At 62.8% G+C, this 56068-nt stretch carries 54 protein-coding genes and 1 pseudogene (2 of these 55 only partly in view); 20 read left to right on the top strand and 35 right to left on the bottom strand.

Translation table 11 applies throughout. From position 1 onward, the window contains the following. Positions 1-2540, top strand: the 3' portion of a protein-coding gene (locus AC07VU_RS21510; protein ID WP_495030435.1) for a hypothetical protein. Its footprint begins 1018 nt before the window's first position; 2540 of the gene's 3558 nt are visible here — the last part of the coding sequence; the start codon falls outside the window, past its left edge; its stop codon occupies positions 2538-2540. Between the two features lie 203 nt (positions 2541-2743). Further along, positions 2744-3229, top strand: coding sequence for an adenosine-specific kinase (locus tag AC07VU_RS21505; protein WP_007931881.1), 486 nt, complete (start codon positions 2744-2746; stop codon positions 3227-3229). A gap of 33 nt (positions 3230-3262) precedes the next feature. Here AC07VU_RS21505 and AC07VU_RS21500 read toward each other — a convergent pair whose 3' ends face one another. Both AC07VU_RS21500 and thpR read right to left on the bottom strand, forming a co-directional pair. Further along, entirely contained in the window at positions 3263-3454 is a 192-nt protein-coding gene (locus AC07VU_RS21500; RefSeq protein ID WP_007931882.1) for a hypothetical protein, read from the bottom strand. 103 nt (positions 3455-3557) lie between these two features. After that, a complete protein-coding gene (gene thpR, locus AC07VU_RS21495) occupies positions 3558-4103 on the bottom strand; it encodes an RNA 2',3'-cyclic phosphodiesterase (protein ID WP_495030434.1) in 546 nt (181 codons plus the stop codon). A gap of 216 nt (positions 4104-4319) precedes the next feature. Here thpR and AC07VU_RS21490 point away from each other — a divergent pair, with 216 nt between their 5' ends. Beyond that, positions 4320-5444, top strand: coding sequence for an endonuclease/exonuclease/phosphatase family protein (locus AC07VU_RS21490; protein ID WP_495030433.1), 1125 nt, complete (start codon positions 4320-4322; stop codon positions 5442-5444). 44 nt (positions 5445-5488) lie between these two features. On the opposite strand, the gene AC07VU_RS21485 is transcribed toward AC07VU_RS21490, so the two are convergent. Next, complete coding sequence (locus AC07VU_RS21485) at positions 5489-6187, bottom strand: alpha/beta hydrolase (protein ID WP_457276244.1); 699 nt, start codon at positions 6185-6187, stop codon at positions 5489-5491. A gap of 171 nt (positions 6188-6358) precedes the next feature. Between AC07VU_RS21485 and AC07VU_RS21480 the strand changes: the two genes are divergently transcribed. After that, positions 6359-7300: an AraC family transcriptional regulator gene (locus AC07VU_RS21480; protein WP_274306584.1), complete on the top strand. Its 942-nt coding sequence runs from the start codon at positions 6359-6361 to the stop codon at positions 7298-7300. Positions 7301-7333: 33 nt separating this feature from the next. Here the strand turns inward: AC07VU_RS21480 and AC07VU_RS21475 are convergent, their stop codons facing one another. Then, positions 7334-8536 (bottom strand): PrpF domain-containing protein, encoded by a 1203-nt coding sequence (locus AC07VU_RS21475; protein ID WP_495030432.1) that lies wholly within the window; start codon positions 8534-8536, stop codon positions 7334-7336. Positions 8537-8769: 233 nt separating this feature from the next. Here AC07VU_RS21475 and AC07VU_RS21470 point away from each other — a divergent pair, with 233 nt between their 5' ends. Continuing rightward, a complete protein-coding gene (locus AC07VU_RS21470; RefSeq protein WP_274306582.1) occupies positions 8770-9123 on the top strand; it encodes a DUF3302 domain-containing protein in 354 nt (117 codons plus the stop codon). 3 nt (positions 9124-9126) lie between these two features. Then, positions 9127-10086, top strand: a complete 960-nt coding sequence (locus AC07VU_RS21465; protein ID WP_274306581.1) for an HlyD family secretion protein — start codon at positions 9127-9129, stop codon at positions 10084-10086. 20 nt (positions 10087-10106) lie between these two features. Here AC07VU_RS21465 and AC07VU_RS21460 read toward each other — a convergent pair whose 3' ends face one another. The 3 genes and pseudogenes from AC07VU_RS21460 to AC07VU_RS21450 all read right to left on the bottom strand — a co-directional run. Next, on the bottom strand, positions 10107-10568 hold the full coding sequence (locus tag AC07VU_RS21460) for a GNAT family N-acetyltransferase (RefSeq protein ID WP_495030431.1): 462 nt from the start codon (positions 10566-10568) through the stop codon (positions 10107-10109). 88 nt (positions 10569-10656) lie between these two features. Continuing rightward, positions 10657-11070, bottom strand: a complete 414-nt coding sequence (locus AC07VU_RS21455) for a hypothetical protein (RefSeq protein ID WP_274306579.1) — start codon at positions 11068-11070, stop codon at positions 10657-10659. A 224-nt stretch (positions 11071-11294) separates the two neighbouring features. Further along, positions 11295-11546 (bottom strand): annotated as a pseudogene (locus AC07VU_RS21450) (LysE family translocator); the annotation flags it as partial. 228 nt (positions 11547-11774) lie between these two features. Between AC07VU_RS21450 and AC07VU_RS21445 the strand changes: the two are divergent. Together AC07VU_RS21445 and AC07VU_RS21440 are read left to right on the top strand one after the other, a co-directional pair. Next, on the top strand, positions 11775-12734 hold the full coding sequence (locus tag AC07VU_RS21445; protein WP_495030430.1) for a lipid II-degrading bacteriocin: 960 nt from the start codon (positions 11775-11777) through the stop codon (positions 12732-12734). 27 nt (positions 12735-12761) lie between these two features. Continuing rightward, positions 12762-13160 carry a hypothetical protein gene (locus AC07VU_RS21440; RefSeq protein WP_495030429.1) on the top strand — a complete coding sequence of 133 codons (399 nt, stop codon included), beginning with the start codon at positions 12762-12764 and terminating at the stop codon, positions 13158-13160. 111 nt (positions 13161-13271) lie between these two features. On the opposite strand, the gene AC07VU_RS21435 is transcribed toward AC07VU_RS21440, so the two are convergent. The 5 genes from AC07VU_RS21435 to AC07VU_RS21415 all read right to left on the bottom strand — a co-directional run bounded on the left by AC07VU_RS21435 (position 13272) and on the right by AC07VU_RS21415 (position 18562). Continuing rightward, complete coding sequence (locus AC07VU_RS21435; RefSeq protein ID WP_495030428.1) at positions 13272-13586, bottom strand: hypothetical protein; 315 nt, start codon at positions 13584-13586, stop codon at positions 13272-13274. A gap of 94 nt (positions 13587-13680) precedes the next feature. Then, positions 13681-15933: a molybdopterin cofactor-binding domain-containing protein gene (locus AC07VU_RS21430; RefSeq protein WP_495030427.1), complete on the bottom strand. Its 2253-nt coding sequence runs from the start codon at positions 15931-15933 to the stop codon at positions 13681-13683. Further along, the gene (locus tag AC07VU_RS21425; protein WP_495030426.1) at positions 15930-16925 is read right to left on the bottom strand and encodes an FAD binding domain-containing protein; all 996 of its coding nucleotides are present in this window, start codon (positions 16923-16925) and stop codon (positions 15930-15932) included. Before AC07VU_RS21425 ends, AC07VU_RS21430 begins: the two co-directional genes overlap by 4 nt. 4 nt (positions 16926-16929) lie before the next feature. After that, positions 16930-17580 (bottom strand): 2Fe-2S iron-sulfur cluster-binding protein, encoded by a 651-nt coding sequence (locus tag AC07VU_RS21420; protein WP_495030425.1) that lies wholly within the window; start codon positions 17578-17580, stop codon positions 16930-16932. 67 nt (positions 17581-17647) lie between these two features. Then, positions 17648-18562 (bottom strand): helix-turn-helix domain-containing protein, encoded by a 915-nt coding sequence (locus AC07VU_RS21415; RefSeq protein WP_495030424.1) that lies wholly within the window; start codon positions 18560-18562, stop codon positions 17648-17650. A 172-nt stretch (positions 18563-18734) separates the two neighbouring features. Here AC07VU_RS21415 and AC07VU_RS21410 point away from each other — a divergent pair, with 172 nt between their 5' ends. Then, a complete protein-coding gene (locus AC07VU_RS21410) occupies positions 18735-19763 on the top strand; it encodes a sterol desaturase family protein (protein WP_495030423.1) in 1029 nt (342 codons plus the stop codon). A 13-nt stretch (positions 19764-19776) separates the two neighbouring features. Here AC07VU_RS21410 and AC07VU_RS21405 read toward each other — a convergent pair whose 3' ends face one another. The 3 genes from AC07VU_RS21405 to AC07VU_RS21395 form a co-directional block, all read right to left on the bottom strand. After that, the gene (locus tag AC07VU_RS21405) at positions 19777-20169 is read right to left on the bottom strand and encodes a GFA family protein (RefSeq protein ID WP_495030422.1); all 393 of its coding nucleotides are present in this window, start codon (positions 20167-20169) and stop codon (positions 19777-19779) included. Positions 20170-20224: 55 nt separating this feature from the next. After that, positions 20225-21970: a SulP family inorganic anion transporter gene (locus AC07VU_RS21400; RefSeq protein ID WP_495030421.1), complete on the bottom strand. Its 1746-nt coding sequence runs from the start codon at positions 21968-21970 to the stop codon at positions 20225-20227. A gap of 356 nt (positions 21971-22326) precedes the next feature. Continuing rightward, positions 22327-22809, bottom strand: a complete 483-nt coding sequence (locus AC07VU_RS21395) for a cupin domain-containing protein (protein WP_053260837.1) — start codon at positions 22807-22809, stop codon at positions 22327-22329. Positions 22810-23097: 288 nt separating this feature from the next. On the opposite strand from AC07VU_RS21395, the gene AC07VU_RS21390 reads away from it, so the two are divergent. Next, the gene (locus AC07VU_RS21390; RefSeq protein WP_495030420.1) at positions 23098-25224 is read left to right on the top strand and encodes a TonB-dependent receptor family protein; all 2127 of its coding nucleotides are present in this window, start codon (positions 23098-23100) and stop codon (positions 25222-25224) included. Between the two features lie 74 nt (positions 25225-25298). Here the strand turns inward: AC07VU_RS21390 and AC07VU_RS21385 are convergent, their stop codons facing one another. Beyond that, the gene (locus tag AC07VU_RS21385) at positions 25299-25460 is read right to left on the bottom strand and encodes a DUF2986 domain-containing protein (protein ID WP_097135590.1); all 162 of its coding nucleotides are present in this window, start codon (positions 25458-25460) and stop codon (positions 25299-25301) included. 77 nt (positions 25461-25537) lie between these two features. On the opposite strand from AC07VU_RS21385, the gene AC07VU_RS21380 reads away from it, so the two are divergent. Further along, positions 25538-26206: a hypothetical protein gene (locus AC07VU_RS21380; RefSeq protein ID WP_495030419.1), complete on the top strand. Its 669-nt coding sequence runs from the start codon at positions 25538-25540 to the stop codon at positions 26204-26206. Positions 26207-26241: 35 nt separating this feature from the next. Here AC07VU_RS21380 and AC07VU_RS21375 read toward each other — a convergent pair whose 3' ends face one another. The 6 genes from AC07VU_RS21375 to AC07VU_RS21350 form a co-directional block, all read right to left on the bottom strand. Further along, complete coding sequence (locus AC07VU_RS21375; protein WP_495030418.1) at positions 26242-26937, bottom strand: tRNA (adenine(22)-N(1))-methyltransferase; 696 nt, start codon at positions 26935-26937, stop codon at positions 26242-26244. Positions 26938-27079: 142 nt separating this feature from the next. Beyond that, positions 27080-27889, bottom strand: a complete 810-nt coding sequence (locus tag AC07VU_RS21370) for an amidohydrolase family protein (RefSeq protein ID WP_495030417.1) — start codon at positions 27887-27889, stop codon at positions 27080-27082. Positions 27890-27907: 18 nt separating this feature from the next. Further along, on the bottom strand, positions 27908-28912 hold the full coding sequence (locus AC07VU_RS21365; RefSeq protein ID WP_495030416.1) for an NAD(P)-dependent oxidoreductase: 1005 nt from the start codon (positions 28910-28912) through the stop codon (positions 27908-27910). Between the two features lie 2 nt (positions 28913-28914). After that, positions 28915-29967, bottom strand: coding sequence for a LacI family DNA-binding transcriptional regulator (locus AC07VU_RS21360; protein ID WP_037005878.1), 1053 nt, complete (start codon positions 29965-29967; stop codon positions 28915-28917). Positions 29968-29975: 8 nt separating this feature from the next. Beyond that, positions 29976-31916, bottom strand: coding sequence for a TRAP transporter large permease (locus AC07VU_RS21355; protein ID WP_223815919.1), 1941 nt, complete (start codon positions 31914-31916; stop codon positions 29976-29978). Positions 31917-31953: 37 nt separating this feature from the next. Next, entirely contained in the window at positions 31954-32970 is a 1017-nt protein-coding gene (locus AC07VU_RS21350) for a TRAP transporter substrate-binding protein (RefSeq protein ID WP_053260829.1), read from the bottom strand. 409 nt (positions 32971-33379) lie between these two features. Between AC07VU_RS21350 and AC07VU_RS21345 the strand changes: the two genes are divergently transcribed. Beyond that, positions 33380-34423 (top strand): alpha/beta fold hydrolase, encoded by a 1044-nt coding sequence (locus tag AC07VU_RS21345; RefSeq protein WP_495030415.1) that lies wholly within the window; start codon positions 33380-33382, stop codon positions 34421-34423. Positions 34424-34507: 84 nt separating this feature from the next. Here the strand turns inward: AC07VU_RS21345 and AC07VU_RS21340 are convergent, their stop codons facing one another. The 12 genes from AC07VU_RS21340 to AC07VU_RS21285 all read right to left on the bottom strand — a co-directional run bounded on the left by AC07VU_RS21340 (position 34508) and on the right by AC07VU_RS21285 (position 45503). Next, positions 34508-35131 carry an NIPSNAP family protein gene (locus AC07VU_RS21340; protein WP_007931954.1) on the bottom strand — a complete coding sequence of 208 codons (624 nt, stop codon included), beginning with the start codon at positions 35129-35131 and terminating at the stop codon, positions 34508-34510. Between the two features lie 169 nt (positions 35132-35300). Beyond that, positions 35301-36482 (bottom strand): alpha-hydroxy acid oxidase, encoded by a 1182-nt coding sequence (locus AC07VU_RS21335; protein WP_007931959.1) that lies wholly within the window; start codon positions 36480-36482, stop codon positions 35301-35303. A gap of 141 nt (positions 36483-36623) precedes the next feature. Beyond that, on the bottom strand, positions 36624-37901 hold the full coding sequence (locus tag AC07VU_RS21330) for an OprD family porin (protein ID WP_053260827.1): 1278 nt from the start codon (positions 37899-37901) through the stop codon (positions 36624-36626). A gap of 228 nt (positions 37902-38129) precedes the next feature. Next, positions 38130-38630, bottom strand: coding sequence for a flavin reductase (locus AC07VU_RS21325; RefSeq protein ID WP_007931961.1), 501 nt, complete (start codon positions 38628-38630; stop codon positions 38130-38132). Between the two features lie 19 nt (positions 38631-38649). After that, positions 38650-39609, bottom strand: coding sequence for a PDR/VanB family oxidoreductase (locus tag AC07VU_RS21320; protein WP_274306558.1), 960 nt, complete (start codon positions 39607-39609; stop codon positions 38650-38652). Between the two features lie 80 nt (positions 39610-39689). Beyond that, positions 39690-40430 carry an SDR family NAD(P)-dependent oxidoreductase gene (locus tag AC07VU_RS21315; protein WP_274306557.1) on the bottom strand — a complete coding sequence of 247 codons (741 nt, stop codon included), beginning with the start codon at positions 40428-40430 and terminating at the stop codon, positions 39690-39692. 10 nt (positions 40431-40440) lie between these two features. Further along, on the bottom strand, positions 40441-40917 hold the full coding sequence (locus AC07VU_RS21310; RefSeq protein WP_274306782.1) for an aromatic-ring-hydroxylating dioxygenase subunit beta: 477 nt from the start codon (positions 40915-40917) through the stop codon (positions 40441-40443). Between the two features lie 19 nt (positions 40918-40936). Next, the gene (locus AC07VU_RS21305; protein WP_277588567.1) at positions 40937-42211 is read right to left on the bottom strand and encodes an aromatic ring-hydroxylating oxygenase subunit alpha; all 1275 of its coding nucleotides are present in this window, start codon (positions 42209-42211) and stop codon (positions 40937-40939) included. A 47-nt stretch (positions 42212-42258) separates the two neighbouring features. After that, entirely contained in the window at positions 42259-42789 is a 531-nt protein-coding gene (locus tag AC07VU_RS21300) for a nuclear transport factor 2 family protein (protein ID WP_007931973.1), read from the bottom strand. 16 nt (positions 42790-42805) lie between these two features. Beyond that, the gene (locus AC07VU_RS21295) at positions 42806-43165 is read right to left on the bottom strand and encodes a hypothetical protein (protein ID WP_007931975.1); all 360 of its coding nucleotides are present in this window, start codon (positions 43163-43165) and stop codon (positions 42806-42808) included. Positions 43166-43190: 25 nt separating this feature from the next. After that, a complete protein-coding gene (locus AC07VU_RS21290; protein ID WP_007931976.1) occupies positions 43191-44363 on the bottom strand; it encodes an acyl-CoA dehydrogenase family protein in 1173 nt (390 codons plus the stop codon). A 27-nt stretch (positions 44364-44390) separates the two neighbouring features. After that, on the bottom strand, positions 44391-45503 hold the full coding sequence (locus AC07VU_RS21285; RefSeq protein WP_037036061.1) for an amidase: 1113 nt from the start codon (positions 45501-45503) through the stop codon (positions 44391-44393). Between the two features lie 789 nt (positions 45504-46292). On the opposite strand from AC07VU_RS21285, the gene AC07VU_RS21280 reads away from it, so the two are divergent. From AC07VU_RS21280 to AC07VU_RS21250, 7 genes are all read left to right on the top strand, one after another. Further along, positions 46293-47441 (top strand): ABC transporter substrate-binding protein, encoded by a 1149-nt coding sequence (locus tag AC07VU_RS21280; RefSeq protein WP_007931979.1) that lies wholly within the window; start codon positions 46293-46295, stop codon positions 47439-47441. 107 nt (positions 47442-47548) lie between these two features. Then, positions 47549-48580 (top strand): branched-chain amino acid ABC transporter permease, encoded by a 1032-nt coding sequence (locus AC07VU_RS21275; RefSeq protein WP_007931981.1) that lies wholly within the window; start codon positions 47549-47551, stop codon positions 48578-48580. Then, entirely contained in the window at positions 48577-50379 is a 1803-nt protein-coding gene (locus AC07VU_RS21270; RefSeq protein WP_007931983.1) for a branched-chain amino acid ABC transporter ATP-binding protein/permease, read from the top strand. Before AC07VU_RS21275 ends, AC07VU_RS21270 begins: the two co-directional genes overlap by 4 nt. Next, positions 50376-51170 carry an ABC transporter ATP-binding protein gene (locus AC07VU_RS21265; RefSeq protein WP_172963059.1) on the top strand — a complete coding sequence of 265 codons (795 nt, stop codon included), beginning with the start codon at positions 50376-50378 and terminating at the stop codon, positions 51168-51170. Before AC07VU_RS21270 ends, AC07VU_RS21265 begins: the two co-directional genes overlap by 4 nt. A gap of 81 nt (positions 51171-51251) precedes the next feature. Further along, positions 51252-52238 (top strand): ketopantoate reductase family protein, encoded by a 987-nt coding sequence (locus tag AC07VU_RS21260; RefSeq protein ID WP_007931987.1) that lies wholly within the window; start codon positions 51252-51254, stop codon positions 52236-52238. Positions 52239-52261: 23 nt separating this feature from the next. Further along, complete coding sequence (locus tag AC07VU_RS21255) at positions 52262-53026, top strand: class II aldolase/adducin family protein (protein ID WP_053260822.1); 765 nt, start codon at positions 52262-52264, stop codon at positions 53024-53026. Between the two features lie 347 nt (positions 53027-53373). Next, on the top strand, positions 53374-53850 hold the full coding sequence (locus AC07VU_RS21250; protein ID WP_007931992.1) for a MarR family winged helix-turn-helix transcriptional regulator: 477 nt from the start codon (positions 53374-53376) through the stop codon (positions 53848-53850). A 393-nt stretch (positions 53851-54243) separates the two neighbouring features. Here AC07VU_RS21250 and AC07VU_RS21245 read toward each other — a convergent pair whose 3' ends face one another. Next, positions 54244-54864, bottom strand: coding sequence for a LysE family translocator (locus AC07VU_RS21245; RefSeq protein WP_493184965.1), 621 nt, complete (start codon positions 54862-54864; stop codon positions 54244-54246). A gap of 181 nt (positions 54865-55045) precedes the next feature. Here AC07VU_RS21245 and AC07VU_RS21240 point away from each other — a divergent pair, with 181 nt between their 5' ends. Further along, positions 55046-56068: the 5' portion of a phospholipase D-like domain-containing protein gene (locus tag AC07VU_RS21240; RefSeq protein ID WP_495030414.1), read on the top strand. 729 nt of this gene lie beyond the right edge of the window; the window shows 1023 of its 1752 coding nt (coding positions 1-1023); the start codon lies at positions 55046-55048; its stop codon lies beyond the right edge, outside the window.

Below are 56068 nucleotides of genomic sequence, written 5' to 3'. Positions count from 1 at the left end.
AGCTGAAGCTGCGCCATGTGGATCCAGTCGCGGGTGTGCGATGCAGAGAAGGGGCACCGCAGCTAATCGGAACACATTGCGACACTGGCTGGCAGCGCCCCAGTCGCATCGCGCTGGTCTCCGAGTGGGACAGTTTCTACAGCCGCGCACTGAGCGAGAGCTTTAAATCGCAGGTTGCCCAGGATGCCGGCATCGACAGCAAAGACCAGGCGGCGGTCAATGACTGGGTATTGCGCTTCAGTTACCTGCGAGGCGTGGACGGGCGTTTGCCAGAGGAGGCCGCCAGCGGCAACAAGGCGCCTGGTAGCGATGACAATAAAAACAGCAAGGACAAGAACACCCTGGATCTGAGCCCGCTGGAAAAGTCCGACGGCAATTCCCAGCTCGATTACCTGCGCCGCCTCGCCGACCACATCGAGCGCGAGGACGAAGCCTATCGCCGCAAGGGCACCAGCGGTATCGGCGCCATCGGTGTGCTGGGGGCCGATACCTACGACAAGCTGCTGGTGCTGCAGGCCCTCAAGGGCCGGATGCCGAACAAAGTGTTTTTCTCCACCAACCTCGATGCGCGCATGCTCCAGCGTGGCCAGGCCCAGACCACGCGCAACCTGGTCCTGGCAGCACCCTACGGGCTCACGCTGACACGCGCCCTGCAACAGGATGTGCCGCCGTTTCGCGAGAGTCTGCAAAGTGCGGTATTCATCGCGATCCTGGCGGCGCAGTCCCCCCGGGCCTACGACGTCAAGCGGGCAAAGTTCGACTACAAATCGGAGCTGCTTTCGCCGGGCATCTATGAGGTGGGCATCAGCGGCTTCATCCCCCTGTCAAACAAGAAGAGCGCCGAACGCCCCAAGGATTGCGCGACACCCGGCCAGACCCGGCAAGCAACGCACGACCTCATGGCGTTGCGTTGCTTGCAGGATCCTTCGCCCCCTCCTTATCCCGAACTCTCTCAGTCGGTACGCGACAAGCTCGATGAAAGGCAGTCGTTTTTCTGGGCCGGGCCGCTGACGTTCATCCTGCTGGTAGTGGTGATCCTCCTTGGCTGGTGGTGGACCTATGCGCAATCCAGAGACAGCAAACTGCCAGCCTGGGTGCACAGTATCCCGCTGACGCTGTATGTGGTGTCCGGACTGTCGGCGTGGCTCGCCATGCGGTTCTGGCGCGTGGAGTTCATGTGGACCGCCTTCGTGCTGATCCTGTTGGGCATCGTTTGCTCGGAACTTATCCGCCGTCATCAGCCCCAACCAGCGCAACCCGGACAGGTCCCCGCTCCTGCAAGCAGTGGCTTGTTCGACGCCTCGGCGTGGTACGTCGTGGTACCGATCGTGGTATTCGTTCTGGCCTTGCTGTGGATGTACCAGATCCGGCGTGCATTGACGGATGACGGGCTGGGTGAGCCGATGTTCCTGTTCGAGGGCATCAGCGCCTGGCCCACCTTGGCCCTGCGCCTGCTCGCCGTGGTCATCTCGATCACGGCGCTGGCCTGGGGTTGGCGCACCCTGCGCATCAACCGTGTCGAGATCGAAAAGGCCTACCACCTGGATCGACACATGAGCAGGCTGCAGATGAGCCTGTGGGGGCAGCTACTGCGCCTGGTCAACCGAGAAAGGGGCACAACGCCACATAGGTGGCGAGCCGCCCTGGGACGTTGCCTGTTCCTGATCCTGTTCCCGCTCTTAGTCAGCGAGCGCGACTGGCACACGCCGAAGAGACTGACGACCACAATCCAGTCATATGTTGCCGACAAGCGCAGGATCATTTTCGTCACGAGCTTCTGGAGAGAACACTGCGTGGCTGGCACCTTCGGCGCCCGAATGCTGCGCGCCCTCCTCGCCACCTGGATATTCGTCGTAATCACCAGCGCGCTCTTCGTGCTCTGGCCAATGGAAGGCGCGCCCATTCGGGGCGAGTCATCGATCTGGATGTTGAACTGGCTGCTGCCAACCCTGACCTTCCAGCTGTTGGTGTTCTGGGTAGTGGATGCCAACCTCCTGCTGACACGGTTCATCCGCAACCTGAGCACGCATTACGCGATCTGGCCAAAAGCACTGCGCAAGGAGCACTGGAGGGTTTTCGGCGTGCCTCTGCACCCCTGCATCGACGACTGGATGGACATGCAACTGATCGCCAAGCGCACGGCGACCGTCAATCGCCTGATCTATGCCCCCACGGTCGTCATGCTGATCCTGATTGCGTCACGCAACAGCGTGTTCGACAACTGGCCGACACCGCCCAGCATCGTCATTTCCTTCCTGCTGACAACATTGATCTTGCTCGCTTCCGCGCTGTCGCTGCGCCGTGCCGCGGAACAGGCACGTGGCGCAGCGTTACAGCGTCTGAATAACTACCGGCTGGAAACACCCGAGGACGCACCGATCTACAAGAAGCTCGAACTGATCCGCGGACGCATCGTTGCCCTCAATACCGGAGCCTTCTCAAGTTACTCGCAAGAACCACTGGTGCGCGCCCTGCTGCTGTCGCTGACCGGCGTGGGTGGCTCGCTGATTGTCGACGCATTGAATTACGCGAAGTTCTAGGCGCCGACGGTCAGGGACGAACGGGCCGATCAGCTGTTGACGGCCATCGTTCAGGCATGACCAACCCGACAGCGATCCATGAGTGGCTATGCTTGATCTGTTGCTGGAAGCAATCCCGCCTCGCCGATAACGGGCTACGACGGGCGTCCCCTTTCCGTCAACGCCCCCCAGCGCCGCCCGACATCGGCAAGGAGCGGTTCGAGATGCAACTGATCAGCGTGAACATCGACAAGCCGGAAGCCACCAACTTCATTTTCGGCCAGACCCACTTCATCAAGTCCGTCGAGGACATCCACGAAGCCCTGGTCGCCAGCGTGCCGAACATCGCCTTTGGCCTGGCCTTTTGCGAAGCCTCCGGCCAATGCCTGGTGCGCTGGTCCGGCAGCGATCCGACGATGATCGCGCTGGCGCAAAAGAACGCCCAGGCGATCGCCGCCGGCCATAGCTTTATCGTGTTTCTTGGCGACGGTTTTTATCCGTTGAACGTGCTCAACACCCTGAAGATGGTGCCTGAGGTGTGCCGCATTTTCTGCGCGACCGCCAACCCGAGCCAGGTGATTCTCGCTGAAACGGCGCAGGGCCGGGCGGTGCTGGGGGTGGTGGATGGCTTCTGCGCCAAGGGCCTGGAAGGCGACGACGACATCCTGTGGCGCAAGAACCTGCTGCGGCAGATCGGCTACAAGCAGTGAAGGTCGCGCAAGATTGCCCTCCGCGCCGACTGGCTACTCGGACGGCGTGGTCCGGCAACTCTTGCGCTGACGGATCTCCTGCTCCGAAGGGCGCTCCTTGACGAACTCGAAGCGCGGCTCGCCCTCGTTGTAAGTGACCAGCCAGCCCCAGTCCAGCTCGGACTCATCCTGGCCCGGCTTCGGCGGCGCGGCCCACCACGGCTCTTTGCTGACGATCTGGCGCATGTCCTCCTCCCATTGATTCGGCCTCATCAACTATAACGTGCAGGCCCTGGGGCACTCGGATTTCGGCTGACCGGCGAACCTGTCGACAGGGCTGCCCCGAGCGTCACCGCACCAACGCCCATTCGGCCAGCGGCCGATAACGGCCCTTATGCGACTCGTACAGGGCGAAGTGCCGGGCACTCAGCTGAAAATCCGCAGGGGTCTGGGACTCGGGCACCGCCGCCCGATAGTCGCGCATCAAGGTCAAGTGTGGGCGAAACTCCCGCGGCGAATCGACCAACCCAAGGGGCAACAGCGCTTCCTGCAAGGCATACACCAGCTGACGCAACGCCAGCGGCGCCTGTGCCGGCGCCAGTAACAAGACCCCGGCCCGGCGCCAGACCTCCAGGCGGTCGAGCGGGACGTGCAGCGCCTCACCGGGCGTTCGCACGTGCGCCGCCGCGGCACAGATCCGCGGAACCTGCGCCACGGTGACCGAGCCCAGGAACATCAGGGTCAAATGAAAGTTTTCCGCCGGCACCGGCCGGCCGCTCCTGAGCCCCAGGGCGCTGCGCCACTGGGCAATGGCCCGGCGTTGGGCGGCGGTGCAGGGCAAGGCAAAGAACAGCCGCTTGAACGGCTCGCCCTGCTCGCGGGACTCATCATGCATGCCCTGTCCTCCCCGTTCGGTTCGGGCGAAGTGCTCACTGTCAGATCACTCCCCCACCGGCCCTCTGCGACTCGCCCACCGGGAATCCCGGGCCGGTTTAGCCCTTTATTGAGTTCAGCATAAAGAAGGCAACAAGACGCCGCGCCTGTCGGCATTCGGTCATTTTTATCGGTTGTAATGCCCATTGACGTCCGCCCCACGCAAAGGAAGAGCCCGATGAGACTTGCGTCCTACAACGTTGAAAACCTGTTCAACCGCGCCAAGGCCATGAACCTGGAAGGCTGGGCCGAAGGCAAGCCGGTGCTGGAGCGTTTCGCCAAGCTCAACCAGCTGCTGGGCGAGCCCATCTACACCGACCAGGACAAGGCGCAGATGGTCAAGCTGCTGACCGAGCTGGGCCTGAGCAAGTCGGACAAGGGCCCGTTTGTGATCCTGCGGCAAAACCGCGGCAGCCTGGTCAAGCGGCCCAAGGCCGGCGGCCTGGAGATTGTCGCCAACGGCCGCACCGAGTGGGTCGGTTCGCTGGAGCTGATCGAGGCCCCGGTGGACCTGGAAGCGATGCGCAATACCGCGCGGGTGATGATCGACCTGCAAGCCGATGTGCTGGCGGTGGTCGAGGCGGAAAGCCGCCCGGCCCTGCGCGACTTCAACACGGAAATCATCGGCGCCCTGGGTGGCCCGCTGTACTCCCATGTGATGCTGATCGACGGCAACGATACGCGGGGCATCGATGTCGGCCTGATGACCGCCGCGGGCTACCCCATCGGCCAGCTGCGCAGCCATGTCGACGACACCGCGGCCAACGGCGAGCTGATCTTTTCCCGAGATTGCGCGCAATTCCATATCCCGCTGCCTTCTGGAAAACAAAAGGACAAGCAGCTGATCGTCCTGGTCAACCACCTCAAGAGCAAAGGTTTCGGCGGCCTTGCGGCCTCGGCGAAAAAACGCCTGGCCCAGGCCGAGCGGATCAAGCTCATCTACCAGGCGCTGGTGGCCCAGGGCGAGGCCTATATCGCGGTGGTCGGCGACTTCAACGACACCCCGGACAGCGCGCCGCTGGAGCCCTTGCTCAAGGGCACCGACCTCAAGGATGCCTTTGTCCATCCGGCCTTCGACGACGGCGGTTACCCCGGCACCTTCGACACCTGCAAAGCGGCGAACAAGATCGACTACCTGCTGCTCTCCCCCGCGCTGTTCGCCACCGTCACCGCCGGCGGCGTATGGCGCAAGGGCATGTGGCCGGGCAGCCAGCCCAAGCGCTGGGACGTCTACCCGCAGCTGGACAAGAAGGAAAACGCCGGCTCGGATCACGCAGCGGTGTGGGTCGACCTGGACCTGTAGGCCGCAAGGCCCCGCTCGCGAGCGGGGCCTGAGGGGTGGCCTGGTCAGCCCTTGACGGTGGCGCTGGCGGCCTCGTGGATAAAGGCCGCGACCTCCGCCGCCCGCGAGGCCAGCGAGGCATGGGAACTGGCCAGGGTGAGGGTCTTTTGTGGGTTGAGCCGGGCCGCCATCATTTGCTGGTTGCGTGGATGGATCATGCGGTCGTCGCTGGAGATCTGGTACCAGGACGGTTTTTTCTTCCAGGCCGGCGCACTGATGGTATCGCCGAAGGTGCTGGCCAGCGGCGCCTTCTGGGTCACCGCCATGACCAGCGCTTCGTCGGCGCCCAGGTCCTGGCAGAAGCTCTCATGGAAGGCCGCTGGCTTGAGCCACAGGTAGCCGTCGCTGTCGGGCTCGAGGTTGGCCGCCGCCGCGGGCAGGTGCTGCTGGGTGATCCAGCCCGGGCTTTCCCCGGCATCCGGGGCGAAGGCGGCGATATACACCAGCCCGACCACGTTGGGCTGGTCGCCCACTTCGGTAATCACCGCGCCGCCGTAGGAATGCCCCACCAGCAACACCGGGCCATCGACCTGGGCAATCATCTTGCGGGTGCGCTCGACGTCATCGGCCAGCGACGTCAAGGGCATTTCCACCGCGCGGATCGCGCTGTAACCCTTGCGCGCCAGCTCGATGATCACCTTGCGCCAATGGGCCGCATCGCCCCAAAAACCGTGCACCAACACAATCGTAGGCTGACCACTCATGAGCTTGAATCCTCTATCTGGATAAAGACCGCTCGCCGATGGCGGCGGTACTGCCGGGCCCTGGGCATTGCGGGGCAGGTCGCTCGTCAAGTGACAGGCAGGAGACGCCCTCCCCCGTGCTGGCTTATGCTCGGGCACGCTCATTATCGAAGGGGACGGTGCCGACCGACCATGACCGAAAAGCCGAAGACTGTGCAGAGACACCTGACCCCGGCCGCCCCGCCAGCCGACCTCCGGCACTCGGCCGCCGATGTGTTTTTCGAAGTGTTCAGCCTGGCGCGGATGCATGGCGAGCTGCTGGGCGAGACGCTGCTGCAACCCGGCCAGCTGCTGCAGCGAGCGGCGGGCGGCGCCTGCTTCCATGTGATCCAGGACGCCGGCTGCCAGCTCAGGCTCGACGGCAATAACCAAACCACCAGCCTGATGCCCGGGGACATCCTGTTCGTGCCCCACGGCCAGGCTCATCAACTGCACAGCGCTGCGGATGCCAGCCCGGACCTGCCAGCGCGCATCACCAGCGGAGTCTTCCGGTTCGAGGGCGGGTGCGGCCAGGCCTTGAGCCAGGGTTTGCCCGGGGTGCTGCAAGTCAGCTGCCAGGGCGAGGACCCGAGCGACCTGATCGGCTCCCGTGAATGGCTGTCGCTGACGGTGGCGGCGATGCAAAAGGAAGTGCGCAACCCATCGATCGGCAGCAGCATCATGCTGTCGCGGATCATCGACCTGATGTTTATCTGGGCCGTGCGCCATTGGCTGGCCCACGCCCCGCAAGGCATCAGCGGCTGGATCGCCGCCCTGCGCGACCCGCTGGTCGGCCAGGCGCTGGCGCTGCTGCACGCCGAACCGGGCGCGGCGTGGAGCGTCGAGCGCCTGGCCGGCCTGGTCAGCCAGTCGCGCTCCAACCTGGCGCAACGCTTCACCCGCCTGGTGGGCCAATCGCCGATGCGTTACCTGATGCATTGGCGCATGCAACTGGCCAGTCAGCGCTTGCAGACCTCCAGCCTGCGCATTTCACGGATCGCCGAACAGCTGGGTTATGAGTCCGAAGCCGCCTTCAGCCGGGCCTTTCGCCGCGAGTTCGGGGTCGCCCCCAGCGAATATCGCTCACGGGGTTGAGCGGATTTGCTGCCACCTTTCCGGTCCGGGACCTCAGCCCCGCCCTTGCAACGCCGCGACCAACGCCGCCGAGGCGTTGTACAACGGCACCCGGCCCTTGAGCAGGATCTGCGCGCTACGCCGGTAGGCGGCCGCGTCGATACGCATCGAGCCACCCTCCTCGCGCGCGGTGATCAAGGTGTCCAGCACCCCCGCCGGGTTTTCGATCGACACCGGGTATTCCGCCGTGGTGGCGCTCAGGGGTTTGGGCGACTTGAGCAGTTCATGGGCCACGGTGCCTTGCGCCAGGCAGGCGGCGGCCAGGCAGCAGCCACCGGAGACGGCCAATGAAGGATGGGCGTTTTGCGGGGTGAAATAGCGGGTGTTGATATCGCCCGCGCCCTGGGCCGGGCTGACGATGCAGATCTTCGGCAGGGTTTCGCTGCGTTGCAATTCATCGGCGCTCATCAAGGCGCCACTGCGGTTGCGCAGTTGCATGCGCAGGCCGCCCTCGACCATCAAGCCGATCAACCGGGCCTTGAAGTCGGCATCGGCGTCCAGTTCCGCCGGGGTTTCCAGGCCGGTCTTGCCCAGGTCCTCGGCCTGGACGATGACCATTGGCACCGCCACGTCGAGGCAGGTGGCACGCACGCCATTGAGCAGGTCGATGCGTTGCCCGGTGGGAAACAGCTGGCCGGTCTTGGCCCCCACCGGATCGCTGAGAAACAGGTCGACCCCGGGGAACACGCCATTGACCCCGGGAATGCGCGTATCGCTCAGCAGGCGACCGTTACGGAACGCCAGGCGCGCGAGCATGGTGGTCTGGGTATTGCTGTTGAAGATCTCGATCTGCGCGCTGTCCTTGTCCGCGCTCAGCCAGCCGCGCTCCAGGGCATACAGGGGCAAGGCCGCCGACATGTTGCCGCAGTTGACGCTCCAGTCGATCGCGCTTTTACCCGCCGCCAGCTGTGCCAGGGTGCTGACCATCCGCGACTCGCCGGGCTGGCGCTCGGCGATGAACACCTTGTTGCTGGTGGGCCCGCCACGGCCCAGGCCGGTGATCTGGTTATTGCCCGGCAGCTCGCCGCTCAACGGCACCCCCATCAGGTGGCGCAGCAGTTCTTCGACCAGCAACGGGTCCTCGGGCAGGGTTTCGCGAGCCAGGATCAAACCGGTGGAGGTACCACCGCGCGCATGCCACACAGGGAATTCAACGATGCCGGCGCGGATTTCGGGAAGGTCCAGTTCAAAAGGCATGATCGGGCTCGCAGTGATGGACGACAGGCAGCGATCATAAACCGCGGCCTGGGCGAGCGCAGCTTTCCAGGTTCAAGGCCGTGCGCGCCCTGCAGGGCAGCCAGGCAGATGAACGAACTTGAACTAGTATGGATTGCGTAAGGCCCGCGCCATCGGACTGTCCCATGGCCGTGGCTGACCAAGGTGCTTCATAAGCGGTTGCGTGCGAGCTGAAGGCTTCCGGGAGGCGAATCATGCTCGATCAGATTGCGCTGGGCATGCTTGTCTTCGCCGGAATAATCCTGTTCTACGGAATCATCGTCCTGCACGACATTCCCTACGAAATTGCCGTCCATCGGAACCATCCACATCAGGACGCCATTCACGCGGCAGGCTGGGTCAGTCTGTTCACGCTCCATGCCCTGTGGCCGTTCCTGTGGATCTGGGCCATGTTGTACCGCGAGGACCGGGGCTGGGGTTTCGCGACCGACAAGGCGCGGATGCAGGCCGAAAGAGATCTGGCCCAAGAACTGGCCGAGCTGCGACAGCGGATCGAGCGACTGGAAGGACAATCCCAGGCCGGACCCCGTCCGGAAGGGAAGCCGTGACCCATGGACCTGTTACTGATCCTGACCTACACCGCCATCTGTGTGGCCATCTTCAAGATCTTCCGTATCCCGCTGAACAAATGGACGGTGCCCACCGCCGTGCTCGGCGGCGTGGTATTGATCGGCGCGCTGATTTTCCTGATGAACTACAACCACCCCTATTCGGAAGTGGCGCGTTCCTACTTCGTCTCGGTGCCCGTGATCCCGGTCGTCACCGGCCAGGTGATCGAGGTACCGGTCCAGGGCAACACGCCGCTGGAGCCGGGCGACGTGTTGTTTCGCATCGACCCCGAGCCTTTCGAGAACCGCCTCAAATCCCTCAAGGCCCAGCAGTTGGCGGCGCGGGGCGACCTGTACCGGATCAACGAGTTGATCAAGCGCAACTTCGGCACCCGCCGTGAGCAGGAAGCCGCCATTGCCCGGGTCGACGACCTGCAGGCTCAGATCGACAACGCCCAGTTCGAGCTGGACAGCACCGTGGTCCGCGCCCCGAGCAAAGGCTTCGTCACCCACGTGTCGCTGCGCCCGGGAATGATGGCGAGCAGGCTGCCGCTGCGCCCGTCGATGGTGTTCGTTCCGGACGAAGGCCTGTATTTTGCGGCCTGGATGCGCCAGAACAGCCTGCTGCGCCTGGTCCCGGGGGACGAGGCGGAAGTGGCGTTCGACGGTATCCCCGGCCGGGTGTTCAAGGGCCGGGTGAAGAATGTCATCACGGTGATCGGCGAAGGACAGGTACAGCCGTCCGGCACCCTGCTGAGCTACACCGGCTCACCGCCGCCGGGGCGGGTGCCGGTGGTCATCGAAATCACCGACCCGGACTACCTGCCCTACGCCAAACTCATGCCCGGTGGCGCCTATGGCCAGGCAGCGCTCTACAGCCAGCACTTCCACCATGTGGCGATCATGCGCAAGATCCTCCTGCGCATGTCGGCCTGGATGAACTACATCTTCCCGTTCCATTGAGGAACCGAAACTTCACCCGGTTACGCGGTACCGACCAATGGCTTCGCGTGCGTAGCAAAATCATCCTGTATCTGCTGGAATCCGCAGCGCAGGTAAAACGCGGCTCCCTCTGGTGTGTCCGTGGATAGGCGTACCACACAAAATTGCTGAGCCGCGTGTTCCAAAAGCCGCTGCACCAGGGCTTTGCCCAGATTCCGACCCCTTGCTGCACGCGCGACGTATACCCTCCGTAGCCTGCCGATATCCGGCCCGGCATAGGGGTCACGAGTAAGGCCACCGATGGCAATCAGTTGCCCGTTGCGAAAGGCACCCAACAGGCATTCACCCGGTTGATCGAACCGATTCGACCCGTTCTCCCACTCTGCAACCAAGCGCGTAAGAAACCTGAAACCGTCCGCAACTGCCTCCGCTTCCAGTACCAGGACTTGCGGAGCAAGCGCCGAGATCTGGCGTATCGCCAGTTCGTCCGTTGACATAACCACTCGATATCCTTGTGTTTGCTTTGGCACCCCGCCTGATTCATCGGCGCGGACAGCACTGTTGCAGCTGGATTAATCTCGTGGCGTCGCATTAGCGACGATAGTAGCGGTGATTGTCTTCGTAGCGGTGCCGCATGGCTCGATCATGGTGGCGCTCCCAATCACGATGGCGTTCAGCTTCTCGGCGGGCTTGCTCCCTACGCCACTGTTCCCTACGCCAGTCTTCTCGACGCCAGTCGTGCCGGCGCCAATCGTCTCGACGATCGTGCCAACGGCCGTCATGCCAGTATCGGTCGTCATGGGCAAGCAACAGCCCGGGCTGCTTGCCAGCCATACTGGCCAAGGTCGGCCAAGGGTTGCCGGCGGCCTGGACAGGAGCCTCAACGGCTGTGACTTCAGTTGCTAGAACAGGGGTTGAGGTCTTCATCTGTGTTGCTGATGCCGAGCCCAATGCCGCGAACGCGAACAGGCCGAAGAGCACCATCCGTGGGTCAGGGAATTTCATGAGCGAAGACAACCTCTGCTGGACAATCGGACGTGTGGCCATCCGGCGGCGGTAAGCCTGCGAGGCCGCGCTTACCGAGCGGATGAGCCTATCCACATAGACCGATAAATAGAGAAAAGTTCTAGGGAGCTGCGGCTTAAATAACCGACGACCTCAGTGCCCTGACTCTTTGAGATTGGCGATCCAGATGTCCGCTTTTGGCAGTCCTGGCGATACCGACCGCCTCACGCCCGCCGCGCCAACAGCAGCACCGAAGCCGCCGCCGACAACAGCGGTTGAAGAGTTTCTTGCCCCGCGGCTCGGCGAACCAGCGGCGCATGCGCAGGCCCATTCAGGCGTAGGCGCTGATGGCAATCCATTCCAGGGCAACAGCGCGCGAGCACCTGGAACTGGGCAGGAACCACGGCCTGAGAGTCGACGAACTGCGGCAGGAAGGCGGTGAAAATAAGGATCGCCTTCCCTCCAGCATTCAAATAATGAGTTCATGATCATTACTGCCTACGTGACTAGACCAAGCCTTTCCAAGAAAAACGCGTCGGTCAGTCAAGAGCGCTAACCAGCTCGTAACATCTTGCAACAGCCATCCATAGGAAAAGACTTGCTTCAGAGCCGATCAAACGAGAATGATTTGCAATATCGATAAGTACCCAACCTATCGAAATTTGAGCGATCTCCATTCTATATAGTTAATAAGGAAATTGAGCATGGGCGCGCCTGCACCTATAACCCTAAGCCCTACTTTTGTTTATCCAGACGAGCATAGCTGGATGTACGATTCTTTTTGGCAAAGCGATTGGTGGGACAGCCCCATACTATATTATCCAGCCGGAACAAACGGAGCGCCTCCCTATCGGGCAGCTGACATCGTCAACAACTCTCTATATGAAAACCAAATTCAATCAACAATTGGAATTAGTAAATTCACATTTGAATTACAACTTTTGGACAAGGCCCTCAACAAGGGGGATTCTTTGGGTGCCGCATTAGATGCCTGGCAACTTGCCGGAAAACTACCCCAAACCATTAACGACTACAAAGTCTGGCAGTACGACCCATACTTTCAAAGTAAAATAGCATCTTTCTCAACAGCGGATGACTGGCAGAGCAAAGGTATGACGAGTAGAGACGCCATCATCAAAGTCAACAATGACAAACTTGCCGACCACGTCAACTACTACAACAATGACAAACATCTCTCTGGTGGCCTATTCAGCCCCGTAAAAGCAATGGAAAACTATCTATTCGGAAACGGGGAAAAAATGAATGTTGACATCAACTCCATCCAGTTAAATGTAAAGTCAAACGAACTCCCCCTTCTCACGCAACATATCCAATTCTCTAACACCCCTGGCACTTATCATATTTCTGACCCCAAGGTACAATACAATACCTTTGATGACAGTCTTGCAACTGGTTCGCTGCTGGGCAGAATAACTCTGAATGTGGAAGGTGATTTCACTCGGCATGAAAATGGAACATGGAGCTTTACAGGTGATGCAAGAGCATATCACGATGTATTTGACTTTAATGCCAGCAATCGGGGAGTTGTTGCCGAAACTGCAACGACCTTGGGTGCAGCCTTTAATGGAACACCCTTCGAGATAGATATTTATGGCACCCATCAAATCAATCTTGTTGGTGCCGGCAATGCACCGCTAGATTGACAGACAAACTGACTATTTGGATCACACATGAAAAAAACAGATAAAATAATTGCAATTTTATATCCATTAATATTGCTCATCATCAGTGTTCTATGTGCGAACGCGCTACTCAACAACTATTCATCCGGAAAATATAGTAGCGAAGCGGACTCCCTTGCGATACCGATTTTCGCAATAGTTTTTACTTTGACAACCCAAATATTTTTATATGCACTGCAATTACCATATTACACCCATCGCCCTTCAGGGTCTGGCAGAGGTCTACTCAAAAAAGCCACTGCAATAGTCGCAACGTTAATATCACTGGTAATTTTCGGCTGGATCATCGAATTCTGGAATGGAGATACCGATCTCAATATAAAAATCCTTTATGCCTTAGCAGCACTTACCTTTATTTCATTTCAATACAGGCTATATCAAAAATAACCCCTTTAAGGAACCACATGGCGCTTGGAACTGATACCGCTCCCTGCCGAGCGCCATTTATCTATTTCTGAAAATCCTCAACTTTGGATTTAAACATCTTTTCCAAAACACCTATAAATAAAGGCACGCAGAGGCGAGTGCTTTACCTGGACCAACTTTTTTATCTATTTTAAGAACCCCGCGGCGTCGACTCAACGAACACCGAGGATGAGTTTCTGTTTGCCGATGGCCACCAGAAACTCCTGCGAGCCAAGGCCAGCAGGTCCAGTGGCGCGCTGTTTTTCTCGGCCTCGACCTAGGTGTCCGCGGTCCATAGCTGGTACGCAGGTACAGCAGGTAGCCGGCGCCGAGTATCTTGATCCCGTGGAACAGCAGTTCCGAGGCTTGCAGCACCACCGCCAGCCCGGCCGCCGCCAGGGCGATCATCAGCGCGAAGGCCGCCAGCCGCCCTACTCCCTCCAGGCAGGAGGTGCGAAAGCCGGCGCCCGCCGTCGAGACTTTTTGTCGATGCAGGCTGCGCCTACTCCTCCAGGGCCGCAAGCCCGGGCAGCAGCTTGTCCAGGGTCAGCGGGAACTCGCGCACCCGGATGCCGGTGGCGTTGTAGACGGCATTGACTACCGCCGCCCCGGCCCCGCACACACCCAGCTCGCCAAGGCCCTTGATGCCCAGGGCGTTGGCCCTGGGATCGGGCTCTTCGAGGAACAGCACGTCCATCGCTGCGATATCGCCATTGACCGGTATCAGGTACTCGGCCAGGTCGTGGTTGACGAAATGGCCGTGGCGGGTGTCCAGCAGGGTCTGCTCCATCAACGCCGCGCCGACGCCCCAGGCCATGCCGCCGAGGATCTGCGAGCGCGCGGTCTTGGGGTTGAGGATGCGCCCGGCACCGATCACCGCGAGCATGCGCCGCAGGCGGACTTCGCCGGTGTCGATGTCCACCGCGACTTCGACGAAGTGCGCGCCGTTGGAATGCTGGGAAAACTGCTTGTAGTCCTCCCCCATCGGCCCGACGCTGCCTTCGGCCTGCAACCCCGTGGGAGCCACTCGCAGCAGCAGATCGCTGAGGCGCTCCGAGCGCTCGCCGGTGCTGATACGGCCGTCGGCGAAGCGTACCGGCACCTGGTTGTAAGGCGCGCCGGCGGCCTGGATGATCCGCTGCTTCAAGGCCTGGCAAGCGGCCTCCACCGCCGAGCCGGAACTGGCCGCTCCCCAGGAGCCGCCGGAGCCCGAAGTCTGCGGGAAGCGGCTGTCACCCAGTTGCACCTGCACCGCCGACATCGGCACCCCCAGGCTGTGGGCGGCGACCTGGGTCAGGATGGTGTAGGTGCCGGTGCCGATATCGGTCATGTCCAGGCGCACCAGCACCCGCCCGGTCGGGCCCAGGCTCACCTGGGCCCTGGACAGCCCCAGGTAGTTGGGGCGGATCGCCGCGGCCATGCCCATGCCGATCAACTTGCGGCCCTCGCGCACGCTGCCGGGCTTGGGCTTGCGGCGGCTCCAGCCGAAGCGTTCGGCACCGGTCTGCATGCAGGCCAGCAGGTTGCGCGAGGCGAACGGTACGCCGAGCTCGGGGTCCAGCTCCGGCTCGTTGCGCACCCGCAAATCGATGGGGTCCAGGCCCAGGCGTTCGGCCAGCTCGTCCATGGCGCTTTCGAAGGCGAGCATGCCCGGCGCCTCGCCCGGCGAGCGCATCCACTCGCCGCGATTGAGGTCCACCGGCACCAGTCGATGGCGGGTCAGGCGATTCGGCGCGGCATACAGCGAGCGGGCAAACACCGCGGTCTGCTCGCAGAACTCTTCGAAACGCGAAGTGCTCGACCAGACGTCGTGCCCCAGGGCCGTCAGCTTGCCGCTGCTGTCCGCCGCCAGCCTTACCCGGTGCTGCATGGCCGGGCGGTAACCGGCGTTGGCGAACATCTGCTGGCGGGTCAGGGCCACCTTCACCGGGCGCTTGAGCACCCGCGCGGCCAGCGCGGCCAGCACCGCGTCGGGATGGATGATCAGCTTGGCGCCAAAGCCGCCGCCAATATAAGGACTGACGATACGCACACGCGCCGGCTCGATGCCCAGGGTGTTGGCCAGCCCGCCACGGAAGTTCGCCAGGGTTTGCGCCGAGGTGTAGAGGGTCAGCTCGTCCCCGGACCAGGCGGCGATAGAGGCATGGGGCTCCATTGGCACGTGGCTTTGGTACGGGGTGCTGTAGGTGCTGTCGAGCTTGACCGGCGCATTGGCGAACCCCGATTCAAAATCGCCGATGGCACTGTCGGTCTGGAAGCCGGCGTTGGTCCGCGGCGGGATGTAGGCCTGGGCCAGGCGGGAAGCAAGGTCGAAGTCGCCCTGCTCCGGCGAGTAGCGCACGCGAATCAGCCGAGCCGCCGCGCGCGCGGCCTCGAAGGTCGAGGCCACCACCAGCGCCACCGGTTCGTCGTAGTAGCGCACAGCGTCGCTCGCCAACACCGGCCGGGCCCGGGTGAACACCTCGCCCGTGGTCGGCGTCACCGCCGGGCCGAATGCCGCCTGGGCCGGTGCGTTGCGATGGGTCATGACATAGAGCACGCCCGGCGTCCGTTCGGCCTCGCGGGTGTCGATCGCGCTGATGCGGCCCCGGGCGATGGTCGCGCCGAGGATGTAGCCATAGGCGGTGTCGCCCATTTCCCGCTGCTCGTAGGCGTAGGTCGCGCGGCCGGTGACCTTCAGTCGGCCGTCGACCCGGTCCAGCGGTTGGCCGATCGGGCCGTTGGCAGCGGATGGGGTGGGTCCTGATGTGCTCATGCCAATGCTCGCTCTTGAGTCGCACTGGCCAGCATCTGGCGCAGGGTGCGTTTGGCCAGGGGGATCTTGAAATCGTTGCCGCCCTGCCCGCGCGCGCCGGCCAGGGCGGCCTCGGCGGCGCGCTGGTAAACCGCCATAGCGGATGGCTGGCCGAGCAAAACCTGCTCCGCTGCCGTGGCCCGCCAGGGTTTGGGGGCGACGCCGCCGAGGGCCACGCGGACCGTGCGCACCTGCCCCGCGCGGACTTCGAGCACCAGCGCCACGGCGACCAAAGCGAAGGCATAGGAAGCGCGATCGCGCACCTTGCGATACAGCTGCCGCCCCGGGGGTGGTGGCGGCAGCGTGATGGCCTCGATCATCTCGCCATGGGCCAGCCGGGTTTCGAGCTCGGGCGTGGTCCCGGGCAAGCGGTACAGCTCATCCAGGGCCAGGGAGCGGCGCTGGCCGTCGGGCAGGAGGGTTTCCACCCGCGCCTCCAAGGCAACCATGGCCACCGCCATGTCCGAGGGATGCACCGCGATACACGACTCGCTGGCGCCGAGAATCGCGTGCATGCGGTTGTGCCCCCGCAGGGCCGAACAGCCGCTGCCGGGCTCGCGCTTGTTGCAGGCCATGCCCGGGTCGTAGAAGTACGGGCAGCGCGTGCGTTGCAGCAGGTTGCCGGCGGTCGAGGCCTTGTTGCGGATCTGCCCCGACGCACCTGCCAGCAGCGCCTGGGACAGCAGCGGGTAGCGCTCGCGCACACGGCGGTCGGCGGCCAGGTCGCTGTTGCGTACCTGGGCACCGATACGCAGGCCACCCTCGGCGCTGTCCTCGATCATGGCCAGGGGCAAGCGGCTGATATCGATCAGGTGGCTGGGCCGCTCGATGCCCGGCTTCATCAGGTCGATCAGGTTGGTACCACCGGCGATAAAACGAGCCCCTGGCTGCGCGGCCATCAGGCTGACCGCTTGCTGTACGTCGCGCGCGCGCTCATAGCTGAAAGGCATCATCGGCTCAGGCCTCCTCGGCGGCGTCGCGGATGGCGGCGACGATATTCGGATAGGCCGCGCAGCGACACAGATTGCCGCTCATGCGTTCACGGATCTCGCTGTCGCTCAGGCCGGCGTGCGGGCCCGTCAGGTCGTCGGTGACATGGCTCGGCCAGCCGGCGCGCACCTCCTGGAGCATGCCCACCGCCGAGCAGATCTGCCCCGGCGTGCAGTAGCCACACTGGAAGGCGTCGCGGGCGATAAAGGCGGCTTGCAGGGGGTGCAGCAGATCGCCATTGGCCAGCCCCTCGATGGTGGTGATTTCGTCGCCGTCATGCATCACCGCCAGGCTCAGGCAGGCGTTGATCCGGCGGCCGTTCACCAGCACCGTGCAGGCACCGCACTGGCCGTGGTCGCACCCCTTCTTCGAGCCGGTCATGCCCAGTTGATGGCGCAGCGCGTCGAGCAAGGTGGTGCGTGGGTCGAGGTCCAGCAACTGGTCGCTGGCATTGATGCGTAGGGTGATCGCCTGGGACGGCAATGGACGGGAGGGGTTGGGCGGCGTCGGGGCGGGTTGGGCCAGCGCGCCGCTGCCCCCCACCCAGAGCAGGCTGGCGGCGGCCCCGGCTTGCAGCAGCGCGCGGCGCGACGGACGCGGTGAGTCCAGGTCTTGCATGGTGCTCTCCTGAAATGAACGGCTGGACGCGAGTATCGCCAAGGGCGCGGCGCCGTTCTTTCAGGTATCAGGACGAGCTTGTCAGGATTCTGGACGCCTGCTGGCGGTAGCTGTTCGGAGTGGTCCCGGTGATCCGCCGGAAGGTCGAGGTGAAGTGGCTCTGGCTGGAGAACCCCAGTTCCAGCGCCATGGCGCTGATCGGCATGCTGCCGGCCCGCAGCAGGCTTTCGGCGCGGCGCACCCGGCGCTCGATCACATAGGCATAGGGCGCCATGCCGGTTTCGGCCTTGAAATGCCGGGCGAAGGTGTCCACGGGCATGCCGGCGATCCGCGCCAGTTCGGTCAGCGAGAGGCTGCCTTCGATTCGTGCATCGACGTAGTCACTCAAGCGCTTGAGCAGTTGCGGCCCCAGGCGTCCGCTGCCAGCGCTGGCGGTATCGACCCGGCCCAGGCGCAGCCCCACCAGCGCCACCAGATGCTCTATGTAGCTGGCTTCCGGGACATGCCCGCCGGCCATCTCGGCGCTGAGGGCGGCGAGCAGCGAATGGATCACCCCATCGCCGCTGTTGATGCGCATGGGCAATTCGGCCAGCCGCGGGCAGCCGGGAAAATCCAGGGCTGTGTCGATCCACAGGGCGGTATAGATCAGGTCGGCATCGCGAAAATAGCCCTGGCGCTCGACCCCGGCCGGCACGAAGCTGATCGAGCCGGGACGGTCGCAGCCTTCGTAGGTGAGCGTTGAACTGCTACGGATATGAGTCTTTGCCGTTGCCCCGCGCTCCGTGAGGATCACCACGTGCTGCGGCGCCGTCCAGCTGAGCTCGGCCTCGCGGCAGGCCCAGCGACGATGATCGATGGTCACCAGGCCGTCGAACAGCGACGCCGACTGCAGGACCGCGGCCTCGGCGCCGCGCGCGCGGATGCAGCCCGCGCCGACCCGAGGTTGCAGCAACCGGTTTGCGGATTCCCGTAACAGGGTCATGAGCCAGGCACCTCCGGAATACAGCGAACGGCCAGCGTACTCCAACAGCCGCAACCGGTTCCAGGCGGATGGCGCGCGGGGTACCTTGCCTGCTTGTCGCGCCACCCTGCCCGGCCAAACCGAACTGATTTACAATGCCATTCTTTTTTTCTGGCTCAGAGGCTGGCGATTCGTGGATGCCCTGTCGCTTGTCTACAAGCACCTGACCGAGTGGGTGATCGCCCCTGTCACCGCGCAGTTTCTCGGCATTTTCAATCTGAACGGCCGCCTCGGGGTCTTGTTCCTGTGCGTGTCCTACGGCGTCGCCTATGGCCTGTTCCGTTTCCGAAAGCGCCGCGGCCTGAGCCACGCCCGGTCGTTCTGGCAATTCCTCGGCGGCGGCCGGGTGCACCTGCATCCCTCGGCGCTGCTGGATTACCGCTACTACTTCGTGCGCGCCATCCTCAAGGTTGCGCTGGTGTTGCCCATCGTCCATCTGGTCGACCCTTACATCCTGCGCTCCGGGGACTACCTGGCCTTTTTCAGCAACCTCTGGGGCGAGCGCCCGCGCCTGGGCCAGAACCTGGGGCTGGCGCTGCTCTACGGGCTGGGGGTGTTCCTGCTCAAGGACTTCATCCATTACTGGGCGCACCGGGCGTTTCACTCGCGCTGGCTGTGGGCCTTCCACAAGGTCCATCACTCGGCGCCGGTACTGGTGCCAGCGACGGCGAGCCGGGTGCACTTCGTGGAAAAGATCGTCGAGAAGCTGAGCATCAGCCTCGGCCTGGGCCTTTACGCCGGCTGCGTCTGGTATGCCTGCGGCGGCGAGATCGGCCGCTACACCCTGTTTGGCGTGACCTACCTGATATTCATCTTCAACAGCCTGGCGGCCAATCTGCGGCACAGCCATGTCTGGCTGTCGTTCGGCCCGCGGCTGGAGCATGTGTTGAACAGCCCGGCCCAGCACCAGATCCATCACAGCGACGCGCCCCGCCACTTCAACCGCAACTTCGGCACCAACCTGTCCCTCTGGGACTGGATGTTCGGCACGCTCTACGTCACCTCCTCGACACCCGAGCCGCTGCGCTTCGGCACCGGCGAGCAGGACCAGCGGCGTTACCTGACGGTCTACAGCCTGATCGTCACGCCCTTCGTCGACACCGCCCGCAAGCTCCTGGCGAAACGCCCGCGCGGGGTGACGCCCGAGACGCCCTGGTCATAAGCCTGGGCGCCTGCTATTGCTCGAAGCGACTGCTGGCATCACGGTCGCGCTCGTAGCGCCTGGCGAGTGGAAACGCCGGCAACCAGGACTCGCGACGAATAGTCCAGCTTTCATAGGTGGGCTTGAGTTGGTCGGGGGCCTCCAGGGCACCCAGGTTCACTTCAATTTCGTCGGCGCTGCGGGCGAACACCGACGAGCCGCAGTGCGGGCAGAAAAACCGCCCGGCGTAGTCGCGGGTTTCGCCCTCGACGGTCACCGCGTCCTCGGGGAAGATCGCCGAGGCATGGAACAGCGCGCCATGGTGCTTGCGGCAGTCGAGGCAGTGGCACAAACCGACCCGGTATGGCGGCCCCGACGCCACGAACCGCACCTTGCCGCACAGGCAACCGCCAGTGAATCGTTGCATGCCGTACCTCCTCTTGGGTCAAGCGTTGGTGGTGGCTGGCCAGGGCCGCATTCAGTCATGGCGTCGGCTTGGCGGACGCTGGCAGGGTGCCAGCCCGAGGCGCCTCTTTCTGCGCCTTGCGCTGCACCTGATTGCGCCAGATCCGATAAGCGCGAATGCCGGCGCGTACCGAGGGGAACAACAATTGCTGCTCCAGCTCGCGCGCCAGGCCTGAACGCACCAGCATCCGCAGGAATGCCCCGTGCGGCCGGGCGATGCCCAGGATGATGCCGCGGGCCAGCAGGGTGTCGCGCAGCTCCCTGAGGGCCACGATGCCGCTGACGTCGATCGAAGTCACCGCCTCGGCGACCAGCAGCACGGCGCGGGGCTCGGGCTCGCGTTCGACCGCCTCCAGCAGGCGCGCCTTGAAGTAGTCGGCGTTGAAAAACAGGATCGCGTCATCGAAGCGATACACCACCAGCCCCGCCAGCGTGCGCGCCTGTGGGTATTGGCTGATATCGACCTGGCCTTCGATCCCGCGCACCCAGCCCAGCACCGCGTCGGTGGGCTGATAGATGCTTTTGAGCAACCGCAGGATCGCCAGCAGCACCGCGACGATGATGCCCGGCAGCACCCCCACGCCAATCACCCCCAGGGTGGTCAGCACACACAGCCAGAACTCGAAACGGCTGAGCTTGCGGATGACCCGCATCGCCTGGATATCGATCAGCCCCCAGCCGGCCATCAACAGCACCGCCCCCAGCGCCGCCTGGGGGATCCAGGCCATGGGCGCGGTGAAGAACAGCAGGATCAGGGCAATCACCAGGGCGGCGATGATCCCCACCAACTGGCTCTTGCCGCCCACCATGCTGTTGACCGCCGTGCGCGAATCGGCGCCGCTGATGGCGAAACCGCTGGAGACCCCGGCGGCGATATTGGACACCCCCAGCGCCAGGAACTCATGATTGGCATTGACCGTATAACCGTTCCTCGCGGCAAAGCTGCGGGCCGTCAGCATCGCACTGCAAAAACTCACCGTGGCGATCGCCAGCGCATCGCGCAGCAGCCGTTTCAGTTCGCTCAGGTTGGTTTCGGGCCAGCTCAACTGCGGCATGCCCGAAGGGATCGGCCCCAGTACGGAGACCCCGTAACGGTCCAGGCGCAGCACCCCGACGCACAGGGTGGCGATAGCCACCGTCACCAGCGCCGCCGGCAACCTGGCAAAGCGCCGCGGCAGCCAGATCAGCAGCGCCAGGGCGCCCGCCCCGATGGCCAGGGTCGGTAGATGGGTTTCGCCAAGCCGCTGCAGCATGTTCAGCAGGCTGAGAATGAAACCGTCGCCTTCGATCTTGTAGCCCAGCACCTTGCCCAGTTGCCCGGCCAGCAGGCTCAGGCCGATGCCGTTCAGATAGCCGATCAGGATCGGCCGCGAGAAAAAGCTGGCAATGAACCCCGCCCGGGCAATGCCGGCGCCGATCAGCATCAGGCCGACCAGCACCGTGACAATCACCGCCAACTGCGCCAGGCGCTCGGGATCGCCCAGCGCCAGGGGGGCGATCGCACCGGCGACCATGGCGCAGGTGGCCGCATCCGGCCCGACCATCAACTGCCGCGAACTGCCCACCAGGGCATAGACCATCATCGGCAAGACGCAGGCGTACAAGCCGTACTGGGGCGGTAGCCCGACGATTTGTGCGTAGGCGATGGCAATCGGGATCTGCACGGCGGCCACCGACAAACCGGCCTGCAGGTCGTACCTGAACCATTCGCGGCGGTATTGCAGGAGATTGGCCAAGCCTGGCAGCCAGCGGGCAAGCAGCATGGAGGCACCTTTGATCGAGGGCTTTGACGAAGGGTGATGGCGGGCGCAAAACGTCGGGCCCTGGATGAGAGGTAAGCAGAGTCGGTTTTCTTTGCGTGTTTTTCAACCACATATCGGCAGATCGATCGTCCCCTGATCTGGCAGACGCTGTGACAGACCGCAGCAAGCCCTCCGCCGCCAGCACTCCCCCAAACGACAGAGCATGGCAGCCAATGCCCGCCTGCGGCATTAGCTGAGTATTCGCCAGCCGATTTGCCCATGCTCAACCTGATCGAGTGAATCCCCGGTTGCCCTTTCCAGGTGACAACAGGGCTGGCGAGGTCGGGCACGACGGATTCACTGCCAGGCTCTGCTCGCTATTTTTTGCTGTTCCTGGGGTCGTCCGCCGGGTTGAGGTAGGTGATGCCCCAGGGGCCCGTGCCGTGGAGCTGGAGCACGGTTTCCTGTTTTTGCGTGGCGGCGTACATCGGCGTGCCGACGGGAATGATCAGGGTGTCACCCGGGTGATAGGCCTTGGCCTTGGCCGCGTCGAAGCTGTCGCCGGTGGCGAAGTAGAAGGTGCCCGAGATCACGGTGACACGTTCGGTCACGGGGTGGGTATGCACGCCGACTTTCGTGTTGGCCGGCAGCATCAGGCGCATCGTGAAAGGCTCTGGTTTTTTCAGGTCGCCTTCAATCACCGAAATCATCACCCCGGGCCCTACCGAGGGCGCGGGTGTCCATTTCAGTTCGGCGGGGGTGGCGGCAATCAACCCTGTGCCCTCGGCCAGCGCGGCCGATGCCAGGAAGGTTGCGCTGAGAATGGCCAGTGAAACAGCGACGGCTTTGTGGGTGCTCATCGTGATGTCCTCGCGGTTGAGAGCGCTGGGTGAATCGCAGCAGCGGCCGACATAGCGTCAACGCAAAAGCACAGCGGCTGCGCGATCGAGTCATATAGGGTGACGATAGCCGAACGCCGATGCGCGGATATATCCATTGCGAACAGCCTTGATAGCGCACGGGCATGGACGCTGGACTCCCGCCGATCTGCGCCTGCCAGGCAAAAGACAAAATTGCCATGTGTTTCCCTCGTTCTTTCATACGTCGCAGTTCTCACTGCCCGTTGCCCATGCCTGGAGTTCCCCCCGATGCCCTCGCCCCGTCCCCTGCCCGCTGCCTTGCTGGGCCTGGCCCTTGTCTGTCCGACCCTGGCCGAAGCCCAGGGCCTGGAGCTGGGACAGGTGCTGATCGGCGCCGAGGAGCGCAGTGGCGAAGACGCATCGATCGAGGAGGCCAAGGCGCGGCTGACCCAGGTGCCCGGCGGCAGCAATGTGGTGGACCTGCGCCGCCCGCTACAGGGCCGCGTGGCCAGCAACCAGGATGTGCTGGCGTATCAGCCGGGGGTCTATGCCCAGTCCGCGGGCAACGAAGGGGTGAAGATCTCGATCCGCGGCTCGGGGATCAACCGCGCGCCGGGCGCCCATGCCTCGGGGCTGTACACGATGCTCGACGGCCTGCCGCTGAGCGGCCCGGGCGGCACGCCCTATGAGTTGCTCGAGCCGCTGTGGCTGGAGCGGGTGGAAGTGCTGCGCGGCGCCAACGGTTTCGACCGCGGCGCCCTGGCCCTGGGCGGCGCCATCGACTACATCAGCCACACCGGCTACGACGCGCCGAAGTTGCAGGTGCGCTACGCCACCGGCAGCCACGGTTATCAGCAGCGCCAGGTCAGCTCCGGGCAGGTGCTGGGCGGCTTCGACTACTACCTGTCCCTGACCGACGCCCACTCCGACGGCTACCAGGACCACAGCGCCAGCAAGAGCCAGGGGGTCATCGCCAATTTCGGTTATCGCTTCAACCCGAACCTGGAAACCCGCTTCTACATCCGCCATCGCCAGACCAACAACGACCTCGCCGGGCGGGTCACCAAAGGCTCCATCGAGCACGACCCACGGGCGGCCAACCCGGCCTACGTGACGCGTAACGACAGCCGCGACCAGCCGGGCAGCACCTTTATTGGCAACAAGACCACCTGGTACATCGACGACGATTCGAGTATCCAGGCCGGCCTGGTCTACCACGACTACCCCATGGACCTGCGCGAAGGCCCCAACCGCCTGAAGGTGGCCTACACCGATGTCAGCGGCACCCTCGACTACAAGCGCCGCGATACCCTCTGGGGCCTGGAAAGCCACAGCACCCTGGGCCTGCGCGTGACCAAGCACCTGCCCAACTCAGGGGCCAGCGAGCTGGTGCGTATTCCCAGCGGCAACACCGCCGGTTATGCGCCGGGCACCCACATGCGCAACTTCACCTACCAGGGTTCGGACAGCGTCCTGCATCTGGGCAATGACCTGGAAATCGCCGACGACCTGTGGCTGACCACCGGCCTGGCCGCCATCTATACCCGCCGCGAAAGCGCCGTGACCTACCCCGACGGCGGTGGCAAGACCAGCCTCGGCGACTGGGACTACGCGCCGCGCCTGGGCCTGCGCTACCAGCTGACCCCCGACCTGCAACTGTTCGGCAACCTCAGCCGCTCGGTCGAGGCGCCCCACCCCTGGTCGCTGATCTACAGCTCCAACATTCGTTTCCCGGCCGGCAGCGGCGCCGCCACCGGCACCCAGCGCGACCCGATCAAGCTACACAACCAGACCGCCACCACCCTGGAACTCGGCGGCCGTGGCGACAGCGCCATCGGCCAATGGAGCCTGGCCTGGTACTACGCCCAGGTGCGCCACGAACTGCTCTCGGTCTTGCCGGACGCCAACGCCACCACCCCCTACGAGCTCAACGCCAGCCCCACCGTGCACCAGGGCGTGGAAGCCAGCCTGCAGAGCAAGCTGTGGTCAGGGAAAGACGGCGGCCAGCTGAGCCTGCGCCAGAGCTACACCTTCAGCGACTTCCACTACCGCGACGATGAACGTTTCGGCGACAACCGCCTGCCGGGCCTGCCGATGCACTACTACCAGGGCGAGTTGCGCTACGACTGGCCCCAGGGCTTCTTCGCCGCGCTCAACACGCAACTGGTGTCCAAGGTGGCGGTGGACTACGCCAACAGCTATTACGCCGATCCCTACGCGCTGTTCGGCGCCACCCTGGGCTACAACGCGCCCAAGGGCGACTGGCAGACCTGGCTCGACCTGCGCAACCTGACCGACCAGCACTACGCCGCCACCGTCACCCCGGGCTACGACGACAAAGGCCTGGACGCCGCGCGATCGACGCCGGGCGAAGGCATGGCGATGTATCTCGGGGTGTCGTGGAGCCTGCGTTAAGGCCAGGGCGGCCAGGCGTGGGCAGGCGATCCGGTTTGGCGGGCAGCCTGAAGCCACCCGGAAAAGGCGCGCTATCAGCCCTCGGAGGACACCACGGCCTCGGGACTGGATTCGGCAGCCAGCTTCAAGCGGTCGGCCTTGCTGATGTATTTGGGCTTGCTGCGCGGCGCCAGCTTGGCACTGGCCTTTTTCGCGTTAGCCTTCAATAGCTGGTTGATTTTTTTACGACGGTTCATGGTCTTTCTACTCGGCCGGTAAGTTTTTAATGATATCAGCTAACGATATCGGGCCGGATTTCTGTGGTGCGCGCTGAATGCATAACCTTGGAGCCCCTGATTTCCCAGAGGCCGCCCGGATGAGCGCTTTTGGCCTTGGCGGTTGCATCGACCGGTTGAATCCACAGCCAGGAGCAGACCTGGGAATGATGTGCTGCACTCGGCACCACCCAGACTACAAATGCGAGAAAACCATGGAACCTAATTCAACGCCTGACCCGGACGAAACGGCTGGACAACTGATGGCACGTCAAGAGGCAATGCAAGCTGAGGCTGCATCGTTACTCGGACAAATGCTCTTCGCGTTCTCGTCCATCGATGTGAATTTAGGGCTCTGTTTGGCGTGTTTGGACAACGGCACAAAGTTGGAAACCTTATCGAAATCGATCGAAGGGCGGAAGATCCATACGAAGCTCAAGACGCTTTCAGCCCGAGTCGCAGAGAGATTACCGGCCGACTCCAAACATCGTGCGGCCTATAAATGCTGGATTGAGCGTGTACATGCCGCTCGGCTTCGGCGCAATCAGATGGTCCACGGTCGATGGGGCGTCGAGGCGCACCGCCACAAGGTCGTCAATGTCATTGGACTTCCCTCTGGTACGCAAAAATGCGTTGAATACAGCCTTGCGGAGTTGGCCGCGTTCAACAAAGAGCTGTATGCATTAGAGCGAGAGCTAGCCAGGCTGCGAGCACACTGCCCCCTCTAGGCGGCTCGTCTGAAAGAAGCGGAATCAGATCGCGCTCAGGCCAGCAGCTCGCTGATCCACCGAGCCTGCCGGGCGATGTCCTGGAGCTTCTCCTCGGGCACGGACTGCCGGGCCCGGGCGAAGTGGGCCAGGGTCTTGTGTTTCAGGCGCAGCATGCGCTGCCACTTGGCCAGGAAGGCCGGGCTGCGGGCCTGCAACTGCAGCGGGCCGAAGTACAGCTCCTCGGCGGTGTAGCTCACCGGCCCGGCGCGTTCGGCGACGATGATTTCGTAGTAAAAGCGGTTTTCCCGCAGCACTTCCTCGCCGAGGATGCGGTAGCCATGCTCCATCAGCCATTGGCGCAGGGGTTGCTCGCCGCCGTTGGGCTGCAGGATCAGGCGTTCCTGGCCACTCAGGCGCGCCTTGCCGCTGTCGAGGATGTCGCGGATGGTCTCGCCGCCCATGCCGCAAATGCTGATTGCCGTGATCCGGTCTTCCGGCTCGATCGCCGCCAGGCCGTTGGCCAGGCGCACGCTGATGCCCGACTCCAGCGCGTTTTCGCGCACGCTGCGCTGGGCCGCGTGGAACGGTGTCAACGCCACCTCGCCAGCCACCGCCGCGGCGATAAGGCCACGACGCAACAACGCCACCGGCAGGTAGCCGTGGTCCGAGCCGATATCGGCCAGGCGCGCACCCGCTGGCACATGCGCCGCCACGCGCTCCAGGCGCATGGACAATGTCTGTTGGTTCAACTGCCGCCCCTTTTCACCACGAACGTCCGGCGCCTTTGGCCGGATCGGGGCGCGATTCTGTCGGGCAATGGCGTGCATTTCAAATTTATGCGACCGGGGCCAGGGTTCGCGCCGTCCTGCCAGGCACCGCCCGCTAGCCGCCTCAGTCGTCGAAGCCGTAAAGGACCGCCGGGTTATCCGCCAGGATGCGCCGGCGCCAGGCACCGTCCGTGGCCCAGTGGGACAGCAGGTCGAGCATGGCGCTGTCGCTCGGCCTCGGGTCGCGCCCCGGGTGCGGCCAGTTGCTTGCCCACAGGCAACGTTCCGGGTGGCTATTGATCAGCGTCTGGGCCAGTACGCCGACATCCTCGTACAGCGGCGCGCCGACCCGGGAGGTTTCGTAAGGAGCGGAAAGCTTGACCCAGGTATTGCCGCCGTCCAGCAAGCGCAACAGGGTCTGGAAGGCAGCATGGCCAACGGGGACCGGCTCGAGGAACTTGCCCACATGGTCGATGCTCAGCCTGCTCGGCAACGCCAGCAGACGCTCCTGATAACCAGGCAGGTCGCGGCCGTCGAGTTGCAGATTGATCACCCAGCCGAGTTCGGCAATACGCCAGGAAATCTTTTCCAGCGCGTCCCAGGGCAGCACCCCGCCCGCCCCCGGCACCATCATGAAACGTACGCCGCGCACACCTTGCTGATGCAGGCGGGACAGTTCGCTCCAGCGCGTTTCGGCCTTGATCACGGCGATGCCCCGCGCTGCCTGGCCGGCCTGGACCAGCGCATCCAGCAGGCAGGCATTGTCAAAGCCGTACCCCACTGGCTGGACCAGCACCGCGCGCTGCAGGCCCAGTTGCTGTTGCATCCGCGCGTAGTCGCTCCAGGTCGCGGTCGGGACCGGCGATGGTGCCGCAAAGCGCACGGGGTCGTACACGTGCACGTGGCAGTCGGTGGCGTGGCTGGGCAAGGTCATAGTCGCGGGTACTCCTGGTTAGTGGGATTGCAGGCGGAATACATCCCGGGCGCGGTCCGCGCGCGCCAGGTTCACCGCCCCCTGCGGAACTCGTCCTGCGAGCAAGGCCTGGACCTGGCGCACGGTGTCCATGGCCTGATGCTCGCTGGCTTCGGGTGTCAGCCCACCGATGTGCGGGCTGGCAATGACCTTGGGATGGGCGGCCAGCAGTGGCGCGGGCATCTGGTCTGGCGCGCGGCCGACATCCAGCGCACAGCCACCAATCAGCCCCTGCTCCAGTGCCTCGAGCAGGGCAGAGTCGTCCACCAGTTCCCCGCGCGAGGCGTTGATGAAGAATGCACCGGGGCGCATCGCGCGAAAGGCCTCGCGCCCGAACAGGTTGTAGGTCCGCTCGACCGCCGGCGCGAGGCAGACCACATAATCGGCGGCGCCGACGGCCTGCTCGAACGACACCTGTTCGACGCCGGGCTCATCGACCCGGGCATTCGGGTCATTGACCCACACGCGCATCTGCAGCAGCCGAGCAATGTCGGCCAGGCGCTTGCCAATGAAGCCGTAACCGATGATCCCCAGCGTCGCCCCGCGCAACTCCCGCCCCATGAGCACCTGCGGCGCCCTGCCCTGCCAGTAATCGGCGGCCGCGCGGCTGATGCCCCGCGCCAGGTCGATCATCACGCCGATCACCCATTCGCTCACCGAGCGGTCGAACCCCGGCGTCGCATGGGTGACCAGCACGCCGTGACGGCTGGCGGCTTCAACATCGATGTTGCGGATGTCCACCGCCACCCGGCAGATCGCCGCAAGCTGTGGCAGGCGTTCGAACAATTCGGCGGGCGCGGCCGCCTCGCGGCTGGCGACAATGATCGAGCAGCCCTGTGCCCGATCGACCAGTTGCTCCAGCGACAGCGGATCGGGCGAGTCGTTGAGCCGGACATTGCCCAGGGCCTGAAGCTGCCTGAGCGGCTGCTCGGCGTAGTAATTGGCGCGCACGCCGGGGGCATGGGTCAGGAAGATCTCAGTCATGGTCACGCTCGCTTGTCGGCGCCGGGCCGGGCCACCGAATGTCGGGAAATCAGCATTGGCTGGAACACCAGATTGACAGCGGGCAGCTGTGGGTCGCGGGAACGCTCGACCGCGCGCTGGACCATGATGTCGGCCATCTCGGTCAGCGGCATGGCCACCGATGTCAGGCTGGGGTTGCTGAACGCGGCAATGGACAGGCCGTCCATGCCGACCACCGAGATGTCCTCGGGCACCCGCAGCCCCGCCTGGATGAGCCCGGACATCAGGCCCATGGCGAGCATGTCGTTGACGGTGACGACACCGGTCGGCCTGGGCGTCATTGCCGCCAGATCGGCCGCCATGGCGAATCCCAGGTCGGCAAGCTCCGAATCGCCGAACGTCTCGAGCACCGGCCCTTCGATGACTGTGGCGCTGACCTGCGCGCCCTCCTGCGCGGCGCGCTCGCGAAAGCCCTCGATCTTCGCCGTACGGCTGATGGTCTTGCCGCTGGGCACCAGAAACGCCAGGCGCCGATGACCGTGTTCGATCAAGTGCGCGGCGGCGATATAGCCCGCCTGGAAGTTATCCGGCGACACATGGTCCACCCGCGAGTCGCCGTCCTCGGTGGTTTGCCGGTCGTAACTGACGACCGTCAGCCCACGCTGTACCGCGGCCTCCAGGTGACGCTCGTCGTCCTGGGACGAGACCACGATCACCGAACGCACGCCGAACGACAGCAGGTCATCGAACATCCCAGCCTCCTGCTGCTTGTCGCGGTGGGTGTTGCCCAGCAGCAGCCGGTAGGAAAACTGCGCCCGGGCGGCGGCCTCGATCTTCAGGGCGATCTGCCCGTACATCGGGTTGGCGGTGGACGGAACCAGTAGGCCGAGCATCGGCGTATGGCCAGTCTTGAGCTGCCGAGCCACCCGGTTGGGCTGGTAGCCGAGCTTGAGAATCGCCGCTTCGACGCGAGCGAAGGTGTCGGCGCTGAGCTTGTCGGTGCGCTGATTGAGCACATTGGACACAGAGCTGACCGAAACCCCCGCCAGAGCGGCCACATCGTGAATCGTTGTCATGTTTTGCATTAACCCATATTGAAAGTGCGCGGCAGCCACAGGGAAATCGATGGCACAAGGACAATCAGAATCAGCATGGCCGCCAGCAGGCAGAGGTATTTGACCATCCGCCGGGAAACCTCCTCGACCCGCGTGCCGGTCATCGCGCAGGTGGCGAACAGCCCCAGGCCGAACGGCGGCGAGAACAACCCCAGGCCCATGGCGATCACCGCGACGGTGCCGAAGTGAAAAGGACTGACGCCCACCTGCACAGCGATCGGCACCAGCAGCGGGCCGAAGATGATCAGCGCCGGCGCGCCCTCGAGCACCGCGCCGAACACCACCATGATGATCACCGAGGTGATCATAAACGCCACGGGGCCATAGTCATGCGCCAAGGCCAGCATGAAGTCGGAAATGATCGCCGGAATCTGCAGGATCGTCAGGGCGAACGCCAGGCTGGAGGCGGCGGCGATGATGAACAGGATACCCGCGGCCATCGAGGCCGAGCGCACGAACAGCCTGGCGATGCCTTTGAACGTCAGCTCGCGGAAGGTCAGCCCGCCCACCAGTAGCGCGTAGACCACCGCGAACGCCGACACCTCGGTGGAGGTGGCCACGCCGGAGGTCACGCCCTTGCCGATCATCGTCACCATGATCAGCGCCACCAGCGCGCCCCCCAGCAGACGCACGACCGGCCGGCGCGAGGGGAAGGCCAGGTCGGGGTCGACCTTGCGTCCGAAGATCACCGCCAGGGTCGCCAGGCCCAGGGCGAGCATCACCGCCGGCACGATGCCGGCGAGGAACAGGCCGCCGATCGAAATGTTCGCGACAAAGCCCATGATGATCATATTGATGCACGGCGGGATGGTTTCCGCCATCACCCCGGAGGCCGCCAGGACCGCAGCGGTCTCCGCCGGGTCCTGTCGGGTGCGGCGCACGGCGGGCACGACGATCCCGCCTACCGCGGCGATATCCGCCAGCTTCGAACCCGACACGCCGGAGAAAAATGCCGTGGCCAGGATGGCGATCAGGTTCATCGAGCCCCGTACCCGGCCGAAGAGCCGCACCAGCAGTTCGATCAGGCGCGAGGACATGCCGTTGGCTTCCATCAGCAGCCCCGCCAGCACGAAAAACGGAATCGCCAGCAACACGAAGTGATCCATCCCGGCCATGACCTGCTGCGAGTAGATCACCATCGGCAGCGACGGATCGCCGATGAAGTACAGCAAGGCGCACAGGGCCAGGACGAAGGCAATCGGTACGCCCGCCAGCAGGCCGCCGAAGAAGCCGCCGACCAGCAGGCCCCAGGGTTGCAGGGCGTAAGCCTCGACCTGGGTGTTCCAGGCATACACCGAGCCGCCGACCAGCAGGCAACCGAGCAACGTCAGCCAGGTGACGGGAGTGGCACCGTTGACGGCATTGGCAATGCCCACCGCCGTCATCAGCAGCGCGCCGACGAACACCGGCAGCACATTCAGCCACTGCGGCAAGCCCATCGGGGTCACGACGTTGACCGAGTCTTGCAGCAACAGCCAGGACGAGAACGCCAGCCCCGCCGCCGTGCCCGCGACCAACCAGCCCCCGGTCTGCTGCGCGGCCTGTTGCCAGCCGGCGGGCAACAGCGCGCGGAAGAAGTCCACCTGTACATGTTGCTTGCGGGCCAGCACCGTAGCGCCGCCGAGAAACACCAGCATGACCATCAGGCCACGGGCAACTTCCTCGGCCCAGTCCACCGGGTGATGCACGAAGTAGCGCAGGATCACCGAGACGAACACCACCGCCACGTTCAACGCCAGCACCACCGCGCACAGACGTTCGACCCACCGACACAGCAGCGCCAGCAAGCCGCCACTGCCCGGCGTTGTGGCAAAGCCCCAGTCGTCGGCCATGGCGGCCGCTGCGTTGGTCTGCCCGGGATGTTCCTCTACCACTTGATCCGCGACAGCGAGAGCGTCGGATGAACTCATGGTGTCTGTCTCCTCTTGTTATGGGGGCTGGCCTGGATCACGCCCTGGCCGCGTCGATAAGTCCCAGCACCGAAGCCATGGACGGCGTGGTCCGGGTGAACGGCAGCCAGAGTTTGTCGCGCATGAGGGTACGGATGCTGGCGCGCTCGGCGTCAGCCATGGGGAAGAAGGTCATGCCGCCCTTGCCCAGCGCGGCGATGGCTTCGGCGCCTTTGATCGCGGCCGCCCGGCGCTGGGACACGCTGGCCTCCCGGGCAGCCGCCATGAACACCGGTTGCAGGTCGGCGGGAATCTTCGCCAGCCCGCGCTTGCCGATCACGGCAATGCAAGGGCTGAACAAATGGTCGGTCTGCCAGCTGTGGCTCACCACTTCGTCGAGCTTGTTGGCCAGTACGCTGGCGGCATCGTGCTCGAAGCCTTCCACCACCCCCGTCTGGATGGCGGTGTAGACCTCATTGAAGGCAATGGGGGTCGGGATCGCGCCCAGCAGCTTGAAGGTTTCGATGAACGCCTGGGTCGGCAGGACCCGCAGCTTGGTATTCCTGATGCTCTCGAGATCCTTGATCGGCGGCTTGGTATAGACGCTGCGCGCGCTGAAATGCGCGCCCCAGCCCACGACCGAGCAACCGGTGCGCTCGCGCAGCAGCCCGTTGTAGATCTCGCCGACGCCGCCATCCACGGAGCGGGCGACATGCTCGTAGCTGTCGAACAGGAACCCCAGGTCCAGCAGCGCCAGTTCCGGCAGGGCCGTGGCCCAGATCGAACTCCCGGAGACCATCAGGTCGATCGAGCCCAGGCGCACCTGTTGCACCACATCGGCCTCTTTGCCGAGTTGGCCGTTGGGGAAAAAATCGATACGGATACGGTCGCCCACGGACTGTTTCAGGTTCTCGGCCAGGCGTTGGTAGAACAGGTAGTGCGCCGAGTTCTCGTCCGCCGTCATGGTCGAGGACAAGCGCAATACCAAAGGGGCGGCACGGGCAATGGAAGGCAGGGCCAGCGCGCAGGCACTGAGGGCGGCACACTGCACGAAACGACGTCGGGTCAGAGGCATGAGGCTGTTCTCTTTTGTTGTTGTTTTGCGACATTTGCACGAGTTTAGTAAAACGTTTTACTAAATCGTTTTACAAACTACCTCCAATGGCCCGGATCTGGCAATGGAAATTTGCCCACGAAGCAGACATTGCCTTCGAGCAAAGCGTCCGACGGGGCCACGGCGCGGTCGAAAACCGTCGCCGATCCGGACACACGAACGGCTTCGTGCCCTGCCACGGCTATCCGCGGGGACTCTCGGGCTACGTCATGTATCGCACTGTATCTACCGCCCTCCCCGGTACACGCGCTTGCATCCGCCCCGGGATTCGGACACAGGCCAGATACGTTGCGGCCGTCAAATGCAACCCAGGTTGAAGGGGATCGGCCAGATCCTCACCCCCGGCTTGCAATCCAATGGAGAGATCAGCATGAAGATGACACTGCGCAACCACACAATCGGCGCGTCGGTCCTGGCCCTCACCCTGTTCGGCATCCTCGGCACGGCCCAGGCGCAGACGCCCGCAGCGGCGCAAACCGACGCGAGCAGCACCGGCACTACTTATGCCGCCCCTTCGCCGTTCGGCCCGCTGAAGCATGTCAACGCCGGGCTGTTGGACGTGGCATACGCCGAAACCGGCCCGGCCGATGGCCCGGTGGTGATTCTGCTGCACGGCTGGCCGTACGACATTCACAGCTTTGATGAGGTCGCGCCCTTGCTGGCGGCCAAGGGTTATCGGGTGCTGATGCCCTATGCCCGCGGCTACGGCGATACCCGTTTCCTGTCGGCGAAAACCCTGCGCAATGGCCAACCGGCCGCGCTGGCCAGTGACGTCATCGACTTCATGGATGCGCTGAAGATCAAGCAAGCGGTGCTTAGTGGTTATGACTGGGGCGCGCGTTCGGCGGATATCGTCTCGGCGCTGTGGCCGGAGCGGGTCAAGGCGCTGGTGTCGGTCAGCGGCTACCTGATCGGCAATCAGGCGGCCGGCCAGAACCCGCTGCCGCCCAAGGCGGAATTGCAGTGGTGGTACCAGTTCTATTTCGCCACCGATCGCGGGCGCGCCGGCTATGAGAAAAACACCCATGACTTCGCCAAGCTGATCTGGCAACTGGCCTCGCCGCAATGGACGTTCGACGACGCCACCTTCGAGCGCAGCGCCAAGGCCCTGGACAACCCCGACCATGTCGATATCACGGTGTTCAACTACCGCTGGCGCCTGGGGCTGGTTCAAGGCGAAAGCCGCTACGCCCCCCTGGAACAGAAACTGGCCACGGCCCCAACCATCAGCGTGCCGACCATCACCCTCGAAGGCGATGCCAACGGCGCGCCGCACCCGAACCCTGCGGATTACGCCAAGCGTTTCACCGGCAAATACCAGTTCCGCCTGATCAGCGGCGGCATCGGCCACAACCTGCCGCAGGAAGCCCCGCGGGCGTTCGCCCAGGCGGTGATCGATGCGGATCAGCTGTGAGGTCGGCCTGACTGTCCTGGGCAAAACATGGCGTGGGGAATGACTAGCGTTGAGTGAACCGCGCCTCACCGATCAGCGGCCGTCTCACAGCAACGGCGAAAAGCTCGCCGGCAGGTAGATCGTCGAATGCATGTCGCGCAGTTGCGGACCTGAGTTTTCCGGCGGCCAGACGCCATCCTGTACGGCACGGGTGCGCACGTCCAGGCGCTGTTCGAGCGAGTAGTACGGCCAGATGTGCAAGTACCGAGGCAACTGACCGTCGGTGGCATAGAAGGCGGCATATACCGGCGAATATTGCTCGGCGGTTCTGGGGCCCAGCGCTTTTTTCCAGCCCCTCAGCGTGGGTGCCAGACCGGATGGCAGCAGATCGTAGATACGAAACTCGTAGAACGGCCCGTGCCGCCCGGCAGGCAGCGGCTGGAGAAAGGGAAACAACGAATAGTTTTCCACGCGCATCTCCATCAGATACGCCTCAATGCCAAACGCGTCGGCAGCCGCCAGATAACGCTCGCGCTCGACCTGGCGAGACGCCTCGTCGGCAAAGCCGCGCAACATCGCGATCTGATTCAGCGGGCCGACCTCTGATGCCCAGCACCCCATCAACTTCACGCCGGCGCCTTGCGCCAGCAGGCGCTGTTCCAGACACACCATGGCGATGGCGACAGTGCGCACGCGCACGGTGAACGTGATCAACTCGTACAGCTTCATGAATACCTCGGCTCAGGACCAGAGATGCGTGGATGATCCGCACCCACAACGAAAAATACATTGCGTCGCTGAACACCGGCGACAGCTCCCTCGACTCGAGCGCGCGGTCAAATATCCGGGCGGTTCTGCAACGCAGTTAGCTGTTCCAGCTTGCAACGCAGTTTGATGCTCAAGCGCGTCGACGCTGGAACACGCTGTCACCGTCAAGGTGATTGAGGTGAGTACAGCCCATCAGGTTCATGGTCAGTGCGAGTTCAGCCGTCAGCAGGTCCAATGCCCGTCCTGCTCCGGCTTCACCGGCCGCCGCCACCCCGTAAAGGGTGGATCGGCCCAGCAGCACGGCATCCGCACCCAAGGCGAGCGCTTTGACGATGTCGCTGCCACGGCGAATGCCGCCGTCGAGCAGCAGGCTGAGTTTGCCCCGTGCCTGCGGGGCGATGGCCGCCAGCGCGTCGAGACTGCTCAGTGCACCGTCCAGCTGGCGACCACCGTGGTTGGACACCACCACGCCGTCGAGCCCAAGGGTGATGGCGCGCTCCACATCTGCCGGATGCAATACGCCCTTGAGCAACAGTCGCTCTCCCCACTGCTCACGCAAACGCGCCAACATGTCCCAGTCGAGCAAGGTATCCATCTGCTGGCCGATAAACGCCATCGATCCCAGGGGGTTACGCTCGCGCGGTGGCAAGTAGGGTTCGAGGTTGCCCATGCCGGGCAGCCCCGATGGCCACATCACCTGCTTGAGCCAGCGCGGGTGGCGGACCACATCCAGCTTGTTGCGCCATGTCAGCTGGCGCGACCTGGCAAAATTGCGCCGGTCCCATTGGCGATTACCCAGCACCATCGCATCACAGGTCAACACCAGGGTCCGGCAGCCTGCGTCGGCGGCCCGCTGCAGCAAATCGTTTTGCACCCGCGGATCGCGCATGGCGTACATCTGGAACCACAGGTCGACACCAGGCACCGCCGCGACAAGCTCTTCAAGCGAGGTATTGGACGCGGTACTCAGGCTGAAGGGCAGCCCCCGTGCCGTTGCCGCCCTGGCCAAGTGAATGTCGGCATCGCGGTGCAGCAGGCCGTTATAGCCCGTCGGCCCAATCAGCATCGGCATGGGCAACACCCGGCCGAGCACGGCGCGACAAGTGTCGGGCGCATGGCAGGGCACCATGGCCCTGGAATGCAGGCCAAAGGCGCTGAACGCCGCGAGATTATCCTTGAGCGTCAATTCGGCCTCCGCACCGCCGCTGAGGTACTCCCACACGAAGTAAGGCAAGCGCCGCCGGGCTATCTCGGCCAATTCGGCGATACTGTGAACGCGATCCAAGTCGCAGCCGGTATAAAAACGACGCATAGGCAATCCTTAAAGCGCGGCATAAAAACCGCGGTAAAAAAGTCCGGAAGGAGCGCTCCGGACGAAGGAAAAATAATGTTGAAGTTCAACCGTGCCGGATGCGCAGGCCGGCCTGGAAGCCGCGAACGACTTCCAGGGATTTCAGAACTTCCAGGTGTAGGTCGTGATCAGGCGATTTTCCTGATAGTCCACCCCCGACGCCCTGCCATTGCCATAGCGCGTCTTTACGTCAATCCGGCGCCACTCGAAACCTAAGTCCTTCAGGGGACCGCTTTGCACCACATAGCCGAGCACGATGTTGCGTTCACTTTCGACGTTCTGTTCGAGGCTATTGCTGCCCCGGTCGATACCGGTGCCGCGTATGTAACGCGTCATCAATTTCAACCCCGGCAACCCGACGCCCGCGAAGTTGTAGTCATAACGCAATTGCCAGGAGCTTTCGTTCGGTTTGACGAACGCCACTGTCGACCAGTTCACCAGGTAAGGCTGCGGCGCATAGCCATTGAGCGTCGGGAATGTCGACTCGCCGAGCATGCGCTGGTAGCCGACACCGAAGGCGTGGGCGCCTTTTTTCAGGGTGGTCATGACGCCATAGGAGCGGTTGTCGATATCGCCGTACAGCGCTTTGCCGTCTTCACTGTGATTGAAGTAACGAAGGTCTGTCTTCAAGCCGTAACCGGCACCCAGATCATGGTTATAGGTCAGCCCCAGGTAGTGTTGTTTATAGATATCCTCCAGTTGCCCGAAGAAATAAGTACCGGACAAGTTTGGGGTAAATACATAGGTGGCACCCGCAAAGTTCAACCCATCACTGCGGCGTTTTATGTTGGGACCATTGAACAAGTACATCTTCTCGGTATTGGAAGACTCCCGGGAGCTGATTTCGGTAAAGCGACCGCCCGTCAGTGTCAGCTTTTCCACTTCCCTGGATTCGATCTGTACACCGTGATACGTGGTGATCAATTGCCGCGAATCGTCGATGTAGGCCACCGGCAACGTCGGACGAAGTTCACCTATCTTGAGTTCGGTTTTGTTGTAACGCACCTTGCCGGTCAGCGCCGCACGGCCATAGTCACGGACTTGTTCGCCCTTGCTGGCATCGTACGGAATGATGCTGTCCGGGCCCCGTCCACCGCCGCCGTCCAAGCGATAGGCGTACTGCGCCGAAAGGTCCAGGCCAAACTGCAGCGTGCCTTCGGTGTAACCCGAGATCGCGCGAAAATCGAAACCTTGGGTCCAACTGCCCACCCGGGATTGCGGCGCGTCATGCTGTTTGAAATCACGGTCAATGTAGAAGTTGCGCATCCCCAGACTGACTTGTCTGTCATCTACGAAGTCGGCATATACAACGACCGGCATGAAGATTCCCATCACGGCCACAGGAGTGACGCCACGGCTTACCCAGCGATTCTGAGACATCAAGCGTTCCTTCTTTTTTACATGCACAAAGGCACGGCTAGTGGAAGCAGATTAGTTCAGCAAAAGTTAAACTTAGGCAGTCAATCCGCAGTATTGTTTTTATAACCACTCACTGCAAAAAAAGGCGTAACACAGTCATTCGCCAGAACAGCGACAACTGCTTTCTTGTTATTCAATAAACTTAATGATCATGGAAGTCCTTATCGAAACTTCCGGGTTCCAACCCTGTCAGGGAGTTGCTTTGGATGCATCTCCCAAGCGGTGGTAGGCGCGATTGAAATACACCAGGCCTTCCTGGCTTTCGCCATTACGGATACCCAGGACTTCGCAATAGAAAATTGTGTGCGATCCGACTTCATGAGCCTGGGCGATGCGGCAGTCAAAACTCACCAGTGCCTCATCGAGCAGCGGCGCCCCACTTTCCAGGGTGGTCCAGGATGCGCAGGAAAAGCGCTGCTCGGCATCGAGGTTGCGGTTGGAAAACGCCCCCGATACCTCCTGGTGCCCCGGCGTCAGGACGTTCACGCTCAGCACCCCATTACTCTTGAAATGCACATTGGAAAACGACGAGCGATTCATGCACACCAACAGTGTCGGCGGCTGGTCGGTCACGCTGCACACCGCCGAAGCGGTGAAGCCGAAACGACCCGCAGGGCCATCGGTGGTGATGATCGAAACCGCACCACCGAGCATTGCCATTGAGTTACGAAATCCCGTTGTATCGACCATGGTCTTACCCTCCGGTCTATCAGATATCCAGCACCAGCTTCTTGGATTTGGCTCGGGAACAGCACACCAGAATCTGGTCATTGGCGGATTTTTCGTCATCCGTGAGATACACGTCGCGGTGATCCGGTTCGCCTTCGATAACGTCGCACAAGCAGGTGCCGCAAACGCCCTGCTCACAGGACACTTCAATCCTGATGCCCACGGCAGCCAGTGCCTCGACAATGCTCTGGCCCTCGACCACCTGGACGGTCTTGCCACTACGCTGGGCAACCACTTCGAAGCCCGCGCCCGAGGTGTCGACTTCGACCTGGAAGTATTCGCGGTGCACATGATCGTCGGCGTAACCTGCTTCCAGGGCCTGGGCAATGATCCAGTCCATGAAGCCGGACGGTCCGCAGACATACAGGTGTACACCGGCCTGGGGGGTGCCCAGCACCCTGGACAGGTCGAGTTTCTGTTCGACGGCTTCGTCGTCGAAATGCGTGTGCAACCGGGAAGCAAACGCAGCGCTGCCCAACTCGTCGAGAAAGGCGCTGCGACTGCGCGAGCGGCCGCAATAGTGCAGTTCGAAATCGCTGCCGCGGGCATTCAATGCGTAGGCCATGGCGACCATCGGGGTAATGCCGATACCGCCACCGATCAGGATCGAGCGCCTGGCATCGCTGGCCAGCGGAAAGTGATTGCGCGGCAGGCTGATCTCGATCTCGCGCCCTTCTTGCAACCACTCATGCACCGCCACCGAACCGCCCCGCGAGGCGGGATCCTTGAGTACCCCCAAGCGATAGGCGCTGGCGTTGGCCGGATCGCCACACAGCGAATACTGACGAATCAGCCCAGCCTTGAGATGGATATCGACATGCGCGCCCGCCTCGAACGCGGGCAAGGGCTGTCCCGACGCATCGCTCAGATCCAGCACGACGACACCTTCGCCCTGCTCTTCGCGCTTGCGCACGACAACTTTCAATAATTGATCGCTCATACCGGACTGTCCCGAATTGGTTGTACGGGCGCGCACCTGGGCACGCCCTGCTGCTGTTGCAAAACGTGGCGCCAATGACCTCAGCGCATGAAGAGCCCGCCGTTCACGTCCCAGGTCGCCCCGGTGGTGAAGTAGGCGTCTTCGCTGGCCAGTTGCACGATCAGCCTGCCGATGAATGCGGCGTTGCCCAATTGCTTGACCGGAATCGCCTCTATCAGTTTCTCCAGGCGCTCGGGCGGCACGGCGGCACGTACCGCCGGCGACTCGACAGGGCCCGGGGCGATGGCGTTGACCGTGACACCGGAGGCCGCCAGCTCTTTGGCAAAGATCTTGGTCAAGGTGATGATTGCGCCCTTGGAGGCGGCGTAATGCGCGCCGGTCGCGGTGCCGCCGTTCTGCCCGGCCAGGGAGGCCATATTGATGATCCTCCCGTACCCCCGGGTCGCCAGATAGCTGCCGAACACTTGGCAGCCGACAAACGTGCCGCGCTGGTTAACGCTCACCACCCGGTCGAACTCTTCCGGGCTGATCTGCATCACGGGCGTGGTCATGGTCATCGCGGCGTTGTTCACCACCACCTGCAACGCCCCCCAATGCGCGACGACAGCCGCCAGAGCGTCCTCGAAATCGACCTTGCTCGACACGTCGAGCTTGAGCGCCAGCACCCGTTCGCCAGTAGCGTCCAGCTCAGCGGCGGTGGCTTGCGCCGACTCCAGCGAGCGGTCGCTGATCACGACCCGGTAGCCGCTGTTCAGCAGTTGCTCGGCAATGCTCCTGCCCAGCCCCTGGGCCGCTCCGGTGACCAATGCAACCTGTGTCATGGCAGCGTCCTCAGAGGATGTAACCGATACCCGCGAGGGTATCGGTGGAGTTGATCAGTTGAATCAGCTTGCGCTGGATCTTGAAACTGTCACCGCTGAGCACCAGCTCGAATGTGACATCGGCGGTGTACTGCTTGAGCACATCCTTGCGGAACTCGCGCAGGTTCTGTGCGCAACGCACGGTGACCACCCCGTCTCGATCCGACAACAGGCGAAAGCGCGACTGACTGCGCACGGTGCGCGCCCGCGGGGTGGTCGAAATCGACTCGCCGCTGGTCAATCGGGCCACGCGCAACTGACGCATGTGGTGATCGTCGTAGGCGTAGTTCAGGGTGTTCTCGAAATCGGTTTCCAGCGGATCGATCGGGATGATGTAAGTCGCGTTCTCGGTCCACAGATCGAGCCATTCGGCAAAATCGCCGTGATCGAGCATGTCCGCTTCCTGCCAAATGAAAGCGCTGACCTGGTTGAGCAATTGCAGATTGATCATGGTGTTCTCCATCGACTCAGGCCGACATCATCTTTTTCCACTGCTGGTAGCCAGCGCGCATGCCGGTCTCGGCACTCACATCGCTCACCCGCCCGTCTTCCGACTCCTTTTCGCCCGGCAGGCCGCGATTGAGCATGATCCACAGATCGGTGCCGGCACTGGCGCCGCGCTGTACGCGCTCCCATGCCTCGGAATCGTCCGGCGTGCCAAACCCCATCGGGCCCTGGAAGTGCTCATGCAGGCGCAGGCGATAACGGTTGGCCACGGCCGGGCCACCGTCCATGGTGATCACCGCGTGATGGATTTCGGTTTCGTCCACTGCGATGGGTTGCAGCACCCGGAAGAACGCCATGGAACAAGCGACGTTCGGGAACAGGTTGAGGTTGAAGCCCGAACCGCCTACCGCGCGTACGATACGGCGGACCGATTCCTCGTCCTGGCCTTCGGCGCGCAGTTGCGCGGCCAGATCCTCAAAGCGCGCCGGGATCGGCAAATCGAGATTGGCCTCCAGATCGACCAGGTCGGGGATCATCACCATCACGCTGTGGCCGTTGCCGAGGTCTTCGACGTAGCCCGGCCCTTTGACGAAATCGAACAGCTCCAGCGTCTGTTCATCCACGGACGACAGGAACGACTTGTGCACCAGCGGGAAGTGATAGGCATCGGTGGTGTTTTCCAGCTGGATTTTCCAGTTGCCGGGGAAGCGGAAGCGATGCTCGCCTCCCACCTTGACCGGGTAACCGGCGCCCTGCTTCATGAACAGGTCAATCCACTTCTTCGCCGGGCCGAGGAAGTCGACGAGGGGCTCGATATCATCCTTGAAGGTGGCGAAGATCATGCCGTTGTATTGCTCGACACGCAGGCCGACCAAAGGCAAGTCGGCCTTTTCCAGGCAATCGCCGTAACTTTCCGGGTGCGGCACACCACGCAGGCTGCCATCCAGGGCGTAGCTCCAGCCGTGATAAGGGCAGACGAAACTGTTGGTCTTGCCCTTCTTGTGTTCGCACACCGTTGCGCCACGATGGCGGCAGCGGTTGAGCAACACATGCACGTCTTTCTTGCGGTCGCGTACGACGATTACCGGCTGCTTGCCGACGTAAGTGCTCTTGTAGCTGCCGGAATCGGGAATCTCGCTGGCATGCGCGACCCAGATCCAGGTGCTGTAGAAAATCTTGTCCAGCTCCTGCTCGAAGAGCTTGCCATCGGTGTACATCGACGTGTGAACACGGTCATGCAGAACCAGCTCGGAGGGGCTGGCGTCCAGCGTTACGGTGTTTATCAGGTTATTCACGATCACTCCTCGTCGGCAGGCGTCGCCGACTTCAAGAATTCCGGGTGTCACTCCCCGGATTGGCCAGGTACGGGCAGGTGGGCGGCGCTATTCCAGGTATCGACCGGGCGACTGAACAGGTTCTCGGTCTGAAAGTGCGCCATGCGCCACTGCCCCTGTTCCTGGGCGAACCGCACGCTGAGGCGAGCGCTGTTGAGGTGCGAGGCACCCGAGGCAAAGGTCGAGGCCTGCAACATCACCCAACTGGCATCCGCGGTCTCGCCGCTGACCCGGATCAGCTCCGAGGTCAGGAAATGCACGTTCAGCGAAAAGTGCGCGGGTTCGACCATGTAGGTCGCAAACATCGCTTTGATCGCCTCACGCCCGCGGTAACCGCCGAAGCTGTTCTGGTACCTGGCTCCCTTGCCTTCCCAGATCGCCTGCGCCGTGAACAGAGCGGCCAGCTCCTCGAGGGGGGAGCCCACGCCCAGTTCATCGCACAGGAACATGTAGCGGTTCATGCAGGCGCGAATGGCGTTCTCGCTTTCCAGCTGTTGGAGCCGCTGCTCCAGTGCGCGCAAATGCTCTTGTGATGACATGGCGACTGCTCTCGATTCAGCGCTGGATGATCAGTTCGCGACCGGTACGGGCCTCGACCTTGCAGTACTTCCAAAGTTTGTAGGGGCCATCGCCGACCTCCGTGGTGCGAAACAGATTGCAGGCGGCGTGGACGGTTTCGATGTCCGGCACATCGGCCAGCAGATACGTGGTCCAGGGCCAACCGGCGGAGGGGCCGACCATGCTCTGGTCATCGTCCATGTTGCCCAGCACGGTCACGCCAGGCAGATCGGCGATGCCGTTCCACATGACGCCGAACGCGGCCCATACCTCCAGCGCCTCGGGACGCGGAGCATCGAAGAAGTTCTGGTTGATGCCGATGCAGAACAGGACTCGCAGGGATTTTTTATCGGTCATGGGGTTCACCAATCAGTAGGGAAAATTACAGGTAGCCCGGCAGCGGCTTATTGCCGAAGAAAATCGCGCCGGCGTTCTGGTAAGTCATGTCACCCATGAAGGCGTGCTGGGTAATGACCTGAGTGTCGTTGACGAAGCGCGACAGGGGGCTGGTACGGTACACCCCGCTCATACCCGAAAGCATTTGCGCGGTGCGCGCTACATCGGCCGAGACACGAGTGGCATGGGTCGAGGACAAGCGCAGCATATTGGTCTGCTCGACACTCACCGGATCGCCGGCCAGGACGCTGGCCCAGGCATCGTCGATCGCCTGGTAGAACCACGACCGCGCAGCGCGCAGCGCCGCTTCGGCCTTGGCCATTTCGACCTGAGCCAGCGGCCGGTCGGACAATGACGGCGCACCGGTCACAGAGATTCGGCCACTGGCCATGCCACTCAACTCGTCGAGGGCAGCGCGCGCAACGCCCAGGCCGACCACCGACAAGACCTGAGTGGCGAACGACAGGGACGGATAGCGGAAAAACGGCTCGTCAAGACTCGAAGGACCGCCGCGAACGAACGTCCACTCCTCAGGCACCACGACGCCTTCGACGACGACGTCATGGCTGCCGGTGCCGACCAGGCCGACGACGTTCCAGGTTTGCTCGATCCGCACCTTTTCCCGAGGCATCACCGCCAGCCGTGGAAGGCCGAGCATCTCGCCGTTCTTCGGGCTGATGCCCACCCCGATCAGCGACGCCCCCATGCAGCCGCTGGAAAATTTCCAGCGCCCGTTCACCTCCAGGCCACCTTCGACAAATGGCGCGGGCTGCGGTGGGAAGATCCCGCCGGCGAATACCACGTCAGGCGAGTCGGCGTAGATTTTCTGCAGGGTTTCCAGCGGTAGCGCCGCCAGATAAACCGGGCTCATGCCGAAGCTGGCGACCCAGCCGGCGGACCCATCGGCGATGGAGATGTCCTCGACCATCTGGCAAAACTCGGCCGGTGAGCGCTCGTCACCGCCGAAGCGCTTGGGCACCAGGGCACGATAGACGCCGAGCGTGCGGAACTGTTCGATGACATCCTGCGAGATGCATTTTTGCTGGTCGAATTCTTCATTCCGGGCACGCGTGCGAATCTCGACCAACAGATTCTGAAAGGCTTCATTCGCCGTGATCGGCACACGGCGCTGGTGATTCAGCTCGCTTGGCGCAGTCATGGGTTTCTCCATAGTAAGCATGACGATTTACTCTTCCAGGCGCCGGACCAGCTCGCGGGCGACTGCACACAGCAGTTCGTCCGCGCCATGGGCGGCAATGAGTTGCAGGCCTATCGGGAGCCCCGAAGCGCTTTCCAGAGGAATGCTCAGAGCCGGATGACCGGAAAGATTGAAAGCGCGCACCAGTGAGGTCATGCCCAGGGCGGCGCGAGTGTCGGCCGCATCGACGACCCGCAATGGGAAGTCGGGCATGGTCGGCATGGCCAGGATTGGGGTGATCGCCAGGGCTGCGTCCACTTCTGCGGTAAACGCGCGACGGGTGATTTCGGCTTCTTCAACGAACTTGGCCGTGGTCAGGCTGGCTGCGCGCAAACGGTCGGCGACATCGCTGCCGACCCGGCCGGTTTGCAGCAGATGACCGCACGCGGCCCAGGTTTCGGCGTTGATGATCGCCATCCCGGCGCCATACGCTGCGGACATACCAGGCAGCGTCTGCTCAAGCAGCTTGAAGTGCGAACGCCCCAGCGCCTGGTTAACCACCGCCTGGATCTGTTCGTGGACCTCCACCGCGACTACGCCGATAGCAAGATGCTCGGGCAGCGGGACGGGGGCGAACGTGGGATCGATGATGCCCATCGCTTCGATCAAGCGATCCATATCCCGCGCCAGGGGGCCTACGCAATCGAGGGTGCTGTGCGTCGGCATGACACCCTGGCGACTGATCCGGCCAAAGGTAGGCTTGAGGCCGAAAACCCCGCAGCACGCCGCGGGAATCCGTACCGAGCCCCCGGTATCGGTGCCCAGCGCGAAGTCGCAAAGCCCGCCCGCCACCGCCGCCGCCGAACCGCTGGAGGAGCCACCCGGTATATAGCCCGGGTAGCGCGGATTGGCTGCCGTGCCCGTCCAGGCGTTGAGGCCGGTAGTCCCGAAAGCCAGTTCATGCAGGCTGGTTTTGCCGGTGATCCGGCAGCCCGCACCCAGGAGCGCCCGGACCACTTGGGCATGCTCGCCGGCCGCCGGAGCATCGACCAGTGCGTTGCTTGAAGCACGGGTCGGATAGCCCGCGATATCGATGGTGTCCTTCACCATGACCGAAAGGCCATCTCCCCCTAAAGCTAAATCCTGGACAACGATCGACATGCTCTTTACCTGCTCTTTGTGTATCGCCAGAACGGATGCCCTCGGCATGAAAGCCTGGGTGAACGCTTAAATCTAAAATCATAATAATTACGTGAAATGTCAATTGAATTTTACCAAATAAAAAGATGTGTATTTTCGGTGCAGATTTTCACTTTTCGCACCAGTGACGTGCAGTTTGGTAACACCGGCATAGAGATGGGAAAAACCGGAAAACATAATATTTACCCTTATAAATCAATAAGTTAATTAGATATCAATAACGATTAACAACAAAACATTTGAAAAATATCGAGTTGACTCTTCCGTCAGAAAACCCAAAAACAAAAAAATAAAACCGTGAAAAAAACCACTTAAAAAACATAAAAAAACACTGATTTTTCAGTGTTCAAATTCTTGGTTTTCGGGGTCGATCAAGGCCTTTATTGATCCAGATCAAAGCCTTGCCCAGCATGGTGTGGTGCCGGTTTTATCCGTCTTCCAGATGCCCCTGTGACAGACCGCCGGAAGGCCTTGGCAGGATCGCCTCGACACTGCCCGCTCCGGGTATCGCCATGACGGGTTTGCGCCCTGCACCAAAAAATTTCTGGCATGCAACCTGCTTTTGCCCTCATCGCCTTCGATCGATAGCTCATGGTCGAGCGCCACCTCAATGGCTCGGTAACGCCCCAGGGGTGTCGCAGCAGTTCGCCCAAAAAACAGGGCCGTACCTTGGGCCGTACTCGCACCACGTCGTGGTCGGGGCGGCTGACCATTAGCCTTTTGCCGCGTTGCAACTCTTCGGAGAAAGTCATGCTTTTCAGAAAAGCCGTGTCCACGTTGTTGTTGAGTGCCGTCTGCGCTGCCGCCCAGGCAGATGTGAAAGTCGGGGTCATTACCTCCTCCACCGGGCCGATCGCACTGGTCGGGCTACCCCAGAAAAACACTATCCCCCTGCTGCCGGCCCAGGCTGGCGATCAGGCGGTGAAGTACATTTCTCTGGATGATGCGAGCGACCCGAGCGCTACGGTGAAGGCGCTGAAGAAGTTGATCGACGAAGAAAATGTCGACGCCATCATCGGCCCGAGCGGCTCGCCCAATGCCATGGGTGTGATCCAGTTCGTCGCCGAAGCTGGCGTGCCGCTGCTGGCCCCGGTTGGCACCGCCGCGGTGGTGCTGCCGATGACCGAGCAGAAGAAATGGGTATTCAAGACCACGCAGAACGATGACCTGATCGCCAAGGCGCTGTTCGAACACATGGCCAAGAAGGGCGTGAAGACACTCGGCTTCATCGGCACCGGTGACCCTTATGGCGAGAACTGGGCCAAGGTTGTGAGCGGCCTGGCGGCGCAGCACAACATCAAGGTCGTGGCCAACGAGCGCTTCCAGCGCCAGGACACGTCCGTCACCGGGCAGAGCCTGAAAATACTCGCCAGCCGTCCCGACGCGGTACTGGTCGCCGCGCCCGGCAGCTCGGCGGTGATGCCGCAGACCACACTGTTCGATCAGGGCTATCGCGGGCAGATCTACCAGACCCACGGCGCGGCACTGCCGGACTTCCTCAAGCTGGGCGGAAAAAAGGTCGAAGGCACCATTCTGGCTGCCAGCCTGATGCTCGTAATCGATGAAATCCCGGACAGCCACCCCTCGAAGAAAATCGCCAGCGACTACACCACGGCCTACGAAAAGCTCAATGGCAGCAAACCGGCGACCTTCGGCGGGAACACCTTCGACGCCGGCTTGCTGCTACAGCAGGCAATCCCGATTGCAGCCAAGAAAGGCGCACCCGGAACTCCCGAGTTTCGCGCGGCCCTGCGCGATGCACTCGAGCAAAGCCACGAACTGGCCGGCACCCAGGGTGTTTACAACATGACACCGCAAGACCACAGCGGCTTTGACGAACGCGGCCGCGAATTGATCGTGGTCAAGAACGGCACCTGGATGCTGCTGCAAGACCATTGATCGAAGCCTGGTTGCACGGCCCGCCGCACGCCCCGCTCGATTGCCGACGAGGCGATCCGCACCTGCACGCGGGCCTGATATTCAATCTGTAGACAAGAGCTCTCATTATGAATTTCCAGATAGCCATGCTGCTGGGCCAGGACGGCATGACCAACGGCGCGATCTATGCGCTGTTGGCCCTGTCGATCCTTCTGGTGTTCACCGTGACCCGGATCCTGTTGATCCCCCTGGGTGAATTCGTGACCTACGGCGCCTTGACCATGGCCACGTTGCAGAACGGCCACCCGACGGCCCTGGTCTGGCTGCTACTCGGCCTGACACTGATCGATTGCGCGCTCGACCTGTGGGGGGCGGCACGTGCGAGCCTTCGGCTTGCCGTACGCATTCTCTTCAAGCTCGGCTACGCGGGGCTGCTGGCGGTGCTGATCAACACCTTGCCATTGGCCGAGTTGCCGATGGCGGTCCAGGCACTGCTGACGCTGGCGCTGGTGGTACCATTGGGGCCGCAAATCTACCGCCTGGTGTTCCAACCGATCGCCTCGGCCAGTTCGCTGGTCCTGCTGATTGTGTCGATCGCCGTGCACGTCAGCATGACCGGTATGGCGCTATTGCTGTACGGCCCCGAAGGCGCCCGCACCAGGCCCTTCTCCGAAGCCGGGCTGGAACTCGGTCCGGTGACCTTCAATAGCCAGACCCTCTGGGTCCTGACCGTGTCCCTGGGGCTGATCGTCGGTTTGTACCTGTTCTTCGAGCGCACGCTTTATGGCAAGGCCTTGCGTGCCACCGCGATCAACCGCATGGGTGCCCGGCTGATGGGGATTTCCCCGACGCTCGCGGGCAAGTCGACCTTCCTGCTCGCCGCGCTGATCGGCACGCTTTCGGGGATCCTGATCGCGCCGATCACCACACTGTACTTCGACTCCGGTTTCGTCATCAGCCTCAAAGGTTTCGTCGGGGCGATCATTGGCGGGCTGGTCAGCTATCCGGTCGCCGCACTCGGCGCCCTGGCGGTGGGCCTGATCGAAGCCTTCTCCATGTTCTGGGCCAGCACCTATAAAGAAATCATCGTGTTCACGCTGATTATTCCGTTCCTGCTTTGGCGTTCATTCACCCGTCGTCATGTGGAGGAAGAAGAATGAATTCGCGCTACCTGTTACTTGCCTTGTTGCTGGCGGTGGGCATTGCGCCGCTGCTGTTGCCCCCCTACTACGTCACCCTGCTCAACTACATCGGCATGTACGCCATGGTGGTGCTGGGGCTGGTGCTGCTCACAGGCGTCGGCGGCATGACCAGTTTCGGCCAGGCCGCGTTCGTCGGGCTCGGTGCCTACACCTCGGCCTACCTGACCACCGCCGAACAATTGCCGGCCTGGCTGGCCTGGGCCGGAACGTCACCCTGGCTGACGCTGCTGGTGGGCGTGGTGCTCACCGCTTCGGTCGCGCTGATTCTCGGCGCGCTGACGCTCAAGCTGTCCGGGCATTACCTGCCGCTAGGGACGATTGCCTGGGGGCTTTCGCTGTACTACCTGTTCGGCACCCTGGAATCTCTGGGCGGCCATACCGGCGTCGGTGGCCTACCGTCGATCTCGTTGTTCGGCCTGAAGCTGGACAAGGGCGAGAACATTTTCTACCTGATCTGGGCCCTGCTGTTGCTGGCGATCGTCATCACCCAGAACCTCCTCGACTCTCGCGAAGGCCGCGCCATCCGCGCCCTCAAGGGTGGCCAGGCAATGGCCGAATCGATGGGCGTCGACACCTTCCGTTCGAAGATGGTGATCTTCATCATTTCCGCGGTGTTCGCGGCGATTTCCGGCTGGCTCTATGCCCACACCCAACGCTTCGTCAATCCGACGCCATTCGGTTTGAACATGGGCATCGACTACCTGTTCATGGCCTTGATCGGCGGTGTCGGCAGCGTCTGGGGCGCCCTGCTCGGCGCGGGCATCCTGACCCTGCTCAAGCAGTGGTTGCAGGACTGGTTGCCGGCTCTGCTGGGGCATACCGGCAACTACGAAATCATCGTGTTCGGCATTCTGATCGTGGTCCTCATGCAGCGTGCGCCCGCCGGTCTCTGGCCATTGCTGGCGCGCCTGATACCGGCCCGCGCCAAGGTACGCCGCCAGGTCCACAGCACCGACGCCCCGGCTGTGCCGCTGGCACATCGGCGACGGCCTGAACATGGCGAACGAGTCCTTGAAGCGCGGCATGTGACCAAACGCTTCGGCGGGCTGGTGGCCAACAACGACATGAGCCTGGAAATCCGCTCCGGCGAAATCCTCGCGCTGATCGGCCCCAACGGCGCCGGCAAAAGCACCCTGTTCAACCAACTATCCGGTGTCGACACACCGAGCAGCGGCGATGTGCTGTTCATGGGCCAGAAGATCAATGGCCTGAATGCCCGGCAAGTGGCACGCATGGGCATGAGCCGCACCTTCCAGCACGTGAAACTGCTAGGCAACATGAGCGTGCTGGAGAACGTCGCCATTGGCGCGCATTTGCGTGGCAAGCAAGGCGTGCTGTCGGCGGCCCTGCACCTGGATCGTCGCGAGGAAGCCCGGTTGCTCGGCGAAGCCAGGCATCAACTGGAGCGCGTGGGCCTCGGCGACTACCTGTATGAAGAGGCCGGGAGCCTGGCCCTGGGCCAACAACGGATTCTGGAAGTTGCCCGCGCCTTGTGCGCCGCCCCGTACCTGCTGCTGCTCGACGAACCCGCGGCCGGCCTGCGTCTGAAAGAAAAGGAAGCCCTGGGCGTCCTGCTCAGCCGCCTGCGCAGCGAAGGCATGGCGATCCTGCTGGTCGAGCACGACATGGACTTCGTCATGGGCCTGGTCGACCGCGTGGTGGTCATGGAGTTCGGCCAGCGGATCGCCCAGGGATTGCCTGAAGACGTACAGAAGGATCCCGCGGTACTGGAAGCCTATCTGGGAGGAGCCGAATGATGAACATGCAAGTGGAACCGCACCTCACACCGCGCAACCAGGTCGACGACGCCGTGCTGGAGATCAAGGACCTGAGCGTGGCCTATGGCAAAGTCGAAGCGCTGAGCGACGCCAGCCTGACGGTGGGCAAGGGCCAGATCGTGACGGTGATTGGCCCCAATGGCGCCGGCAAGACCACCCTGCTTTCGGCAATCATGGGCGTGCTTGGCTCCCGGGGGCAGGTTCATTTCGATGGCAGCCTGGAAGCCTTGCCGGAAGTGGAAGTGATGGTCTCACGGGGCCTGGGACTGGTGCCGGAAAAACGCGAGCTGTTCACCAGCATGAGCGTGGCCGACAACTTGCTGCTCGGCGCCTTCCAGCGCCATCGCCGGGGCGACCGGCGCTACAGCGAGACGCTGGCCGAAATCTATGAGCTGTTCCCGCGTCTCTGGGAGCGCCGTGAACAACTGGCAGCGACATTGTCTGGCGGTGAACGACAAATGCTCGCCGTGGGTCGGGCACTGATGGCCAAGCCCAAGCTCCTGATGCTCGACGAACCGAGCCTGGGCCTGGCGCCGCTGATTACCCGGGAGATTTTCCGGATCATTACCGCCCTGCGCGAGCAAGGGGTATCGATTCTGCTGGTGGAGCAGAACGCGCGCGCCGCCCTGCGGGTGGCCGATTACGCCTATGTGCTGGAAACCGGCCAGATCGCCATACAGGGCCCGGCGCAGCAACTGGCCGACGATCCGCGCGTGATCGAAGCCTATCTGGGCCTGGCCAGCAAGCACCAGGAAATGCTCGCCAACTGACGGCTGCCCTGCCCCGGCGACCGAAGGGCGCCGGGCGCGTCGAGCACGGTCTTATCCGGCCTTTGAACATCTGGAGTCGCGATGAACGCTATCCCCCTACGCATCGGCATCGCCGGTGCCGGTGCTATCGGCTGCACCCTGGCAGCACGTCTGGCTGCTAGCGGCCACATGGTCAAGGTACTGGCCAGAGGAGAAACCCTGAGCGCCATCCGCCGTGACGGCATCCACCTGAACGACCTGGACGGCCACCACCATGTACGGGTCGACGCCAGCGACGACGCCGCCAGCCTCGGCGAGCAAGACCTGATTTTTCTCTGCGCCAAGGCACAAGCCCTGGCCACCCTGCTGCCGCAGTTGCAACCGATGATGACTGCCGAGACGGTGGTGATCCCGGTGGTCAACGGCGTGCCGTGGTGGTACTTCCACGGCGAGGGTGGACGCTACGCGGGGCAACAGGTGAACGCGGTCGATCCGCAGTCGATTCTCAGCCGGACCTTGGATCTGCGTCACGTGATCGGCTGCGTAGTGTTCATCACCGCACACTGCCCGGCCAGCGCCGTGGCCGAATCGCGCACCCCGCACCTGATGATTTTCGGCGAACCCGACAACCGTCTCAGCCCGCGCCTGGAGCGTGTGCGCGCACTGATTGAAAGTGTCGGAATAGAAGCGCGAGCCACCGACCGCATCCGCGACAACCTGTGGACCAAGATCATCGCCAACCTCACCTCCAACCCGCTCTCGGTGATTACCGGCGCCACCCTCGAGCAGCTTTACAGCCTGCCGGAGCTCCGCGACCTGGTCAGCAGTTGTCTGCACGAAGCCCTGCTGACGGCCGCCGCTTATGGCGCGCGCGTGAGCATCGATCCAAGGACCTTTCTCGAACTCGGCGCCGGCATGGGCGCCGTGCGCACCTCAATGCTGCAGGACTATGAGAAAGGCCGCCCTCTGGAGCTGGCCGCCATCGGCGATGCGGTGCTGGAGCTGGCCGATGGCATGGCGATCCCGATGCCCATCACTCGCCACCTCATTGCCCTGGCACGCTTTCGCGGCGAACAGGCCCGTCACTGACTCACTACAACCAGGACATCGACATGGACCAGACCCCATCGGCAACACCCCAGACGTGCAGCGACGAAGAATGGGCACTGCGCGTGCAACTTGCGCATTGCTACCACCTGGTGGATTTCTTTGGCTGGACCGAGACCATCTTCAACCATATTTCCGCACGCCTGCCCGGCCCGGCGCACCACTATCTGGTCAACCCGTTCGGCCTGAATTACACCGAAGTGACGCCGGCCAACCTGCTCAAGGTCGACCTGCACGGCAAGAAGCTCGAAGACTCGCCCTATGACGGCAACCCTGCCGGCTTCGCCCTGCACAGCGCAGTGCACGGTGCGCGCGCAGATATTCAGTGCCTGATCCACACGCACACCACGCCGATTTCGGCGATTGTCATGAAAAAGGCCGGTTTTGCTCATAACGACTTTTATGGGGCGCAACTCTACGGTCGGATCGGCTACCACACCTTCGAAGGCATCACGCTGTTTGATGACGAAAAAACCCGAATGATCGACAGCCTCGGCGACAAGCACATTCTGGTGCTGCGCAACCACGGCATTGCCGTCGGCGAAAGCAGTATCGCCAAGGCGTTCTTCCTGTTGTGGACGGTGCAGCGCGCCGCCGAAATCCAGTGCCAGGCCGGCGCCTTGGGCGGTGAAGACAATCCGCTGCCGGAGGCGATCAGCCGCAAGTGCGCCGAACTCACGGCCATGCTCATTCGGGACAGCGGTTTCGCGGTGAAATTCTTCGACGCCATGGTTCGCAAAATGTGCGCCGAACTCGGCCCGCGCTGGTAATCGCGAGAGCGCTCAGTGGCTGGTTCAAGGGTCCGTCAGGCGGCCAGCCGCCTGACGGAATCGATCGAGCCAATCAGCGGGCTCGCACCTGCGATTCGCAGCAGCGCCGAACAGCCCCAGGCGCGGCTCTGCATGCTCAACCGTACCCCGGCCTTCGCACTCCTACCCACCCTGTTTTAGCCGATCAAGGGTGGCCGACACTTTCGTCAAAACCTCACACACGAGCGTCCGACCTGAAGGCCTTGCCCAAGGCACGCTGTGACCTGTCTGCTGGTTTTTTGCTGCGTGCGGCGCGACAATGGCGCCCGCTATCAACCCAGCTCACCAGAAAGACTACGCCAACCTTTATGACCACCCCGAAAAAGCGCCTGAGCCGATACAACCCCGCCAGTGAAGACTTCAAGAAGGAAGATTTTCCCTTCTACTGGCTGGCTCGCCTGCATGGCCGCTACTCCATGGCCATGGAGAAAGCGCTGAAAAAAATCGATATGGATATCCCGCGCTGGCGGATTCTGTTCATCCTCAAGGAAAATGGCGAATCAAGCATTTCGGAAATCTCCATCCATGCCATCGCAAAGCTCTCGACCATCACCAAAATTGTCTATCGCATGAAAGCCGATGGCCTGGTGGAGACCAACACTAGCGCCAGCGATGGGCGCGTGACTCAGGTCTCCCTCACCGATATCGGCCGCCATACCATCGAAGAAGTCCAGCACTGCACCAGCGATATCTTCCGCACCAGTTTCAAAGGCCTGACCGAGGCCCAGATCACCAAACTGAACGGAACCCTGGAAAAAATATTCAATAACCTGCCGGAAGACTGAACTGCAGCGAGCAAAACGCCAGGCCCGTAGCTTGAGTACCCGCTTATGGCCAATCCGCTGCATCGGCCGATTGAATCCACGGCCGAAACCAGCCCTTCTACCTCCCCAACACCGGCCGTTTATATGAGCGCCCTTGCGCTTCAAGGTGCGCCCTTGAATGACTGACACCTTCCAGGGCAACTGCCTGTGCGGCGCCATTGAATACCAGCGCTCGTCCCGCCCCAAAGCGCTTTCCCACTGGCCATTGCAGCCAGCGCCGTAAAAGCCATGGGTGGCATTCGCCCCTTAGGGCAGGTGCTGCGAAGCGATCTGCATATCGTTCAAAGTGCCAACCATCATGCTGGAAGGCGACGCCAACGGCCCCCGGCAAGAGCACGCACATCTACGGACAACTCAAGCCCGCCGCGCCAACAGCAACACCGAAGCCGCCGCCGACAACAACGCCGCGCAGCAGCGGTTGAAGATCTTCTTGCCGCGCGGCTCGGCGAACCAGCGGCGCATGTGCAGGCCCATGCAGGCGTAGGCGCTGATGGCTATCCATTCCAGCAGCAGGAACAAGGCGCCGAGCACCAGGAACTGGCCGGGGACCGGGGCCGCGGGGTCGACGAATTGCGGCAGGAAGGCGGTGAAGATCAGGATCGCCTTGGGGTTGCCGATGGCCACCAGGAACTCCTGCCGGGCCAGCGCGGCCAGCCCCAGGGGCGCGGTCTTTTTTTCGGTTTCGGCCTGGGTGTCGGCGCTCCAGAGCTGATACGCCAGGTACAGCAGGTACGCCGCGCCCAGGATCTTGATCGCATAGAACAGCAGTTCCGAGGCTTGCAGCACCACTGCCAGCCCGGCCGAGGCCAGGGCGATCATCAGGGCGAACGCGGCCAGTCGCCCGGCACCCGCCAGGCAGGAGGTGCGAAAACCGTAGGCCGTCGCGTTCCTGACCGACAACAGGTTGTTGGGCCCGGGCGCCATGTTCAGGGCGAAGCAGGCCGGGAGAAACAGCAACAGGGTGGCGAGGTTCATCGAGGGCTTCTCTGCAAGGAGTCGAACGGGTCGGGCTTGCAACATATAAGAGCATCGGGGCGCAATACAACCCGCCCCCGCGACCCGGCCCGTGCTAAAACCGCCACCGCCCGCCGCGCTGTTCTACGCTGCACACATCCAGCCCCGGCTTGACTCGTCCCCCCGCGCAAGGAGCGCCCCCATGGCCGATTTCTACAACACCCAGACGCTCGACGGTTTCACCATGAAGCTGTGGCGCGGCGAACGCATGTGCCTGATCGGTTTCGATGTCGACACCCCTCCCCCCGACCTGGTGGGGTTCGCCATCGAATGCCGGTTTCCCGGCAGCACCGACTTCAAGCCCCTGCCCAACCGCATCGCCTTCGCCTACGACGAGCCAACCCACAGCGCGGTCGATGGCCAGCGCAAGTTTTCCTCGCTGGAAGCGCCCTTCCAGAAGTTTCGCTGGGTTCACGTCCCCCATGAGGTCGACCAAGGCACCTTCACCTACCGGGGCCGGATGATGCACATGGCCAACGACGGCCAGCTGGTTTCCGGCACGGCCATCGAACTGGCGATCGACCTCGACCCCATCAGCTACGAAGGCATCCTCGACATTGGTTTCACCCGGGGCTTTACCTCCTCGCAGGCCTTCCGCGACCGGGTGCCCGCGGGCGTCAAGGTCGATGTGTATGGCAAGAGCCTGATTCCATCGAAAACCAAGGACGGGCTCGACCACCCGAAGACCGAAACGGCCATGTACCAATGGCTCGGTTTCGAGGCGGTGTCGATGATTTTCGCGGTGCTGGATGAAGCCCTACGGCAGCCGGACACCACCCTCGATGTCTTCGCCTACGACTTCAACGAACCGGACATCCTCGCCAGACTGGAGGCGCTGGGTAGTCGCCTGCGCATCATTATCGACGACGCCGGCGATCACGCCGCCCCCGACAGCTGCGAGACCCGGGCCGCCAGCCGCCTGCTGGCCTCGGCCGGCGCGGACCGGGTTCGACGCAGCCACTTTCATGGCCTGCAGCATCACAAGGTGCTGATCGCCCGGCGCAACGGCAAGCCTTACCAGGTGCTGTGCGGCTCCACCAACTTCAGCTTCCGCGGCTGTTATGTGCAGAACAACAATGCGCTGTTGTTCAAGCACCTCGAGGTAGCGGACCTGTTCGGCCGGGTCTTCGACGCCAGCTTCAGCGATCCGAAAAACTTCGAGACC

Source organism: Pseudomonas sp. GW821-FHT02B10 (genome assembly GCF_059421865.1).
This window is presented reverse-complemented; position numbering and strand designations above follow the sequence as displayed.

What these genes read in the sequence shown, in the direction of transcription:
- AC07VU_RS21505 (WP_007931881.1), top strand. Translation starts at nt 2,744, where the DNA reads ATGCAACTGATCAGCGTGAACATCGACAAGCCGGAAGCCACCAACTTC.
- AC07VU_RS21500 (WP_007931882.1), bottom strand. Translation starts at nt 3,454, where the DNA reads ATGCGCCAGATCGTCAGCAAAGAGCCGTGGTGGGCCGCGCCGCCGAAG.
- thpR (WP_495030434.1), bottom strand. Translation starts at nt 4,103, where the DNA reads ATGCATGATGAGTCCCGCGAGCAGGGCGAGCCGTTCAAGCGGCTGTTC.
- AC07VU_RS21490 (WP_495030433.1), top strand. Translation starts at nt 4,320, where the DNA reads ATGAGACTTGCGTCCTACAACGTTGAAAACCTGTTCAACCGCGCCAAG.
- AC07VU_RS21485 (WP_457276244.1), bottom strand. Translation starts at nt 6,187, where the DNA reads ATGAGTGGTCAGCCTACGATTGTGTTGGTGCACGGTTTTTGGGGCGAT.
- AC07VU_RS21480 (WP_274306584.1), top strand. Translation starts at nt 6,359, where the DNA reads ATGACCGAAAAGCCGAAGACTGTGCAGAGACACCTGACCCCGGCCGCC.
- AC07VU_RS21475 (WP_495030432.1), bottom strand. Translation starts at nt 8,536, where the DNA reads ATGCCTTTTGAACTGGACCTTCCCGAAATCCGCGCCGGCATCGTTGAA.
- AC07VU_RS21470 (WP_274306582.1), top strand. Translation starts at nt 8,770, where the DNA reads ATGCTCGATCAGATTGCGCTGGGCATGCTTGTCTTCGCCGGAATAATC.
- AC07VU_RS21465 (WP_274306581.1), top strand. Translation starts at nt 9,127, where the DNA reads ATGGACCTGTTACTGATCCTGACCTACACCGCCATCTGTGTGGCCATC.
- AC07VU_RS21455 (WP_274306579.1), bottom strand. Translation starts at nt 11,070, where the DNA reads ATGAAATTCCCTGACCCACGGATGGTGCTCTTCGGCCTGTTCGCGTTC.
- AC07VU_RS21445 (WP_495030430.1), top strand. Translation starts at nt 11,775, where the DNA reads ATGGGCGCGCCTGCACCTATAACCCTAAGCCCTACTTTTGTTTATCCA.
- AC07VU_RS21440 (WP_495030429.1), top strand. Translation starts at nt 12,762, where the DNA reads ATGAAAAAAACAGATAAAATAATTGCAATTTTATATCCATTAATATTG.
- AC07VU_RS21435 (WP_495030428.1), bottom strand. Translation starts at nt 13,586, where the DNA reads ATGATCGCCCTGGCGGCGGCCGGGCTGGCGGTGGTGCTGCAAGCCTCG.
- AC07VU_RS21430 (WP_495030427.1), bottom strand. Translation starts at nt 15,933, where the DNA reads ATGAGCACATCAGGACCCACCCCATCCGCTGCCAACGGCCCGATCGGC.
- AC07VU_RS21425 (WP_495030426.1), bottom strand. Translation starts at nt 16,925, where the DNA reads ATGATGCCTTTCAGCTATGAGCGCGCGCGCGACGTACAGCAAGCGGTC.
- AC07VU_RS21420 (WP_495030425.1), bottom strand. Translation starts at nt 17,580, where the DNA reads ATGCAAGACCTGGACTCACCGCGTCCGTCGCGCCGCGCGCTGCTGCAA.
- AC07VU_RS21415 (WP_495030424.1), bottom strand. Translation starts at nt 18,562, where the DNA reads ATGACCCTGTTACGGGAATCCGCAAACCGGTTGCTGCAACCTCGGGTC.
- AC07VU_RS21405 (WP_495030422.1), bottom strand. Translation starts at nt 20,169, where the DNA reads ATGCAACGATTCACTGGCGGTTGCCTGTGCGGCAAGGTGCGGTTCGTG.
- AC07VU_RS21400 (WP_495030421.1), bottom strand. Translation starts at nt 21,970, where the DNA reads ATGCTGCTTGCCCGCTGGCTGCCAGGCTTGGCCAATCTCCTGCAATAC.
- AC07VU_RS21395 (WP_053260837.1), bottom strand. Translation starts at nt 22,809, where the DNA reads ATGAGCACCCACAAAGCCGTCGCTGTTTCACTGGCCATTCTCAGCGCA.
- AC07VU_RS21390 (WP_495030420.1), top strand. Translation starts at nt 23,098, where the DNA reads ATGCCCTCGCCCCGTCCCCTGCCCGCTGCCTTGCTGGGCCTGGCCCTT.
- AC07VU_RS21385 (WP_097135590.1), bottom strand. Translation starts at nt 25,460, where the DNA reads ATGAACCGTCGTAAAAAAATCAACCAGCTATTGAAGGCTAACGCGAAA.
- AC07VU_RS21380 (WP_495030419.1), top strand. Translation starts at nt 25,538, where the DNA reads ATGCATAACCTTGGAGCCCCTGATTTCCCAGAGGCCGCCCGGATGAGC.
- AC07VU_RS21370 (WP_495030417.1), bottom strand. Translation starts at nt 27,889, where the DNA reads ATGACCTTGCCCAGCCACGCCACCGACTGCCACGTGCACGTGTACGAC.
- AC07VU_RS21365 (WP_495030416.1), bottom strand. Translation starts at nt 28,912, where the DNA reads ATGACTGAGATCTTCCTGACCCATGCCCCCGGCGTGCGCGCCAATTAC.
- AC07VU_RS21360 (WP_037005878.1), bottom strand. Translation starts at nt 29,967, where the DNA reads ATGACAACGATTCACGATGTGGCCGCTCTGGCGGGGGTTTCGGTCAGC.
- AC07VU_RS21355 (WP_223815919.1), bottom strand. Translation starts at nt 31,916, where the DNA reads ATGAGTTCATCCGACGCTCTCGCTGTCGCGGATCAAGTGGTAGAGGAA.
- AC07VU_RS21350 (WP_053260829.1), bottom strand. Translation starts at nt 32,970, where the DNA reads ATGCCTCTGACCCGACGTCGTTTCGTGCAGTGTGCCGCCCTCAGTGCC.
- AC07VU_RS21345 (WP_495030415.1), top strand. Translation starts at nt 33,380, where the DNA reads ATGAAGATGACACTGCGCAACCACACAATCGGCGCGTCGGTCCTGGCC.
- AC07VU_RS21340 (WP_007931954.1), bottom strand. Translation starts at nt 35,131, where the DNA reads ATGAAGCTGTACGAGTTGATCACGTTCACCGTGCGCGTGCGCACTGTC.
- AC07VU_RS21335 (WP_007931959.1), bottom strand. Translation starts at nt 36,482, where the DNA reads ATGCGTCGTTTTTATACCGGCTGCGACTTGGATCGCGTTCACAGTATC.
- AC07VU_RS21330 (WP_053260827.1), bottom strand. Translation starts at nt 37,901, where the DNA reads ATGTCTCAGAATCGCTGGGTAAGCCGTGGCGTCACTCCTGTGGCCGTG.
- AC07VU_RS21325 (WP_007931961.1), bottom strand. Translation starts at nt 38,630, where the DNA reads ATGGTCGATACAACGGGATTTCGTAACTCAATGGCAATGCTCGGTGGT.
- AC07VU_RS21320 (WP_274306558.1), bottom strand. Translation starts at nt 39,609, where the DNA reads ATGAGCGATCAATTATTGAAAGTTGTCGTGCGCAAGCGCGAAGAGCAG.
- AC07VU_RS21315 (WP_274306557.1), bottom strand. Translation starts at nt 40,430, where the DNA reads ATGACACAGGTTGCATTGGTCACCGGAGCGGCCCAGGGGCTGGGCAGG.
- AC07VU_RS21300 (WP_007931973.1), bottom strand. Translation starts at nt 42,789, where the DNA reads ATGTCATCACAAGAGCATTTGCGCGCACTGGAGCAGCGGCTCCAACAG.
- AC07VU_RS21295 (WP_007931975.1), bottom strand. Translation starts at nt 43,165, where the DNA reads ATGACCGATAAAAAATCCCTGCGAGTCCTGTTCTGCATCGGCATCAAC.
- AC07VU_RS21290 (WP_007931976.1), bottom strand. Translation starts at nt 44,363, where the DNA reads ATGACTGCGCCAAGCGAGCTGAATCACCAGCGCCGTGTGCCGATCACG.
- AC07VU_RS21285 (WP_037036061.1), bottom strand. Translation starts at nt 45,503, where the DNA reads ATGTCGATCGTTGTCCAGGATTTAGCTTTAGGGGGAGATGGCCTTTCG.
- AC07VU_RS21280 (WP_007931979.1), top strand. Translation starts at nt 46,293, where the DNA reads ATGCTTTTCAGAAAAGCCGTGTCCACGTTGTTGTTGAGTGCCGTCTGC.
- AC07VU_RS21275 (WP_007931981.1), top strand. Translation starts at nt 47,549, where the DNA reads ATGAATTTCCAGATAGCCATGCTGCTGGGCCAGGACGGCATGACCAAC.
- AC07VU_RS21270 (WP_007931983.1), top strand. Translation starts at nt 48,577, where the DNA reads ATGAATTCGCGCTACCTGTTACTTGCCTTGTTGCTGGCGGTGGGCATT.
- AC07VU_RS21265 (WP_172963059.1), top strand. Translation starts at nt 50,376, where the DNA reads ATGATGAACATGCAAGTGGAACCGCACCTCACACCGCGCAACCAGGTC.
- AC07VU_RS21260 (WP_007931987.1), top strand. Translation starts at nt 51,252, where the DNA reads ATGAACGCTATCCCCCTACGCATCGGCATCGCCGGTGCCGGTGCTATC.
- AC07VU_RS21255 (WP_053260822.1), top strand. Translation starts at nt 52,262, where the DNA reads ATGGACCAGACCCCATCGGCAACACCCCAGACGTGCAGCGACGAAGAA.
- AC07VU_RS21250 (WP_007931992.1), top strand. Translation starts at nt 53,374, where the DNA reads ATGACCACCCCGAAAAAGCGCCTGAGCCGATACAACCCCGCCAGTGAA.
- AC07VU_RS21245 (WP_493184965.1), bottom strand. Translation starts at nt 54,864, where the DNA reads ATGAACCTCGCCACCCTGTTGCTGTTTCTCCCGGCCTGCTTCGCCCTG.